We start from the raw sequence: 57,671 nt of genomic DNA, 5'->3' as shown, positions 1-57,671 counted from the left end.
AAGACTTGTCTGTAGGACAAAAGCTCGAAGGAACAGTGCGTAATGTCGTGGATTTTGGTGCCTTTGTGGATATCGGTGTCCATGAGGATGGCCTTATCCACATTTCTGAGATGAGCAAGAACTTTGTTAACCATCCAAGTCAAGTCGTTTCTGTCGGAGACTTGGTTACTGTCTGGGTGTCAAAAATTGATCTGGAACATGAAAAGCTTAATCTTTCCTTGGTGAATCCACGTGAATCTAACTGATTATGTCAAGACCGTTTCTATTGAAGATTTCGGCTGGAAATTTAAGCATCAGGCCTTGTGGAACAAGCGCCTCCGGACCACTGGAGGGCGATTTTTTCCCAAGGATGGCCACTTAGATTTCAACCCAAAACTTTATGAGGAACACGGCCTTGAAACCTTTCGAAAAATCGTTCGTCACGAACTCTGTCATTACCACCTTTATTTTCAAAAGAAGGGCTACAAGCATGGAGATAGAGATTTTAAGGAGTTACTAGCTAAGGTTGATGGCCTTAGATATGCACCCAAGATGCAAGGTCAGAATGAAACATATTATGTCTATCAGTGTCAATCTTGTGGTCATACTTACCGTCGCAAACGCCGTGTCAATACGCAGAAATTTGGCTGCGGTCTATGCCGAGGTAGGCTCATTTTTCTAAATCAGTCCTAGGGCTGATTTTTTTAGTCTAAAAAAAATCATATAATTAAATCAAAGAAGTGATGGGAGAAAAAAACCATGTCAAATCGTTTTTATAAGACACGAAAAAATAGACTAGTTGCCGGTGTTGTTGCAGGTTTGGCAGACAAGTTCGGTTGGGATATGGCCTTGGCTCGTGTCTTGGCTGTTATTCTCATGATATCGACTCAGTTTGGCATCGTTTTGTATGTGGTTTTAGCTTTTCTTCTCCCTTATAAAGAAGATATTTATCCTGAAATCAAACTCAAAGATGGACGCAAGCGCAAAAATGCTGAACCCGTTGAAGATGAGTGGAACTGGTAAGATTTATAGTTAAAATAAAGTGGCCTGTGCTAGGACTTTGGTGCCTATCATAGGTCTTTTTTGGTTTGAAGGCCGCATTGAAAGCCTTTTTATGTTACAATAAAACTAGTAAAAAATCGGAGGAAATCACATGACAGTAACCGTTAAAATGTTGGTTGATAAGGTTAAACTCAAGGTTATTTATGGTACCAAAGAGCTATTAGAAAAACCAATTACAACCGCTGATATCTCTCGTCCAGGGTTAGAAATGACGGGTTATTTTGACTACTATTCGCCAGAACGAATCCAATTGGTTGGGATGAAGGAGTGGTCTTACCTTAATACTATGACTGACTACAACCGTTACTCAGTCTTCAGTACTATGTTCGAAAAGGAAACGCCAGCTATTATCGTAGCACGTGGGCTTGAAATTCCTAAGGAAATGCTTCGAGCTGCCAAGGAAAATGGCGTTGTTGTGCTCCAAGGCCATAACGGAACATCAACACTTTCTGGTGAGATGTCTTGGTACCTCAATGCACAGTTGGCTGAACGTACCAGTGTTCATGGTGTCTTAGTAGATATATACGGAATGGGCGTACTTATTCAAGGTGACTCTGGTATCGGTAAGAGTGAGACAGGGCTTGAGTTGGTTAAACGTGGTCACCGTCTGGTTGCCGATGACCGTGTAGATGTCTATGCCAAGGATGAGGAAACCCTTTGGGGTGAACCAGCTGAGATTCTTCGCCACCTCCTTGAAATCCGTGGTGTTGGGATTATTGATGTCATGAGCCTCTACGGAGCAAGTGCCGTTCGTAATTCTTCTCAGGTTCAGTTGGCTATCTATCTTGAAAACTTTGAAAAAGGTAAGATTTTTGACCGACTTGGAAATGGCAATGAAGAGATTGAATTGCAAGGGGTTAAGATTCCATGCGTTCGCATTCCAGTTAAAACCGGTCGTAACGTGTCTATTGTTATCGAAGCTGCAGCCATGAACTATCGTGCCAAACAGATGGGATTTGATGCGACTAAAACCTTCGAAGACCGCTTAACAAAACTCATTAGTGAGAACGGAGAAAAGTGATGTTAGCAACTATTGATCCAATTGCCCTAAAGCTTGGTCCCATCAGCATTCATTGGTATGCTATCTGTATTGTATCTGGTCTTTTACTTGCTGTTTATCTAGCCCAGCGTTGGGCTCCCGAAAAAGGGATAGATCCTGAAAATATCTTAGATTTCATTCTCCTTGCTTTTCCAATAGCCATTATCGGTGCACGATTCTATTATGTGATTTTCCAGTGGTCTTATTACAGCCAAAATCCATCGGAAATTCTCGCTATTTGGAATGGTGGGATTGCCATCTATGGAGGTTTGATTGCCGGAGCGGCTGTCCTTTATTGGTTTGCTAAGCGCCATGCCATTGCTGTTTTAGACTTTTTGGATATTACGGTACCTGGCGTTATGATTGCTCAGAGTATCGGACGTTGGGGAAACTTTATTAATCAGGAAGCCTATGGGAAGGCAGTTAGTCATCTCAACTATGTTCCCGAATGGATTCGTCAACAGATGTATATTGAAGGCAGTTATCGTGTTCCCACTTTCCTTTACGAGAGTCTTTGGAATTTACTAGGCTTTCTTATTATTATGGGACTGCGACGTTTTAAAAAGGGACTACGACAGGGAGATTTGACCTCATTCTATCTTATCTGGTATGGTATTGGACGTTTTGTGATTGAGGGAATGCGTACGGATAGCCTCATGTTCGCTAGCTTGCGTGTTTCCCAATGGGTCAGCATCGCCATTCTTATCTTGGGAATAGTCTTGCTCTATTTCCGCAAGCAACGCCCCGAAGCAGATTATAAAATGAAAAACTAGTCATACCACTCAGACTTTGTTATAATATAATGAAATTTATCATAACGAATGTCAAAAGAAGCTGGAAATTTAATTCAGTTTTTCTTTAAAAGGTAAAAAGGAGTCCAAAAAATGGCAGAAATTGCATTTCTTATTATCGCAATCGCTCTTGCAGCCTTCTTAGTTGCATTGATTCCAACACTACTTCGTACACGTCATGTGGTCAAAGAAGTTGAAGAAACGGTTGCTGTTCTACGCACAGATATTAATGTCACACTTCATCAGACTAATGAAATCTTGGCTAAAGCTAATGTTTTGGTCGAAGATGTCAACGAAAAAGTTCAAACCATCGATCCACTCTTTGTGGCAGTAGCTGAGCTTTCTGAAAGTGTTTCTGATTTGAATACTGAAGCCCGTTACCTTGGTGCTAAGGCAAGCGCTGCAGGTGCAAGTGTTGGTAAAGCTGGTTCAGCCTACGCTGTTGGTAAGATAGCCTCAAAACTATTTCGTAAAAAAGACAAGAAAAAATAAGGAGGTCTTTTCATGAGTAAATTTCTAAATACCCTAGTTATTGGAGCAGCTTCTGGAGCTGCTGCAGCTTATTTCTTCACTACTGAAAAAGGTAAAGCCGTTAAGGCTCGTATTGATGAGGAGATTGCCTCATTCAAAGAAGATCCTAAAGCTTACCAAAACCAAGTGGTGGAAAAAGCTAACGACTACAAAGATTTGGCAGTTGATACCTTCCAAGACTACAAAACAAAATTTGAAAATGGTGATATCACTGCAGATGATTTGACAAAAGCCGTTCAAGAAAAAACAGCTCAAGTTGCTGAATTTGCAAAAGATAGCTTTGAATTAATCAAAGAAAAACAGCCCAAGTGACACCTGAACAAGCAGATGTGGAGGCTAAAACACAAGCTATGGTTGATGATATCGTGATTGATATCAAAGATATTTCTGAAGCAGCAGCAGAATCAGAAGCAAACTAAAAAAGAGCCCGCTGGGCTTTTTTTAGTGCTTGGAAAAGTTAAACTGGACTTCTATGTTAGTCAGGACTTCAAAGACATTTGTCATTGAGTGACAGTATTGTCTAATGAAATGACAAGAAAAACGTTGACCCGAAATCAACGTTTTTTTGCTTTATAATTTTCGATAAGGAAGTAAATGCCAACCTGTCCCAGGATGCTAATTGTAATAGCCCAGAAAAAGGCCCAGAAGGAAGCCACCTGTGCTACCAAGAAAAGGAAGGCAACTAGGACTGTTGAAATACAGAAGCTTGAGATACGTCCGAAGAAAATCATATCTTGTAGCTTAATACTATTATTGTTTAAGCCTTGATAATCCTGATAACTAGTCATTTGTGAGCTATCACTCTCAAGATCTTCCATGTGATCAAATTGACGGTTTAAGTTGTCAGCCATGTCTGCCTCCTTTCTATATCAGATACCTAAAACACTTTAAGTGTTGGCAAAATAACTCGGTCAGTATTTTACTATTTAGAATCTCATTAATAATACCATAAAAAAATTGGACTTGCAAAGTTTTTTTGTATTTTCTCTAAAATTGAGTATTATAAAACTAAATATAAATATCTAAATACACGTAAGTGGACTAAAAATTCTAAAATAATCAGGTCATTTGTGCTATAATGTAAGTTATGGAAAAAATAGTGATTACAGCGACAGCTGAGAGCTACGAGCAGGCACGTGAGCTCCTAGAACTTGGCGTAGATCGTATTTACATCGGCGAAAAAGCCTTCGGCCTTCGTTTGCCAAAGCCTTTTTCATTCGCAGAAATGCGAAAGATTGCAGAGCTGGTACATGAGTCAGGTAAGGAATTAACTGTTGCAGTTAATGCCCTCATGCACCAAGGTATGATGGATGCTCTTCCAGACTACCTTGATTTTCTTGAAGAAATCAAGGCAGATTATATTACGGTTGGTGATGCGGGAGTTTTCTACATCTGTAACCGTGACAATCGTCCCTTCAAAATGATTTATGATGCTTCAACCATGGTAACCTCTAGCCGTCAGATTAATTTCTGGGGCAAACAAGCAGGAGCTTCTGAAGCAGTTTTGGCTCGTGAGATTCCGTCTGCGGAACTCTTCATCATGGCTGAAAATCTTCAAATTCCAGCTGAGGTTTTGGTCTATGGGGCAAGTATCATTCACCATTCCAAACGTCCGCTTCTTCAAAACTATTACAACTTTATCAAAACAGATGAATCTGTTACTAAAGAACGTGACCTTTTCCTCTCTGAGCCTGGAGATCCAGATTCTCACTACTCAGTTTATGAAGACTTGCATGGAACACATATCTTTGCCAACAATGACCTGGATATGATGACCAAGCTTTCAGAACTCATCGAACATGGCTTTGACCACTGGAAATTGGATGGTGTTTATTGTCCGGGTGAAAACTTTGTAAAAATTACTGAGTATTTTGTGAAGGCTCGTGACCTCATTGAAGCTGGCGAATTTTCACAAGACCAAGCCTTCCTTTTTGATGAGGCTATTCACAAATTACACCCAGCCAACCGTGGTTTGGATACAGGTTTCTATGATTATGAACCTGACCGTGTAAAATAAACATACTTCCTCCTTCGTTTGAGAGTTTTCCATTTTCAGGGAACGAAGGAGCCTTCTAAAAACTAAAATCGACAATCTTGCAAATTGGAGAAATTATGACTACAACTAAAAAACGCCCAGAGGTTTTGGTACCTGCTGGGACTTTGGAAAAATTAAAAGTCGCTGTAAATTACGGCGCAGATGCTGTTTTCGTTGGTGGACAAGCCTATGGTTTGCGTAGCCGTGCCGGAAACTTTACCATGGATGAACTTCGTGAAGGTATCGAATACGCTCACGCTCGTGGTGTTGATGTGCACGTTGCTTCAAACATGGTTACCCATGAAGGAAATGAAAAAGGTGCTGGTGAGTGGTTCCGTGAATTGCGTGACATGGGACTTGATGCCGTTATCGTATCTGACCCAGCCTTGATTGAAATCTGTTCAACCTACGCTCCAGGACTCAATATCCATTTGTCAACGCAAGCATCTGCGACAAACGTTGAAACCTTCCATTTTTGGAAACAGTATGGCTTGACCCGTGTTGTTTTGGCACGTGAGGTTACTATGGAAGAATTGGCCGAAATCCGTAAACGCACGGATCTTGAAATCGAAGCCTTTGTCCACGGTGCTATGTGTATCTCATACTCAGGTCGCTGTACCCTTTCTAACCATATGTCAGACCGTGATGCCAACCGTGGTGGTTGCTCTCAGTCATGCCGCTGGAAATACGACCTTTACGACATGCCATTCGGTCAAGAGCGCAAGAGTATTCATGGTGAAGTTCCTGAAGAATACTCAATGTCAGCCGTTGACATGTGTATGATTGAAAACATCCCAGACCTTATCGATAATGGTGTTGATAGCCTTAAAATCGAAGGTCGTATGAAATCTGTCCACTATGTTTCGACGGTTGCCAACTGTTACAAGGCTGCCTGTGACGCCTACATGGAAAGTGCAGAAGCCTTTTACGCCATCAAAGATGATTTGATTGATGAGCTTTGGAAAGTTGCCCAACGTGAATTGGCAACTGGTTTCTACTACAAGACACCAACAGAAAACGAGCAACTCTTTGGTGCTCGTCGTAAAATTCCACAATACAAATTTGTTGGTGAAGTCGTTGACTTTGACCCAGCAACTATGACAGCTACAATCCGTCAACGTAACGTTATCCTCGAAGGTGACCATGTTGAATTCTACGGACCAGGTTTCCGTCATTTTGAGTGTGACATCAAGGACCTTCACGATTCAAATGGCAATAAGATTGACCGTGCACCAAACCCTATGGAACTTCTTACTATCACTGTGCCACAAGAAGTTAAACCTGGTGATATGATTCGTTCAACCAAAGAAGGTTTGATTAACCTCTACCAAAAAGACGGTTCAAGTAAAACTGTTCGTGCCTAATGACGAAAAAAATAAACGGTCTTTTAGTAGATGATGAAAGCAGGTGCCAGCATTATCACACAGAGCTTGATATTGTTGCCTTAAAATGTTTCCAGTGTCAAAAATATTATGCTTGTTATCAGTGTCATGATAGCTTGGAGGACCACAAGTTTAGAGCCTATCCTTGTCAGTTGAAGGAGGACAAGGTTCTTATTTGCGGTGTTTGTAGGCACGAAATGACGATTGAGGAGTACCAAGAGGCAGTAGCCTGTCCCAATTGTCACAGCTCCTTTAACCCAGCTTGTTCAAAGCACTATGACATTTATTTTGCAAAATAAAAAGATTGAAGATTCTGTTCCAACGAACAAAGTCTTCAATCTTTTTTTAGTTAAAGTAGCTATGATTTTTTAGTGCTTTTAAGACTGGCTTAGTCACCAAAGAGACGATGAGTCCTTTTAACAGGTCAGGAATGATAAAAGGTGTCAAACCGACAGCTACGGCTGTAGACCAACCCATATTTCCCAGGAAGTGAAGGGTGAGAATTCCACCGACAAATACTGGGACATCTCCTAAAACAAAAGCCAAAAAGATTTTCCAAATGGGTGTATCAGCATTGGTCAGTTTAGAAGTGATAAAGGCGAAAAAGGGATAGGCAAGTATATAACCAGCTATTGGACTAAAGAAGGTTTGAAAACCACCGCTACCTCCTGCGAAAACGGGTAGACCAATTGCACCGAGAATAAGATAGAGGAGAGCAGCAAGAGTAGCTTCCCTCGGTTTAAAAATGGCAGCCACCAGTCCTACAGCAAAGGTCTGTAAGGTGATGGGCACCGCTCCTATCGGAATGATGATTTGTGATAGGGCAGCAATGATAGCAGCTCCAAAGGCTGGAATAATGATATAAAGTGTACGATTCTTTGACATTTTTAGTTAACCTCCATTCATACAACAGTTAACTTATTATAGCAAGTAGTATATTTTTAGTCAACTGAAAAATAAAACGAAGTTAACTATTTCGTTAACTTCGTTGTGGTATGATTTTGAGACGTTTAATGTCTTTTAGTTCAATCATGCTGATAACCTTATCTTGTTCGATGAAGAGTGCTTGTCGTTCCCTGTCATAACGATTGATGTACCCTTTATAAATCTTTTGGTTAGACGTCAGCATGACCATCTGTTTATTATCAATAGCATCGTAGATATCATTAATAAGCTGATTCTGCAGTAGGTGGACAGGTTTGCTGTGACCTGTTTCCACAAACTGATGAAGCTGATGCTTTACCGCTTCTAAAAAGTTTATCATGGTCATTTCCCTCGTTTCTTGTTAAAATAATTATAGCATGAAAGGTGAAATTTTGTGGATAAGTTAGTCAAAATCGCACCATTTTCACAGAAAAAACGAATAAACCTAGTGGAGGTACAAAATGGCAGAATTTTCATTTGAAATTGAAGAAAAACTCTTGGTCTTGTCCGAGAACGACAAGGGTTGGACCAAGGAACTTAACCGCGTGAGCTTTAACGGAGCACCAGCCAAGTATGACATCCGTAGCTGGAGCCCAGACCACACTAAGATGGGTAAAGGTATAACCCTTAGCAACGAAGAATTCCAAGTTCTAGTTGATGCCTTCAAAAAATAAGAAATAAGGTCAGCAGAAGAGCTGGCCTTATTTTTGTGTTTAAAACGTATCAAAGATAAGTTTGAGATTAAGAATGGTTAGGATAATAGCGATGGCATAGCCAAGCAAAGTATTCCACTTGGCATTGACGTGTTTTCCCATGAGTGATTTTTTAGAAGTATAGTAAATCAGAGGGAAAATAGAGAATGGCAAGGCAAGTGAAAGGAAAACCTGAGAGTAAACCAAAAGTTGATCCAAAATCTTTTCTTGATCACCGTAAAGAATGGCTACGATGATGACAGGTAGGAGGGCGAAAAGACGTGTGAACAAACGAATCACCCACTGAGGCAACCTCATATGAAGGAAACCTTCCATAACAATCTGACCTGTCAAGGTTCCGGTGATAGTAGAGTTTTGACCACTAGCCAAGAGCGCCAAGGCAAAGAGTGTTGAAAGTGTCGAACTAGCTACCGCACCGGCAATCTTAGAGTCTTGAAGGGCATCGTACATTTGTGAAAATGCCGAAATATCAGAAGCATGACCATAGAAGAGAGCCGCCCCCAAAATCAAGAGGAGGGAGTTCACCACAAAGGCCAAACTCAACTGAATATTAGAATCCCAAGTCATGAAGCGCACAGACTTGGTTACATCTTTTCCATCAGTGTGGTCTACCTTACGTGTCTGAGATACGGATGAATGTAAGTAGAGGTTGTGAGGCATAACCGTTGCCCCGACAATCCCAAGTGCCAAGGTCAACTGGTTGGTATGTCCAGGAGCATGTGGCTCAAATAGAGTCGCTGTAGGGAGATAGCCCTTGAGAATTCCTGTTATACTAGGCTCGGACAAGGCCACTAGATAGACAAAGATAATCAAGATTGTCAAAATTAAGGTAGAAACAATCGCTTCGATTTTCTTGAAACCTAGCTTCATGATGAGTAGTAGCAGGAAGACGTCTAGGACAGTTGCCAGAATGGCAATCATGATTGGGATACCAAAGAGAAGGTTTAAGGCGATGGCAGAACCAAGCACCTCAGCCAAGTCCGTCGCCATCAAGGCTAACTCCAAGATAACCCAAAGCGTGTATCGCAACCATTTTGGCGAGTGAAAGGCAGTAGCTTGCGCCAAGTCCATCTGGGTTACAATCCCTAATTTCCCAGACATTTGTTGCAACTGCATGGCAATCAAAGAGGAAATTAAGATAATGAAAAGCAAACTGTACTTGTAGGTTGCACCACCAACAACACTGGTAATCCAGTTTCCGGGATCCATGTATCCCACAGCCACTAGTGCCCCAGGCCCTAAGAAAGCCTTGAGATTTTGCCAAAAACGGTTATTATTTGGTGTATCAATTGATTGGTTCACTTCAGAAAGTGAAACCTTTTTTAAAGATGTCATAAGCACCTCTTTCTAAGTCTTATCTGAATGGAAGTGTCACTATTACCACTCAGCCAGACAACCTAATTATAACACTATGAGAAAGATGTGCAAGATTTTGCAAGACGTTGGCATATTTGTCAAATCTGACTTTTTAGCATTGGCTTTTTATACTCAACTATAAAAGTAGAGTATTTAATGGATGAGGGAGGAAAATCAGCCAGATAACATACTTGCGAACTACATGGAGCATCTTAAAAATCCTAGGATGTCAGGAGATTACATCGGTCTCTGGAAGTCTCTTTAGTTAGTACAAAGAAAACAAAGCATGGCTTTATCTTGCTAAACAATACGCTATCTATGAAGTAGCACTCCTTACATGTCAATCAGTTTGGGTATCAGTATCAAAAGCAACATTCTGGACATAAGAAAATGCTTCTCTCAAGTTGAGAGAAGCGTTTTTAGATATTATCTGATGAGAGCGCTATATTGACTGAACATCTCGTTAATATCATCTTCAACCAAGTGATAGATTTTCCAGTCAAATTCAGTTTTCGCAACATCATCAACCAAGACTGTATAGCAAAAATCCATATAATCTTCATAAAAATCAGAGATGAAGGGGAGGAGTATGTCACTAATGTCAGTTAAATAGAGTTTTTCATCAAGATGTTTAAAGAGATAGTCTGTACCTGTAATCTTTTCATTCTTGAGTTTTTGTGCATCCTCAAGGTTAAATCCATCACTTTGGGGATTCAGAAAATCATGTTTTCCTAACCAAGCTACGAAGATACTGAGATGAAAAGCAGCTCTTTTACTAATCTCTTGCATATCTGATTGGCTTAGTTTTTCTGAAGGGATATCGTTTTCTTCACAATAGAATACCAGGGCATGATCGAAAAAATAATCTGTGCGGTCTATGGGAAAGTCTACTTGGCTTTCTTCTATTTTTGTATCAGACTGTTCACCCACACTTGATTTTTTCTTAAATAGGGACTGTAATTTTTTGAACACGTTTATACCTCATATAAAAATATCCCATTATTTGACTAATGGGATATCACTTTTTATTTCATCGTTGGGAACAACAAGACATCACGGATGGTTGTTGTGTCAGTGAGAAGCATGCAGAGACGGTCGATACCGATTCCGAGTCCACCTGTTGGTGGCATACCGTATTCGAGGGCTTCAACGTAGTCGTAGTCGATGCCTGTTGCTTCGTCGTCACCGAGTTCTTTAGCAGCAGCTTGTGCTTCGAAACGTGACAATTGATCAATTGGGTCGTTCAATTCGGTGAAGGCATTTCCGTACTCTTTTGTCATGATGAAGAGTTCGAAACGGTCAGTGAAGCGTGGGTCTTCTGGGTTTTTCTTAGCCAATGGAGACACAGCAACTGGGTGACCGTAAACGAAGGTTGGTTGAATCAAGGTTTCTTCAACGAATTCTTCAAAGAAGGCGTTGATGATGTGACCAACTTCAGTGTAGTGTTTTTCAACAGGAACATTCTTTTCAGCAGCGATAGCTTTGGCTTCGTCCAAAGTCATTTCTTGCCAGAAGTCAACACCAGTGATTTCCTTGATAGCGTCAACCATGTGGATACGTTTGAATGGTTCGTTGATCTTGATTTCAGTTCCTTGGTAGTTGATAGGTCCGTCACCTTTAACGGCTTTAGCAGCGTGTTGGATGATACCTTCAGTCAAGTTCATGATATCGTGGAAGTCAGCGTAAGCTTGGTAAACTTCGATAGATGTAAACTCAGGGTTGTGAGTAGCATCCATACCTTCGTTACGGAAGATACGTCCAATTTCGTAAACACGTTCCATACCACCCACGATGAGGCGTTTGAGGTGGAGCTCAGTTGCGATACGAAGCACCATGTCAATATCTTGAGCGTTGTGGTGAGTGATAAATGGTTTAGCAGCAGCACCACCAGCTTCATTGTGAAGAACAGGTGTTTCAACTTCAAGGAAACCTTGGGCATCAAGGTAACGACGGATTTCAGAAATGATTTTTGAGCGTGTCACAAAGCGGTCAAAGCTGTCACGGTTAGAAATCAAATCAAGGTAACGTTTACGGTAGATGGTTTCAACATCTGAAAGTCCGTGGAATTTTTCAGGCAATGGACGAAGGGCTTTAGACAAGTGTGTGATGTGGGTAGCTTTAATAGAAAGTTCTCCCATATCTGTACGCATGACTTCACCTTCGATACCGAGGAAGTCACCAAGGTCTGCTTTTTTGAAGATTTGGTAGTTTTCGTCACCGACCGCATCTTTACGTACGTAGATTTGGATTTGACCATCACGGTCTTGAATGTGGGCAAAGCCAACTTTACCTTTACCACGTTTTGTCATCAAACGACCTGCGATAGTAGCAGTATCGTTGATTTCGTGCAATTCTTCTTTTGTTTTATCAGCGTATTTGTCTTTTAATTGACCAGATGTAGCTGTGCGTTCGAATCGTTTACCAAAAGGATCAATTCCTTGTTCAGCCAAGGCCGCCATTTTCTCACGACGGACAATTTGTTGATCGTTTAATTCTTCCATGTGTTGATTTGACATGTTAGTCCTCCATAAAATAGTCGTTACCATTGTATCATAAATAGCCCTCTAAAGATAGGAGAAATGGTTGAATGTCAGAGGGAAAATTCTCTATTTTTAGAAAAAATAGAGAGATAGCATTAATCTTTGATTAGAAAGTTACAGAATTTATTGACAAATATAATAAGCCAGGTGTACAATATCATGGTAAGTTTCGTATTTAATAAGGAGGATATACGATGAAAAAGAAAAATTATGTTGGTAAGGCCCTTATGTTTGGTGCTTTACTAGCACCTATTGGGATGCCAACGGTATCTGTTTTGGCAGATAGCTTTTATCAAAATCAAACGAGTGCTCATGCTGCGGACATTACAAACTGGATTGCCAGCACACCTGAACAAATTACAAATAATTTGACAACTCAAAATATCAATCCAAAACAATTGAATGGTCAACAATACGTCATTCAATGGGGAGATACTTTGTGGGGAATCTCTCAAGCTACTGGTATTTCAGTTGAAAAATTAGCTTACGATAACAATATTCAGAATATTGACCTTATCTATGCAGGTGATGTTCTTATCTTGAATCGTGATGGTCAAGTACCAACTGATTACCATGTGACTGGTAGCGGTCATCGTTGTGCAAACTCTAAAGTAGTTATCAACAACTACTATGGAGACCACAACCGTGTTGTCATCAAAAATACGACATTTGTATCTGATGACCACTCTAAGACTACAGTTATCTATGCACCAGATAATTCTGACAATAGTCTTTCATTCTCAAACACTAACAATAACTCAGGTGACAAAGATACCAAAGATACTAAAGATACCAAAGATTCTAAAGATAGCAAGGATTCATCTTCATCATCATCAGAATCTAAGGAATCTAAAGATGCTTCATCAAGCTCATCAAGTTCAACAAGTGGATCATCATCTTCTACTTCAAGCTCAACAGCAAGCAGTAGTGAAAGCAAACCAAGTACAGAAAGTTCTAAGGAAAAAGAATTGTCTGATGATGCTTTCCAAGATAAGGTTCAAAGCGAATTCGAACAAGTTTATCAACAAAAACGCTCAGGTAGCCCAGCATGGTCTTTCTTCTCACATGTGACTGACACAGCAGGTGGTAACACTGAAGCTAAGAAAGATACTGAAAGCACAGCTCTTTACCGTCAAGGTGAAACACCTAAGGCAGAAGATATCGTTGATGGACCTAAAGATGGTGCCAAAACTGAATCTAATGCCAAAGCTCTTGCAGAAAAAATCTATGATGCCCTTAACAGAGACAGCAAGATGTCAGATTTAATCAAGGCAAAATATGCGCAAATCAAAGTAACTTACCAAGGCGATAAATGGACCTTCAACGTTGACGTTTACAAAGAAAAAGAAAGCTCATCATCAAGCTCTGAAAAATCATCTGAATCTAAGGATTCTTCAAATAATGATTCTCAAACAGAATCACGCATGAGCTCAAGTTCTTCAAGCGACGACCATTCATCAAGTTCTTCAAGTCATAGTGATTCAGACTCAGATGCAACTTTTGATGACCTAAATGGTGATAACTAGAGAGGGGCTAAGCATGTCAAAGAGAAATATCATTATTAGTGTGATTCTTGCCTGCCTTGTGATTACGGGTACTGGTTTCGGTGCTTTCTATTATTGGGGCACACACCATTTAGATAGTGTTGTACCTGGTAAGGTTTATCAATACTCAAGCTCACTTAACGGTGAGGTCAATAACCGTGTCATGTATGTTGCCTTCCAAGAAGGTGGTAACAAGGCGATTGTCGGTCAGGACCGTACAACCGTTCTTAATGCCGCTAAAAGTCAAGGCGATTTTGACAAGGCCTACAATGATCAATCAGCTAAATGGGAATACAGCGTAACGAAAACAACGCTTACCCTTGGTAAAAAAGAAAATGATCAAGTGTCACAATGGCAATACAACAAGGTCTTTGCTTATGGTGACCACTTCACATCAAAAGACTTTTTCTACCAAATTGCTAAAGGTGGTCAAGGCGAAGTTAAACAAAAATGACTTTTAAAGAAATTCAATAAGCATTAGATTCGTTCAAAATGCTTGAAGGTTTGGGACCTGGTGTTCCAAACCTTTTTTAATGCCTTAACACCCTTAGAAAATAAACGAGATTACCTAAAAGAAGTGAAGTGGAAAATTGAAAAAATAGAGTAAAAACGATATAATAAGGCTGTTTGGGCAGTTGCATGCAGGTCAAATAAGACAGGCAGGACTGGCTATGTACAGTTGACCTAAAGCTAACTTTTGCCGGGCTGAGAAACAGTTATAAGGCTGGCTACTTTTTCTGTCAGTCAGTGTACTTACTAATGTGTTTAAGTCCCTGGAGAAGAGAATTGATTCAAGAAAGAATGGACAGATGATTACTTCTATTGTTTTTGACGTTGACGATACTATTTATGACCAGCAGGCGCCTTATCGTATTGCCATGGGAAAATGCTTCCCTGACTTTGATATGGCACACATAAATCAGGCCTACATTCGTTTCCGCCACTATTCTGACGTTGGTTTTCCACGTGTAATGGCCGGTGAGTGGACAACCGAGTATTTCCGTTTTTGGCGCTGTAAAGAGACACTTTTGGAGTTTGGTTACCGTGAAATTGATGAAGCAACGGGCAATCATTTCCAAGAGGTTTATGAGCAGGAGTTGGAAAATATCACCATGCTTGATGAGATGCGCATGACCCTTGATTTCCTCAAGGAAAAGAAGGTTCCAATGGGCATTATTACCAATGGCCCAACAGAGCACCAGCTTAAGAAGGTTAAAAAGTTGGGACTTTACGATTATGTAGATCCTAAGCGTGTTATTGTTAGTCAAGCGACTGGCTTCCAAAAACCAGAAAAGGAAATCTTTAATCTTGCGGCTGAACAGTTTGACATGAATCCGTCAACAACATTATATGTCGGAGATTCTTATGACAATGATGTCATGGGAGCCTTCAATGGTGGTTGGCATTCGATGTGGTTTAACCACCGTGGCCGCAGCCTTAAACCAGGGACTAAACCAGTTTTTGATTTGGAAATCGATAATTTCGAGCAACTTTTCGGAGCTGTCAAGGTACTTTTCGACCTTCCTAATAACAAATATATTTTTGATATTAACGATAAAGAAAATCCGGTTCTGCAACTGGGCATCAATAATGGTCTCATGATGGCAGCTGAGCGTCTTCTTGAGAGCAATATGAGTATTGATAAGGTGGTTATCCTTCTTCGTTTGGATGCCAATCAAGAAAAAATTATTCGTATGAAATATGGCAAATAAATAGAACGGTCTTGAATGGCCGTTTTATTGTCTAAAGAGTGATAGAAGGAGATTGAAAATGACAGAAAAAAACAGCCTGAGACAGGATGTTGAAGCACTATGTGCTGAGCGTGATGCCCTGGAAAAAGAGGTAGAAGCACTTAAAGCTAAACGTGATGATCTCTTTGAAGGTGTTAGAGATGCAGAACAGATGAAAAGTGTTGCCTGGGATTCATTTTATGCATTGGCGGATCACCTCAAGGCTGAAGAAAAGCAAAGAGAATTTGCTAATAATTATTGGGAGCATGTTTCTGGGGATCTCAAGATAGACATGGAATTTGTCTTAAGTCGTGGTCTACGGTTTAAACGGTTACTGTCTCAAGGACAGTTTGAACTGGTCTCACAGGAATTAGACGTTTTTGAAAAGGAATTAGACGATTTGGCTCGCAGTTTTGGTGTTGAGCTTGATCGCCTACCAGTGGAACCTAGCCCTATAGATTAGTAAGGTATTGCCCTTAAAGTGTTTTTTTAGGGGCTTTTTGAATAGCAAAAAAGCGATCTTGAAAAGAATCGCTTGCTTTATCTTGTTAGACGATGATTTAGCTGATTTTGTTTTCTTTATCCATGTAAGATGTGTCATTCCAACGTTTGAGAGTGAAATGTTCGCAATCTTCTGTTTCAAGAATAGTGACCGATGCGTTGTCGAGACCACCAGCCTGACGGAGCAGACCTGGCTCAAATCCCAAGAGGCTACGAATCGAAGCTGTTAAATTAGCTCCGTGCCCAACGAGGAGAACGTTTTTAGCATCACTATATTTAAGTGTTTTGATTAATTGGGCGACACGTTGAGTGGTGCTATAAACAGACTCTGCATGGAAATCTTTAGCACGGAATTTGGCTAGATTATTGCGAAAAGCGTGCATTTCTTGTGGATAAATCGATTGGACCAATGAAATCTTTTGGCCTTCGAGTTTACCCAAGTTCCATTCACGCAGTGCCTTTGTGTAGGTAACCTCAACCTTACTTTTTTGAGACTCAATAATGAGTTCCGTTGTTTTTTAGCACGTGGTAGATCACTTGAAAAGACTAGGTCAAAATGTGTGTCACTGAGATAGCGACCGAGCTCACGTACTTGTTCAATTGATTCTTCAAGTAGAGGCGAATCCCCTTTGGCACCTTGAAGACGTCCTTCTAAGTTCCATTCAGTTTTACCATGACGAACGAAATATAGTTTCATAATTACTCCTTAATATCAGCGAATTCAGCTTTGACAAAATCAGCAAGGGCCTGACTATTGATACGGATAGAACGCCCAATTTCTCCTGCTGAAACAATGAGAAAACCAGCTTCTCGTGCCGATTGATCAATGTAGATAGGAAAATTGTGTTTTTGACGAATGCCCACAGGATTGTTAGCTCCATGTACATAACCTGTCGTTTTTTGGAGATCCTTTTGTGGAATCATGTGAACTTTCTTGTTCCCTGAAATCTTAGCTAGTTTTTTTCAGATAGATGTTCAGTGATAGGAACGATACCAATGACGGGTCCCGTCTTATCACCGTTGAGGGCGAGAGTTTTATAAATGCTCTCACGTGCCACATCCTCTGGAAGCTCACCTTCTAACCCATTGAAGGCTAAGCTGTCATGGTCAATTTTAGCCTTATCAAGAATTTGGTCAACCAAGGTCTTCTTGACTTTGCTTTTCTTTGCCATTATTATATCTCCTTCTAAAATTGTGCATTTCTATCATTCATTATAACACATTCGACTTGACACGCCTAAGCCAATTTTGAAAAGAAAAAAATCAGTGTCCGAGACACTGATTTCTACTGACTACTAGACATCCTTGAGGAGCTAGATGAGCTGGTTACAGTAGCTGAGCTAGTTGAACTTGACGATTTAGTGGTCTTGTTTTTAGTTGATTTTTTCTTAATCTTACCAAAGAGTTTCTCAAAGGTTTTACGTTTGTTTTTATCAGGATTGATTTGGTTAAGATCTAGGATATTGTCGAAACCAGGAAGGCTTCCTTGAGACGTGTACTGGTGAAGGTCATAGTCAATCTCAGTATTTGGCAGGGCCTCATAGTAGCCTGAGTCGGTACCGTAGGCTGGAATCCACACGGCATCAAAGTTTTTAGTGGAAACTTCTTGCTCAAGCATGAAATAAGCACCAATGTAAAGACCAACATTTTCAGCTCCAAGACGTTTGAGTTCGGCTCGAAAGGCCTGGACACCTTCATCCATGTTAGACATGGTTTCCTCTTCAACGTCAATCCAGTAATAGGTAGGTTTGTATGGAGAAGCATTTTTGTAGAAAATACGAGCTTCTTCCTTCATCTCCTTTACAGAAGTACCTTGTGCGTAGGAATAGACGGCGACTGGAACGTCACGTTTTTTGAGTTCTTTGATATGTGTTTTAAAAGATTTGTCAACCCCATTTGAGCTGGCGGCATTGCTATCCTTGCTAATCTGTGATCCACCGAAGACGCGGATAATAGCACCAGAAATATGATTTGACAAGACATCGTAGTCGATATCCTGAGGTAGTTGCCAACCCGAAAGGTCAATAATGGGATTAAGCACGAGCTTCTCATTAGAGCTACTAGATGGACTGGTTGTTGTTTTGGGCGCTGTAGCAGAAGGAATAGCCGATTTCACGTTCTCGAGATGCGCCTGCTGTTTGGACGTATTGTGAATGTTTTCAATAACTAATGCTAATCCTAAAAGAGCTAGAACCACGTAAACAACGATCGGTTTTATTCTTTTTCTCATTACTTTCCATTCTACCTTAAATAGCGTAAAAATGCAAAATAGTCGGCTTATAAATTATGTGAGTTATATTAAAGTAACTGATTTTTAAAAAGCTTTAGTAACGCTAGTTCACACTGATTTGATGAAGGTATCCCTAGGGATTTAGTTGTGAATTAAGTGAATATTTCATTTATTTAAGACGGATTTTTAGCCTTATTTGTCAGCTTCTTCCTTAAAACTGGCGCCACTAGTGGCATCTGACCAGGCTACCAGTGCTTGAGCAGAGCTATCCAGATAGGTCTGGAGAGGTTGCTTCAAATCAAAAATCGTCTCCCAAAATCCTAAGATTCGTCCTTCTTGGTCTGTTGAGGCTTGATAAGTCTGGATGAGGATTTGCTCAAAACTATCTGTCGGAATGGGATAACTAATGGTTTTGGTGGGAGAAGCTAGAACTTCAGACATGATCCAATCAGGCAGATTTTCAGCCTCACGGGGGAAGAAACTACCGTCAGCGCCACCATTGTCATAAAGAAAGTTTCCTTTAGCATCGTAGGCGGCTAGTTTATAGGGCAAGTAGTTCAGTAGTGTTGTTAAATCGTTCATACTGTCATGATAGCCTCTTTCATGACAAAAGGCAATGTTTTGACCTTTTGAAGCACTAGGTCTATAGCTTTCATGTGTTTTTGTGGGAAGAATAGGCCTACACTATTGAACGTCCAAAGTGACTTTTTATCGTGCTAAAAACGCTTGAAATTAATGACTTCAAGCGTTTTGGATTTCAATTCTGAGATTTGCTAAGAGAAATGGCCTTTGTCTATCAGTCGACTTTGCGTCCGATAAATCGTTTTAAGAAATAGATGAGATATCCCACAGCAATGTAGCCAGCACTAATTAGGAGGACATTAAGCAAAACCTTGTTCCAGCCCAACTTGTTGACATTGATAAAAAAGTAGGCGAAGGGACTATTTTTTGCGTGTGGAATAGGTAATTTTAAGACTAATCCATTGAGAAGGGCAAAGGCAAAATAGGCCAAAGGTGCTAAAGACCAGTAAAGGGGCTCACGCAGACGGTAAGCCTTTCGGGCATCAAAAACGAGGGTATCAAGCACCAATCCCCAGGGAACAATGTAGTGGACCAAAAGGTTACGAACCGTCCAAAAGTCTTCCGGCTTGGTACTAGGGGCCAATAGAAAATGATAAATAACCCCTGTGATTAAGATGGCCATAGTGACACCACCCTTGTAACGTAAGAGTTTGATGTTGGTCGTTGCATCCCCTTTGTTGAAATCGTAGATGATAAAGAAAATCAAACTAGAGAAAACCAGGATATTGGACAAAACAGTGTAGTAGAGTAGCATGCCCCAACCATCATCATGGATTTGAATAGAGACCCCAACCAGACCACAAAGGGCTAGTAAGATACGGTAAAAACGAGAAATAGTCATAAGCTTCCTTTTCCTAATAAATAATCTCTTTTATCATATCACATTTTTCACTAACAATTTAGTGAAAATTCTAGTAAAATCAAAGTAAGAAAGACTTTAAGGAGTAATTATGGCCCATCTCATCGATTATCTTGAAAAGGTTGAGAATCTAACTTTTGACCAAGAACCTCTGAATATCTTGGATAAGGTTTGTATCAACGAAATCGGCTACCTGACCTATGAAAAATGGCTCACAGCCAGTGACTTAAAGAAGTCCATCAATTTACATGATTTCGCTGAGGGCAAGGAGTTAAATCCAGATTATTCCTTTATGGTGACCAAAGAGCGGGTGGAACTCGCAGAGGCTATAGTCAGGTCTAGGCGCTTTGCCAGTCTGAGTCTCAGTAACTACCGTAGTGTCTTGGACAAGGAGGTGGAAAAACAGTTTGCGGCGATGATTTTCAGCCTGTCTGAACTGGACTACCATCAGCTTGTCTTTCGTGGGACGGATGATAGTGTCATTGGATGGAAGGAGGATTTTCAGCTGACCTATAGTCGGGAAATTCCTGCCCATCGCTCAGCCATGACTTTTCTGGAGGACCACTTGCCGAATCTCAGTGGACGTATCACTGTTTCTGGCCACTCCAAGGGTGGGAATCTTGCCCTCTATTCAGCTGTTCAGAGTTCAACTGCCTTGCGTGAGAAAATCGCAGAGCTCTTGCTCCTGGATTCACCAGGCTTGATGAAGTCCCTCTTAGAGAAGCCTTCTTACCAAGAGTTGAAAGCCAAGATGATAGTTATTAGACCTCAAGATTCTGTCGTGGGGGTTATGCTCTATTGGGATAGACCTGCCCAGCTTGTCGCAGCAGAAGGCATCGGATTTGCGCAACATAACGCCTTGACTTGGGAGGTTGATTTGACGACAAATGATTTTGTTTATGAGGACCAGCCAACAGAGTTGAGTCAGCGTTTGGAAGAAACCTTCCAAGAGTGGATTGAGGCCTTGCCTAGTCAAGAACTCAAGCAAGTTTGCGATTTGGTTTTTGATACCATCCTTGATTCAGGTATTGAAAGCCTCGATGATATTGGCATCCAAGCCTTGCCACAGATAGGTCAGATGCTACAAGGATTTGGCAATCTCTCGGACAAACAAAAGAATGTCTTGCAAGACGGTTTCAACCAGTTACTTTGGATATTTTGGAAGTCAGGAAATAAAAAATCTACCCTGCCCAAGCTAGAGCTTCCTGATTTCATTAAGAAGTTAAGCGAGTTAAGGAATCACGATTAGAGGCATAGGGTGATAGAAATGGAGAATATGATGCCTAAAAATGTACTCATTACAGGAGCAACATCAGGAATTGGCGAAGCAACGGCGCGTGCCTTTGCCAAAGAGGGGGATAACCTGATCTTGACAGGGCGCCGTGTAGAGCGTCTTCAAGCTCTAAAAGCAGAATTTGAAGCGACCTATCCCAATCAAAAAGTTTGGACCTTTGCACTGGATGTCACTGATATGGATATGGTCAAAGATGTTTGCCAAGCCATTCTCAAAAGTGTGGGTCAAGTCCATGTCTTGGTCAATAATGCAGGTCTAGCACTAGGCCTAACAGCCTACCAAGACTATGAAGAGTGGGACCTGCTGACCATGCTCGACACCAATGTCAAGGGCTTGATGATGGTGACACGTCAGATTCTACCAAGTATGGTAGCTGCCAATGAGGGACATATCATTAATATGGGCTCTACAGCGGGCATCTATGCCTATGCAGGTTCAGCCGTTTACTCAGCTACCAAGGCCGCAGTGAAAACTTTTAGTGACGGGCTTCGTATCGACACCATTGCTACAGATATCAAGGTGACAACTATTCAGCCAGGTATTGTTGAGACTGACTTTTCTCAAGTTCGCTTTCATGGTGATAAGGACAAGGCAGCCAAGGTCTATCAAGGTTTGGAAGCCCTCCAAGCCCAAGATATTGCAGATGCTGTCCTCTATGTCACCAAGCAACCACGACGTGTCCAGATTTCAGACATGACCATCATGGCTAACCAACAAGCCACAGGGTTTACGATTCATAGGGGAGAGTAAATAGATAATAAAAACATAACCTTCGGGCTGTGTTTTTTGTTTGAATTTTCCCAAAACTATGAAAGAAACCGTGAAAATGCTATAATGTAAGGGATTACGACAATGTTGAAAGGATAAGTCATGCCAGCAGTTACTCCAGAACTTGAGATAGAACGTCAATTAATCGAGCAATTAACCTCTGGTGAGAGCCAGTGGACCTATCGCCAAGACTTAAAAAATGAAGGTCAATTATGGGATAACTTTTTTGAGAAGTTAGCTCAGAATAACGTTGCCCTACTTGCTGACCATCCCTTGACCGAGCAAGAAAAGCGACAAATCAAGAACCAGCTTAACTTCATTAACTATTATGAAGCTGCTAAGTGGTTGGCGGGTGAAAATGGTATTGCCAAAGTCGAGGTGCAACGTGAGGATGCTAGCCTTGGGACTATCCGACTTTCTGTCATCTGGCGTGACAATATCGCTGCTGGAAAATCCAGTTACGAAGTGGTCAATCAAGTCGAACGTGACAAGGCCTATCCTCAAGATCAGGACCGTCGTTTAGATACAACCCTGATGATTAATGGACTTCCTCTTATCCATATCGAGCTCAAGAGTCCTCGTGTGGCCTTTTTGGACGCCTTTCATCAAATCAAAAAGTATGACCGTGAAGGAAAGTTACGTGGCATCTATTCTGCCCTTCAGATGTTTGTTGTGACTAATAAGGTTGATACACGTTATATTGCAGCTGCACGAGAGGATAAGCTTAATAAACAATTCTTGACATCTTGGGTGGATAAAGATAATAAACCCATGACCAGTCTCATGGACTTTGCCCATGAGGTCCTGTCTATTCCACGTGCTCATCAGATGGTGATGCAGTACTCCGTTATTGATGATAGTAAGAAAGCCCTCATCCTCTTACGTCCTTATCAAATCCATGCCATCGAGTCTGTTCAGGATGCCTCTCGCCGTCAGGAATCAGGCTATATCTGGCATACCACGGGTTCTGGTAAGACCCTAACGTCCTACAAGGTGGCTCGCAACCTCTTGCAGATTCCAGCCATTCAAAAGACAATTTTCGTCGTGGACCGTAGGGACCTTGACCAGCAGACGACGTCGTCCTTTCTTTCCTACGCTGCCAATGATGTCATCGATATCGACGAAACGGACAATACCCATGATTTGGTCAAGCGTTTGGCAGGAAATGATAAGCGAGTGATTGTGACGACTATCCAGAAAATCACAACCATGATGCGCAAGTTCCAAGAAGGTAAATATCAAAAGGATTCGGAGAAAATCAAGGACCTCCGTGTGGCTTTTGTTGTGGATGAATGTCACCGTGCGGTTACGCCTCAGACCCCAAAAGACATCAAGGGCTTTTTCCACAATTCGCTCTGGTATGGCTTCACAGGCACACCGATTTTCAAGGAAAATAAACGAAAGCAATTAGGCGATTTGGCACAAACCACCCACCAACAATATGGCGAACGCCTACACGAGTATACGGTCAAAGAAGCCATCCATGACGGAGCAGTTCTGGGATTCAAGGTGGATTATCGAAATACCATTATTTCGCTGATTCCTGAAAAAGATCTTCCTGACTCTGTTTATGAAGATAAAGAGCACATGCTAGAAGTCTTGGATGCTATCCTAAACAAAAGTTATCAACAGTTGGGCTTTCCAAATGGTGTGGGCAAGACTTACGAGGCTATCTTAACGGTTAAGTCCATTCCACAAGCTCAGGCTTATTACAATCTGCTCAAGAGTATCAAGGCAGGACACGAACGTGTCAAGGTGTCAGAGCGAGCTAAGCGCGTGCTACCTGACTTTCCAAAGATGACGGTCACTTACTCAGTGTCGGAAAATGAAGAAGAGTCTATCGACTACCAAGACCACATGAAACAGGTCATGGACGACTACAATCAGGAGTTCGGTACCCATTTTAACATGGCTGATTTGCGTGGCTTTAACACGGATATCAATAATCGTTTAGCCAGAAAGTTAGATAAATACATTCCTCGCAATGAGCAGTTGGATTTGGTTATCGTCGTTGACCGTCTTTTGACAGGTTTTGATGCCCCATGTCTATCCACTCTCTTTATCGACCGTAAGCCCATGCGTCCACAGGATTTGATTCAAGCCTTTAGTCGCACCAACCGCATCTTTGACAGTAAAAAGCGTTATGGCCATATCATCACCTTCCAAAGACCAGAGGCCTTTAAAGAGGCTGTGGATAACGCCCTTAAACTCTACTCAAACGGTGGTGAAAATGACGTCACTGCCCCAGATTGGGAAGAGGAAAAAGCCAACTTCATCCAAGCCTGGATAGACTTTCAAGTAAAGGTGGAAGATGTGGAAAACTATGTCATCACGATTGAGCAAGCCACTAGCCCACAACTCCGTCGCATTGCCAAGGCTTACCAAACCTTTGACAAGTATCTGGCATCTATCCGTGTCTATAGTGAATACGATGAAGCGGCTATCTATGCGGAGACAGGCCTATCAGATGAAAAGCTTGAAACCTATCTGGGAATCTATCAAAATATCCTAGCAGAGCTCAAAAGCCGAGCAGAAGACGACGGTGATGATAATCTCTTTGATATCCACTACGAACTGGAATCCGTCCAAGTCGACGAGATAAACTATGCTTACATCCTGACCCTGATTCAAAGTATGATTCAGCAGGAGGAGGATAGTCCACAAGCCCTCAGTGACAAGGATATCGAAACGGTTGATAACTATATCCAGAGTCTGGAACGCACCAATCCTAAACTAGCCGAAATCATCCGAAACCTGTGGAAAGAAGTCCAAGCCAATCCCAAAGATTACCAAGGACAATCTATCACTGGTGTCTTGGACACTATGATTGAAGCCATCATCGACGACCATCTCAAACACTTTGCCAGAAAATGGTATGTCGGACTCGATGAACTTCGTTACTATGTCCAACACTATCGCAAGGGTGCTAAGAAGCAATCTGGAGAAAGCCAGCTCACCAAGAGCCAACGCTACAAAGACTACAAAGCAGAAACAGCTGATGCCCTTAACCCGCTCAGCTACAAAAAACACATCAAAGAAGCCTACACCAAACTCATCGAAGAGGTTATTGAACCCCTGAGAGTGGGGAGGTAGAGTAATAACTAGGGAGAATAAATGGCAGATACGATATTAATTTTAGGAAACGGCTTTGATTTAGCAATGGGTCGAAAAACGAGTTATAAAGATTTTTTAGAGTTTGCTGAGAAACTATTTCCTATACCTGACAAAGAATATGAAAATTTTCTCAACAAACATGATATTAGTACTGAGAAATATAAAGATAATTTATATCTTAGATATATTAGAGAGAATAGAACTACACTCGGAGAAAATTGGTCAAATCTTGAAATAATGATTTCTCAACTTGCTGAAGCAATAGTTTTTTTCAAACTAAATCCCGACAAGTTATATCGCAAAGGAGGTTTTTTATACCCTAATCTTAGTGACTCATTTTGTAGAGAGATGAATGAAGAGGATAATTCTACTTCAAAAATATTTATTGGTAGAATCTTTTCTGAACTTTATAAAAAACAACAATGGGAAAAGTTAGAGAGAGGATTAGTAATATCGAAATTAAATAATGAGTTTATTAGGAATCTTGATTTACTGACTGAGCTCCTAGAAATTTACCTTTCTTATAGAGACTACATAGACTTTGAAGTTGCCCCAATTATTCCTAGTGAGACAGTGTTAGATGCCATAGATGAAATATCAAAGGCTAGTGTGATTAGTTTTAACTATACACATACCCCAAATAAACTTTATAAAATTCCCTTAGAAAAGATCCATTTTATACATGGAGAAATTGATTTAAAAAGACGAAAACATAATATTAATACCATGGTTTTTGGCATTGAAGATAAGGGAACTGAAATCAATAGTGATTTAATACCTTATCAAAAATTTTATCAACGTGTAGTTAAAGAAACTGGAAATACATATGAGAGATTTTTTGACCAGGAATTTGATATATCAAATGGAATACCAAGAATTGTTAAAAATATTATTATTTTTGGACATTCTGTTGATCCACTTGATAAAGAGATATTTGAAAAATGTTTTAAATTGGTTGACAATAAATATTACCAGAGTAGATTTATATTCACATATTTTAATGAAACAGCTAAACGTTCAATAATTAAGAATTTAGCCATTATTCTAGGCAAAGATGAATTGGTTGAACTAACGGGGTAGAAAAGAGTAGTATTCGTACAAAGTCAAGATGTTGATGGGATGAGAGAGTTGCTCTTAAAGTAAGTTATGAATACCTAGATTAGATAGATAAAACTTTTTAAGAATTGATTCGGTAATTAGAAGTTAAATACTATGTGAAGATAGTTCAGCTAAAAAATTTAGTCTCAAAGTATAATACTCATAGTCTCAGATTAGACGTTTTCTTTCACTCGAATAGGAGAAATTGCAATGAATACTATAATTCCATTTCTTAATTCTCAGTTTATTAGTTCAATGATTGGGGCTTTACTGGGTGCTGGTGTAGCGGTTTATGTAGCAAAGCTCCAAAATAGGCAGCAACTTAAACAGCTAAAAGATGAACATAAGTTACAACGAGAATTTTTTGAAAGACAAGAAGCGAACGAAAGAGAACGTATTTTCTTACAGTATACAATTGAGAGGGCGGAGAGGTCCTATAAAATATTAAACCAATTGAAAAAAGCCGCAACTTTTTTTGGAGATGAAACTTTCCCTTTGACAGAATCAGATAATGAAGATGAATTTCAGAAGATATTTTAAAACTTTGTTATACAGTAATAACTCCGAAATACTACGAATTTATTGATTTAAAGGATGAGTTGTTACTGACATTAGTAATTCAAGATGATGTGAGATTATCAGATTTAAAAAATGAAGTAGTAATGGAAGTAGAAAGATTTTCAAACTATTATTATAAAATTATTAAAGCAAGTACTTTTATTGAATTTTCTGAAATGGTTGATGCCTTTTGTGAAGAAACAAAATTAATTGAAAAATGTGATAGCCTCAAAACTTATATAACTAAATATATTATGGACAGCACATTTAGACTTATTCCCCCTGAGAAAATTGCTGAGAAAATTTTAAAGCAAAGCTACGGTTCTTCCGAACTTAAGTTTAAAGTTGTAAAAGATTAAAATTAGGGTTATATTTTTGTTATAAAATATTCGCATAGTATATGTAATCATAGAAAATTTAGAGAATAAATCTAGTTTGAAAAGTAATTTACTAGAAAAAGTGGTGTAAAAAACTATAAGGTTACTTTTTAGCAAGTTTATTGTGTAATGAAATAAATATAAACTAATTACTTTGTCAAAAAAAGATTGGAGAATAATTGAAAGAAAAATATTGCAAAATTCCAAAGTTCCGCTTTAATAAGTTTCTAGAGTCATGGAAAAGACTGAAGTATGAAGACGTAATTGAAGTAAATAGTGGTAAAGATTATAAACATTTAGATAAAGGAGATATTCCTGTATATGGAACTGGTGGATATATGCATTCAGTTTCAGAAGCAATTACAAATAAAGATGGAGTAGGTATTGGTAGAAAAGGAACAATAAATAAACCGTATATTTTAAAAGCACCGTATTGGACAGTAGATACCCTATTTTTTGTATTCCCAAAAATAAATACAATTTATATTTTATTAATGCGATTTTTGAACGAACTCAATGGGAGAGGTTTGATGAGTCTACTGGTGTACCTTCATTATCTAAGTTAACAATCAATAATATTCAAAATTATTTTCCATCTTTCGACGAACAATCTGCCATCGGTTCCCTTTTCTGCACCCTCGACGACCTTCTATCTAGCTACAAGGACAATCTCGCCAACTACCAATCTCTCAAGGCGACCATGCTTTCCAAGATGTTTCCCAAAGCTGGACAGACTATTCCTGAGATTCGTTTGGATGGATTTGAAGGGGAGTGGGGAAAGTATTACCTAGGTGATATTTTTGAACAAGTATCAAATTATATTGAACCTTCTAAAGAAAACGAGTTATGGAGTTTAACAGTTGAGAAGGGATTAACACCTAAAACAAATCGTTACAAAAGAGATTTTTTGGTAAAAAAGAATGATAAATTTAAAAAGGTTAATGTACAGGAGTTTGTTTATAATCCAATGAATCTTACATTAGGTGCTTTGGATTTAAACGATAATGAAGTAACTATTTCAGTTTCTGGTTATTATGTTGTGATGAAAAACAGAAATATGGAAAAATTTGATAATGATTTTTTGAAAATTCTATTAAAAACAACGTACGCAATTTATCAATATAAACAGTTTGCTACAGGAACTCTAATTGAAAAACAACGTGTACAATTTCCAACTTTCTCGGAGATTCCATTTTATTTACCACCAATAGCCGAACAACAAGCTATCGGCACATACTTCTCTAACCTTGATAACCTTATCAACTCTCACCAAGAAAAAATTTTTCAACTCGAAACACTCAAAAAGAAACTTTTACAAGATATGTTTATATAAAAGGAGTGCAGTAAAATGTCAAAAGTAAAATCTGAATGTCTAAAGAAAGAAGAAAAACCTGTAGTAGCTATTTGCTATGATTTTGATAAAACGCTGTCTCCTGATGATATGCAAGCTCAAGGATTTATACAAAAGCTAGGGTATGAAATTGGTGATTTTTGGAAGAAGTCAAATGGATTTGCTATCAAAAATGACATGGATCAGAATCTTGCGTATATGTTCACTATGAAAACAGAATCTGCAGGAAAGGTTTTGTTTACAAAAACGGAGCTAGCTAAGTTTGGCTCAGAAGTGAAATTATTTCCAGGAGTCGAAGACTGGTTTGAACGAATCAGAAAATATGGAGAAGAAAAAGGTGTTATTGTAGAACACTACATTATTTCGTCAGGTTTGAAAGAAATGATAGAAGGAACTTCCATAGCTAAGAAAGGTGCCTTTAAGAAAATATATGCAACTTCTTTTTATTGCGATGAAAATGGGGTTGCAGTCTGGCCTGCTCAGGTAGTAAATTACACGAATAAAACACAATTCCTTTTTAGAATAACCAAAGGGGTTCTGGATGTAAATAATGCTGCAGTAAATGATTTTTTCTCTGAAAGTGATTTACGTGTTCCTTTCAGAAATATGATTTATTTAGGAGATAGTGACACTGACATTCCGTGTATGAAGCTAGTTAAAACGAGAGGTGGCTATTCTATCGGTGTATTCAATCCTGAAACTAATGATAGAACAAAAGTATATAAGATGACCCGTGATAATCGTATAGATTATTTTGTGCCAGCTGACTATTCAGAGAATACTGAACTTGATACTTTAATAAAGACAATTATTGATAAGACCGTCTTTAATGAATTATTAGAAAACAAGAAAAATAATGACAAAAAAGAGGCAGGTACAAGAAAGCTCAGAAGAAAGAAAAAAGATAAATGAATTTCATTCTAAAAATATAAAACTCTTACAAGACATGTTTATCTAACTTTCAAAAATGATCCTTATCAGCATCCATAAGCATAGCCTTTTTCGAATAGTATAAGTGAGCCCCTTTGATCCTTTCAAAGGGTGCTTCTTGGTATTTAATAACTTACAAGTATTTACTTTTAATAACTTTAGAGTTATAATGAATTCGAAAAGAGTTTGCTTTGTGCACACTATTTATTTTTATAAGGACAAACAAGGGAATCAGCCTGTCTTGGACTATATGAGAAAGCTAGCTCGTCGGGATAGCAAGGACAGTCGGATCAAACTCAACAAGCTCAATGACTACATCGAACTTTTGAGCCAACATGGTACCTGTGCTGGCCAACCCTACATCAAGCATCTGGATGCGGAGATCTGGGAGTTGAGACCCTTGCGGGATCGGATTTTATTCGTGGCTTGGCTGGATGGGAGCTTTGTCTTACTGCATCATTTTGTCAAAAAGACGCAAAAGACACCCAGACGAGAGATCGAGAAAGCCAAGCGAGAGTTGCAAGATTTGAAGGAAAGAGGGCTAAGAAATGAAGAATAGTGCCATCGGCAGCAATTGGAAAGATGTGAGAGCAGAGCTCTTCACCAAGGAAGAAATCCTTGAAAGTGATCTTCGGGTCGCGATTATGACAGAGCTGATTGAGGCTCGGCATGAAAAGGGCATTAGTCAAAAGAAACTAGAAGAACTCAGTGGGGTTAGCCAACCGGTCATCGCTCGGATGGAGACAGGGAAGACCAGTCCTCAATTGGATACGGTTTTGAAAGTCTTAGCCAGTCTGGGCAAGACCCTCGCTGTCGTCCCACTGGAACAAGAAAAAGTCTAAAAGAAATCAGAAAGAATTACTATGGAAACAACACAAACCTCCCAGTCGCTTTATCAAGCCCTGTGGAACTCAGCGGATGTGCTCCGCTCTAAGATGGATGCCAACGATTACAAGTCTTATCTCTTGGGCATGGTCTTTTACAAGTATTTATCGGACAAGATGCTCTTTTTCGTGGCAGAGACCATGGAGGAGGAGACAGAAAGTTTGGATGAAGCACTAGCAGTCTATCGTAAATACTACGAGGATGAGGAGACTCACGAGGACCTCTTGGCAGTCATCACTGATGAGATGAGCTATGCCATTCATCCTGACTTGACCTTTACGGCCTTAGTGGAGCGAGTGAACGATGGAAGCTTTCAGTTAGAGGATTTGGTTCAGGGCTTCCGTGATATTGAGCAAAGTGACGAGCTTTATGAAAACCTTTTCGAAGACATTGACCTCTACTCTAAGAAACTTGGGGCGACTCCTCAAAAGCAAAACCAGACGGTTGCGGCTGTGATGAAAGAGTTAGCAGTCCTAGATGTGGCAGGTCATGCTGGTGATATGCTTGGTGATGCTTACGAGTACTTGATCGGTCAGTTTGCGACGGATTCGGGTAAGAAAGCTGGTGAGTTCTATACACCGCAACCTGTTGCCAAGCTTATGACGCAGATTGCATTTTTAGGACGTGAGGACAAGCAAGGCTTTACCCTTTATGATGCGACTATGGGGTCAGGATCGCTCTTGCTTAATGCCAAACGCTATTCACGTCAACCACAGACAGTGGTTTACTTTGGTCAAGAGTTGAACACCTCAACTTATAACCTGGCACGTATGAACATGATTCTGCATGGTGTACCGATTGAAAATCAGTTTTTACACAACGCAGATACCTTGGATGAGGATTGGCCAACCCAAGAGCCAACTAACTTTGACGGTGTTCTCATGAACCCACCTTATTCAGCCAAGTGGTCTGCTAGCTCAGGTTTCATGGATGATCCTCGTTTCTCACCATTTGGGAAACTAGCACCTAAGTCTAAGGCTGATTTTGCCTTCCTCTTGCACGGTTACTATCACTTGAAACAAGACAATGGTGTCATGGCCATCGTCCTACCTCATGGGGTGCTCTTCCGTGGTAATGCTGAAGGGACTATTCGTAAGGCTTTGTTGGAAGAAGGTGCCATTGATACGGTTATCGGTCTGCCTGCTAATATTTTCTTTAACACCAGTATTCCGACGACGGTTATCATTCTCAAAAAGAACCGCACCAATCGTGATGTTTACTTTATCGATGCCTCTAAGGAGTTTGATAAGGGGAAAAATCAGAACATCATGACGGATGCTCATATTGAGAAGATTCTCAATGCCTATAAGAGCCGTGAGGATATGGACAAGTTTGCCCATCTGGCTAGCTTTGAAGAGATTGTGGAAAATGACTACAACCTTAATATTCCTCGCTATGTGGATACCTTTGAGGAAGAAGAAGTGGAGCCCTTGACCGAGATTGTGGCTAAGATTAATGAGACCAATGCGACGATTGAAAGTCAGACAGCCTCACTTCTCGACATGCTTGGTCAGCTTCATGGAACGACACAAGAAGCGGACGAAGAACTCAAGGCTTTTGTGGAAGCATTTAAGGGGTAATTTATTAGTTAAATGATAAAAGAAGTATCAGTCAAATGAAGTTTTGACTGGTCTTTTTTCTATGAATTTGATAATATTAAATTACCAAAAAGGTAATTTGAATCGAACGGAAAGGAATTTATGAAGCTAATCTATACAAATAAAACTGTTGAGAAACAGTGCACTGAGCTGAGGCGAGCGAAAAAGGATTTTTCGGATAAGGTTGCATTAAAGTTGCATCAGTTGATTAACCTTTTGGAAGCATCGGATTCTTTGGCTAGTGTGACGGCCTTTCCTAAGTATCATTTTCACCAATTAAGGGGAAAGAGAAATGGACAGTTTGCCTTAGATATAGATGGTCGAAGGAGTTCCTATCGTTTGATTGTAGGATTTCGTGAGGAAGATTTTGATAAGGTATTTTCTAGTCCGGTAGAAATCGAAATCTTGAAAATAGAGGAGGTTAGCAATCATTATGAGTAAAAAAGTGGTTGAGTACAAAGACCTGGTTGCTTTTCATCCAGGTCAGTATGTTGAAGACTTAATTGAGGACTATAACGTAACTCAGAAAGAATTTGCGGAGCGTTTGGGAGTCTCTGCCAAGACTGTCAGCAAGCTAGTTAATGCTGAGGAGTCTATTAGTAAGGAGACAGCTCATAAGTTAGCCAAGTTAAGTGGTGTTTCTATGCAGACTTGGCTCAACCTTCAAAACATTTATGATGTGAAAGTGGCTGAAATTGTAGAACAAAGAGAGCTTGATCAAGGCCGCGAGAAGGAAATATGCGAGATGATTGACTTCAAGTATTTTAAGCAAAAAGGCTATGTTCCAGAGAAGCGCTATGGTATTGGTGAAAAGATTACAGAGCTTCGGAAGATTCTGGAAGTATCGAGTTTAGAATATCTCGTGACTTTTAACCATTTAGTGAGTTATCGTAATACACGTGACTTTACCGAAAAGAGTATTGTTAATTCTAATATTATGTTAGAGTTAGCATCTAAAAAAGCTCGTAATAAAACGACCACGAAGCTTAATCGTAGAAAGTTAGAGAGAAGCTTGCCAACATTGAGGGAACTGACGAGACAAGATCCAAAGGATTTTGCTCAAGAGTTGACCGATATCTTGCTAGAGTGTGGGGTTGTCCTAGTGGGTCTTCCTGCTTTAGCAAATGCCAATTTAAATGGTGCAACAAAGAAATTTGGAAACGGTAGTGTCTTGTTGTTATTAACAGATCGTAATAAAGCATCAGATATTTTTTGGTTTTCACTTTTCCATGAGATTGGTCATATTCTTCAGAATGACTTTTGGTCTGATGATGGAGATAGTGACTCTTATAGACGTTCTGAGGAACTAGCAGACCAGTTTGCGAAAGATTTACTAATTGCCCCTCAAGACTATCAAAGATTCATAGATGAAGGTTGCTTTGATAAACAAGCGATTAGGAAATTTGCTGATGAGATTGGTATCCATCCTAGCATTGTTTTAGGTCGACTTCAGAACGATGAGTATTTGGGTTATGATCAATTTAGAGACTTGAAAGTGAACTATTATTTGGTTTCTTAATGGATCTTATAGTGTAATCAAAAGCTTTTTCCGAATAGATAGAAGTAGAGGGGCCAACCCTCTATTTTTTCTTAAGGAGAGGTAGATGGAAAAAAGACACAAGCATGTCTCACCGACCTTGGATATTATGGCTAAGAAGATTTTTAGCCTACCTGAGGTGACAGTGGCTTTTATTAGAGATATTTTGGATTTGGATGTTGTGGACGCTCAGATTTTGGAGGGGACGCAGCTTCATAAAAAGGACTTTGACGAGGATGAGCTTTTCTCAACGTCAGTGGATGTTCGGGCTAAGTTGAATGATGGAACTGAGGTCATTATTGAGATTCAGGTGCGTAAGCAGCATTATTTTCTCAATCGTTTTCATTATTATTTGGCTAACCAGCTGGTGGAAAATGTGCAAAAATTACGCCAACAAGGACAGACTCACAAGATGTATGAGCAGATGGAGCCAGTCTATGGCATAGCTATCTTGGAGAAGACCTTGTTGCCTGATGAGGAATCCCCGATTAATACTTATTGGATGGCCAATAGTCGGACGGGCAAGCCTTTGAATTCTTACTATAAGGACGGAAAACGTCAGAACCTTCTTCAGATTGCCTTTTTAGAGTTGGATAAGTATAATAAAGGTAAGCATATTACGGATGAAGGGCGGCAGTGGCTAGAGTTTTTTGGAAATCTCCCATTTTCTAAGGAACCAAGCCGAGCGGTCACGCATGCCGATTCATTACTGGATTCATCCAGCTGGACACAGGAGGAAAAGGCGATGATTGATGAACGCATACGTATTCAAGAAAACTATGACATGACCATGGAAACAGCTATTGATGAAGCACGTGAAGAAGGCTTGGAACAAGGGATAGAACGAGGCCGTCATGAGGGACAACTAGAGTTGATTCACAAGATGTTATCAAAAGGTCTACCGTTAAAAGTTGTGTCAGATGTGACAGGTTTATCGCTTGAAGAACTAGAGGCTATGTTATCTTAAAACCAGCTGGACACAGGAGGAAAAGGCGATGATTGATGAACGCATACGAATTCAAGAAAATTATGACATGACTATGGAAACAGCTATTGATGAAGCGCGTGAAGAAGGCTTGGAGCGAGGGATAGAGAAAGGAATAGAGCGTGGACTTAAACAAGGCTTGGAACAAGGTCGTTATGAGGAGCGTCTAGAGTTGGTTCGCAAGATGCTCTCAAAAGGTCTATCACTAGAAGTTGTGTCAGATGTGACAGGTTTATCGCTTGAAGAACTAGAGGCATTGTTATCGTAAATTTTAGCTGAGTTAATCAATTTTTTGAAAGTGAGAGGCAGTTTTTGTCTCTTTTTTATTTTTTGGTATTTAACATTTGTAACACTAAAACATTCGGAAAATAATACTTTGAAGCGTAAAATTAAAAAGACTGTCAAACGTTTGACAGGAATCTGAGAAAATAGATTTCAGGTATTTTCAAAATTTAGTTTGACAGTTCTTACTAAATAAGGCTTTTTTGGACATGCTAATTTTTCCTGTCTTACATGTGACAGAAATCATCGTTTTGTGCGACATTTTTAGACTGTCATTTATAGGTGAATGACTGAACTTTCTAATATGACAATGTTGTTAAGGCCTTGTTAAAATGGCTTTCCTAGCCTTTTATTTTACTTTTTCATCCCTTATAATTTTCTTTGGTTTGTTTTCACGAAGATAAACAACAGCATTATCGACAATCGAATATGATGAAATCTCTATTTTCTCTTCCAACAGTGGTTTGGTTCTCAGATAGAGAGATTATGAAAAAAGTATCAGGAGAATAAAAGTGTTTAATGACAGTAAGACAAAACCAAAGTACAGCATCCGTAAATATTCCATTGGGGCAGCATCTTCCTTGATTGGGTTCATGGCTCTTGCCAATGGGCAAGCAGCTCAGGCTGACGAGGCACAATCGATTAGTGACTTGACGAATGCCTCAAATCAGGCGCAGGCCCCTCAAATGGCTTCAACAGCTCAGTTGGCGACTTCAGAGCCAACATCGGAGACAGTACAAGCGTCACAGCCTGTTAATATTATGCCTTCACAACCCCAGGTAACGACTGTTCAAGCAGCTGAGCAGACTCCGACCATTGATCAAGTGGTTGAGACAGTCACCTCTCAAAATCAAGAAACTTCAGCAAATGTCTTAACCAATGCGACTGAGGATCAAGGCCAAGGAAAGGAGTACAACACCGATAATTACGGTGCAAAGATGCCTTATACAAGCCATGAGGCTGAAAATGCGACTATTGAAAATGGCGCTACAATCCAACAGTCAAAAGATATGGAATCTACGGCTGTAGAGGCAACTAACCAAGCTTATGTCGAGCTTCCTAAAAAGGATGCGGCGGTTACCTTCAATGTCACAGAACCAGCCAACGCTTTGAATGTCCGCTATACGATACCCGATGGTGCATCAGGTCAGTTGGATGTGCAAGTTAATGGTTCAAGCGTTGGTAATCTTGATTTGTCATCCCACTCAGCCTGGCAGTACCTTAAAGGTGACCATGAGTATGATCAAGCCATTGACGGTTCAAGTGCCCGTTTTCGTTTTGATGAGACACGTCTCCTCCTCAAGGATATCCAATTAAAATCTGGTGATAAGATTTCTCTCGTTAAGAAGAAGGATGACAATGTCCCTTATGGTATTGACTTTATTGAGCTAGAACAGGCTCCAGCGCCAGTTGCCCAAAGTGAAAATAGTATCAGTATCGTGGATAAGGGTGCATCTGCTAATGATGATAGTGACGACACAGCTGCCCTACTTGCGGCTGTTGAAGAAGCTAAAGTCAGTGGAAAGTCTGTCTATATTCCAGAGGGACGTTTCAATTTTGATAAGCAAGTTAATATCGAAGCGGATAATCTAAAAATCTCAGGTGCCGGTGTTTGGCATACACAACTACACTTTACAAGTGACAAACGCTATGGTGGTGGTATTGTCTTTGGGCATAATAGTAACGGCATCGAGTTGAGCAATCTCTACATGGATTCCAACTTGACGTCTCGCTACAAGGAGGACGCACAGTACAAGGCTATTTCAGGAACGCTTGGTAAGAATTCGCACATTCATGATATCTGGGTTCAGCATTTTGAAGTTGGTATGTGGATTGGCGACTACGATCAGACGGGAAATATGAAGTATACGGATGGTCTTATCGTTGAAAATACTCGTATCCGTAATAACTTGGCTGATGGTATTAACTTTGCTCAAGGTACCAAAAATTCAACAGTCAAAAACTCTAATATTCGTGGGAATGGTGATGATGGTTTGGCAATTTGGTCAAGCATTTCAGATGGAACAAATGCCGCCGCCGAGGAAAATAATAAATTCCTCAACAACACCATTGAATCAGGCTGGCGTGCGGCTGGTATCGGTATTTTTGGTGGTAAGGGTCATGAAATCTCAGGAAACCTCATCAAGGACGTCTTTGCTGGATCAGGTATCCGTGTCAATACGGTTTTTGCTGGTCATAATTTCGACCATAATGATAATGGAATTAAGATACATGACAATACTATTCTACGTTCAGGAACAACTAATGACCTCTATAACCTCCACCGTGGTGCCATTGATTTCCAACAAGTTCGTGGGACTATCAAGAATGTCGATGTTTACGATAATAAGCTACTGAACACCTTGGCTGATCCTGTGATTACCAAGAATTTTGAGATGGGTGACAGTGGCAATGGAGAAATCCGTTTATCTAATAATACGATTGACAATAAGGCGACGATTGTTGGGGCTGTCTCAGCAGTTTCTCCAACAAAACCTGAACCAAAGCCTGTCAATAATCCAGTCTCTGAGACTTCAGTTTCCGAAACGCCAAAGAGTGAAGCGGGTTCAACTGCGCCAGTTTCTGAAGCATCAACAAGTGAAGTAGTTTCTGAGACATCAGCATCAGAAACACCAAAGAGTGAGGCAGGTTCAAGCACTCCAGTTTCTGAAACATCAACTAGTGAAGTAGTTTCTGAGACTTCAGTTTCCGAAACACCAAAGAGTGAGGAAAGTTCAAGCACTCCAGTTTCTGAAGCATCTAACAGTGAAGTGATCTCAGAGACCTCAGTTTCAGAAACAGCTAAGAGTGAAGAAAACTCAAGTACTCCAATTTCTGAATCATCAACAAGTGAAGTGGCTTCTGAAACTTCAGCATCAGAAACACCAAAGAGTGAAGCAGGCTCGACAGCCCCAGTTTCCGAGTCTTCAACTAGTGAAGTGGTTTCTGAGACATCAGCATCAGAAACATCTAACAGTGAGGAAACTTCAGGAGCTTCATCTACGAGTCAGGTTGACGTAGTAATTTCTTCTGACAGTCCAGAAAAAGCTTCAACTTCAGAAAGTACACAGAAGGATCCAATAAGTGAGGTTTCTTCAGAAGTTATTGAAAAGGGCTCAACAAGTCAGATTGCTGTTAAAGTCTCTGAAGCACCAACTACAGCAAGTACATCTGAAGTTGTCAGCATTTCGCCAAATAGTCAGATGGCTTATAATGACGACCTAAAAACTCCTGTAACAAGTAGTCAGTTGACTTCAGAAGCCATTCCTTATCATTCTCTCTTGAATGCGAAATCAGTGGATGTGATTGCAAGTAAAGTCATGGCGGTTATGGCATCTGAAACATTAGCCTCAGAAGTGGCAACACTTGCAAGCTCTGAAGGTGCTATCAAAGAGATTAACAGCGATTTGTCAGAATTGGCGGAAAACAAGAAGGATGACAAACCAGAGAATGTCGCACGTATTGATAAAAAAACTGAAGCTAGACAGGTAGCTAAGGCATCAGGTAGTCAAGAAAGCACTTCAAAAGAGCAAGGTAAGTCGAATACTGCAACAGTCTTATTCCTTGTCGGAATCGGTGCAGCATTAAGCTTATCGACAGTTTACCTTACTAAGCATGGTAAAAAAGTCAGTAAATAATAAGTAGGAAGCATCCATTAAATTGGGTGTTTTTTGTTTTTAAGCAAGCTCTAAGATACCTAATATCATTATTCTTTATTTTTAATCATCTACTTTGATTTGGTCCTGTATAATTACAGTGATAAGAAAAATTAAGGAGTTAAGATGATGAAAGAAAAAGAAATAGTAGGATTTGTTTATTTGCTCTTCTTATTTTAGTATTTACTTTAGGATTCGGATTTTCAGTAGATACTAGCAAACAATCGTTGGCTGTGAGCTCTCAAGTGGTTCAAGCGGATGAGAACAATGGTATCTTGGCTTTTAATGGTCAAAAGCAGTTTGTCATGGAGGAGAAGGACCAGCTAGGACGTGCCCACAGTGCTCATATACAGTTACAAGATAAGGACGAGCCGAAGAATAAGCGTCCCGGTAAAATAAAATATGATCCTGTAGGATGGCATAACTATAAGTTTTATTATGGTGACGGTAAATCAAAATCTTGGCTAATGAATCGAGGGCATTTGATTGGCTATCAGTTTTCGGGTGTCAATGATGAAGGCAAGAATTTAGTACCTATGACTGCCTGGTTGAACTCTGGAAATTATAAAGGAACCGATGAAGGCAATCAGTCAGGTATGCTTTATTATGAGAATCGTTTGGATAACTGGCTAGCACTCCACCCTAACTATTGGCTAGACTATAAGGTAACAGCTATCTATAGTGGAGACGAGTTGTTACCCCGTCAAGTGGAACTTCAGTATGTTGGCATTGATAGTTCTGGAAATCTCTTGGAAATTAAACTTGGTGGAGATAAGGAGACTCTTGACAGTCAAGGAATTACACATATTGTTTTGGATAACCAATCACCAAATGCAGAAATCAATTATGCGAATGGGACTGCAACAAATACGGTTCCTGCATATACTGACGTACCATCTGAGCCTAGTTCTGAGAGTTCGCAGGTGACTGAGCAACCAAGTTCTGAGCCAGAACCTGCACAACCTACACAAGAAGAGAGCAGAACAGTTTATGTGGCACGTCAAGGAACAGCAGATGTTTATTGGTATGACATCAACAGTATGCCTAAAAACACCAACAAATCAAATGTCGTCACTATGTCAGAAGCAGACGCAATCTCCCAAGGTAAACGACACACAACTAAAGAATGATGAAGAGCTTGACAAGATGTCCAGTTTTTTCGTAAAATGATTTCACATTTCACCACTTTTATCTGAAAATTTGATATACTGAATCTATCAAAACACTTAAAAGGATAGTCATTTGAACTCTTTTTAAGTTATAAGAAAGGAAACTAAATATGATTTGGATTATTATCGCCATTATTGTTGTTCTTGTGATCTTTGTTATTGCAAGTTATAACGGCTTGGTTAAAAGCCGTATGCAGACTAAGGAGGCCTGGAGTCAGATTGATGTTCAATTGAAACGTCGTAATGATCTCCTTCCTAACTTGATTGAAACCGTTAAAGGTTACGCTAAATATGAAGGTTCAACGCTTGAAAAAGTAGCAGAACTTCGTAATCAGGTTGCAGCAGCAACATCCCCTGCAGCAGCTATGCGTGCCAGTGATGAATTGACACGTCAGGTTTCTGGCATCTTTGCGGTAGCTGAAAGTTACCCTGACCTTAAGGCTAGTGCTAACTTTAGTCAGCTTCAAGAAGAATTGACTAACACTGAAAATAAAATTGCCTACTCACGTCAACTTTATAACAGTGTGACAAGTAACTACAATGTGAAATTGGAAACATTCCCGAGCAATGTTATTGCTAAAATGTTTAGCTTTAAGGCTGCTGAATTCCTTGAAACACCGGAAGCAGAAAAAGCTGTTCCTAAGGTTGATTTCAGTGGATTAGGTAACTAATATGTTATTTGATCAAATTGCTCGAAATAAGAGAAGGACTTGGCTTTTACTTCTGGTCTTTTTCCTCTTGTTGGGTCTTGTTGGTTATGCTGTTGGTTATCTTTGGCTAGGTTCTGGTTATGGTGGATTGATTCTTGCCTTGGTTATTGGTTTCATTTATGCTGTGACCATGATTTTTCAGTCAACCAATCTTGTTATGGCCATGAATGGTGCACAAGAAGTGGATGAACAAACAGCCCCAGATCTTTATCATGTGGTTGAGGATATGGCAATGGTGGCACAGATTCCCATGCCACGTGTCTTTATTGTCAACGATCCTTCAATGAATGCTTTTGCGACTGGCTCTAGCCCTCAGAATGCTGCAGTAGCAGCTACAACAGGTCTCCTTGCGGTTATGAACCGTGAGGAGCTTGAAGGAGTTATGGGACATGAAGTAAGCCATATTCGCAACTATGACATTCGTATTTCTACCATTGCAGTGGCCTTGGCTTCTGCCATTACCATGTTAGCTGGAATGGCACGCAATATGATGTTCTGGGGTGGCGGTCGCCGTAGGAGTGATGATGATCGTGATGGAGGCAGTGGTTTGGAGATTATTCTTCTCATTGTTTCCTTAATCTCTATTATCTTGGCACCTTTGGCAGCCACCTTGGTTCAACTGGCCATTTCACGCCAGCGTGAATTTTTAGCTGATGCTTCTAGCGTCGAATTGACACGTAACCCACAAGGTATGATTAACGCTCTGCTCAAACTTGATAATAGTGCTCCTATGCAACATCACGTAGATGATGCCAGTGCTGCGCTCTATATCAATGATCCTAAAAAGGAATCTGGTTTGCAGAAGCTCTTTTACACTCACCCACCAATTTCAGAACGGGTGGAACGCTTAAGACATATGTAAAAAAGAGAGACTGATGACACTTCTAAGGGTGTTTATCAGCCTCTCTTTTTAGATTGATTCGATATAAAGGTTACTAGCAATGGCTTCTGGGATTTGGATGTCCTTTCCATCAATATGTAGTCGGTAGAGTTGTGTGAAAGGGTCAAAGCCTTCCAAGGTAAAAGGTGTTCCAATTTTAAGACCGACAGTCTTCAAATAATGGATTAGATCAATTTGATCTTGAACTCGACGAAGGACATAGTCTCCAGGAGCAAGGCCTTGTGTAAAAGTTTGGTTATAAAATTCTTCTATGAGTTGACCTGATTTGGGAATTTGCCCGCCATGTGGACAGGTTTGAGGATAATTGAGTAGACGGTCAAGAGCATTGATGAAGTGATCAGAGACAGTATGCTCTAAAATTTCAGCCTCTTGATGAATTTGATCACAAGTGTATTGCAAGTGGTCCACCAAAAAGACTTCGATGAGGCGATGTTTCCGATAGAGTTCAGCGACATTGATTTTACCAGTTTTCGTTAGAAGATAGCCCTTGACTTTGTCTTTGATGATGAGGTCTTCTGAAATCAATTTCTTAATCATTTCCGTCACAGCAGGTGGAGACACCTGCATACGGTTTGCGATTTCCTTATTGCTTATTTTGCCTTCTTCAGTACCAATCTCATAGATACATTTGAGGTAGTCTTCTTTGTTAGGTGTCATTTCTCTTCCTTTGAAAATAGTCTCACCTTAGTATAACAGATTTATCATAAGAATACAGAATGTTTCTTAGATAAGATTTTTACTGATTCAAGCCTTGGGTGATTTTATCCAGATTATATTTCATCATGTTGTAGTAGCTGTCACCGTCTTGCCCTTTTTCAGCAATAGAATCTGTAAAGATCTTTGCATAGATAGGAATATCGGTATCCTTAGATACTGTTTTCATAGGGCGTTCATCGACACTAGATTCGACAAAGAGAGCTGGTACCTTTGTTTGACGTAGTTTTTCCACGAGTGTTTTGATTTGGTCTGGTGTGCCTTCTTCTTCTGTATTGATTTCCCAGATGTAGGCAGATGGTACGCCATAGGCTTTTGAGAAGTATTTGAAGCATCCTTCACTAGTGACAATCAGTTTTTTCTCATCGGGAATCTTGTTAAATGTTTCTTTAGCTTCTTGGTCCAGTTTACTAAGTTTGTCAGTATAGGATTTTAGATTCTTTTCGTAGTAGGTCTTGTTTTTAGGGTCCTTAGCAATCAGTTGCTTGGCAATATTTTGAGCATAAATAATCCCATTTTCCAGATTAAGCCAAGCGTGGGGATCTTCCTTACCTTTTTCTGATTGACCTTCAAGGTAAATTACCTTAACACCATCACTAACTGCAAAATAATCTTTATTTTCTGTCTTATGAGCATTCTTGACTAACTTAGTAAACCAAGCATTTCCACCAGTTTCTAAATTGATACCGTTGTAAAAAATCAAGTCAGCTTGCGATGTCTTCTTTACATCATCAGGAAGGGGTTCGTATTCGTGAGGATCCTTACCAACCGGGACAATACTGTGGAGAGTGATTTTATCTCCGGCAATATTTTTGGTGATATCAGCAATAATGGAATTGGTCGTAACGACTCGTAATTTATTGCTACTGCCTTGTTTATTGCTACACGCTGCTAAAGCAACTACCGCTAAAAGTAATAGTGCTATTGTTGATAGTATTTTTTTCATATTATTTTCATCCTATTTTTTATTGTTTAGAAGTTTTATTCATGCCACTTTGTTTAGGGGCGATGAAAAAGCTGATGAGAAAGAGTAGAGCAGACGTTAATACAATGCTCGAACCAGCTGCAATATTAAAACTATAGCCGATAAAAAGACCTAGAACAGATGCCAGAGCCCCCAATCCTGATGAGAGAAGAATCATTGTTTTTAGGCTATGAACATAAAGGTAGGCAGTGGCAGCCGGTGTAATTAAAAGTGCCACAATAAGAATAGTGCCAACACTCTGCATGGCAGTTACAGAAACCAAAGTTAGAATAACCATAAGTAAGTAGTGGTAGAAGGTGACCTTAACTCCCATAGACTTGGCCAAAATTGGATCAAAGGATGTTAGGAGTAGAGGGCGAAAGAAGATTGTAATAGTTGCTAGTACGAGAAGTGAAACGATAATCGTTATCCACATATCCATGTCTTGTACAGCTAGAATATTCCCGAAGAGAATATGAAAGAGATCTGTGGAACTATTAGCAACACCGATGAGAATAATACCGAGAGCTAGAAAGCTCGAAAAGGTAATCCCAATTGCCGTGTCACTCTTAATAATGGAATTACTTTTGATATAGGTAATCATTGTAGAAGCTAAAAGTCCAAAGATGATAGCTCCTATGAAAAAGTTAATACCCAAGATAAAGGAAATGGCTACCCCAGGTAGAACCGCATGTGAAATTGCATCACCCATAAGTGACATACCTCTTAGAATAATAAAACAACCAACAGCACCCCCGACAATTCCAATAACTAAAGCCGTTATAAGAGCATTTTGTAAGAAGTGGAAATTTAGCAAACCATCAATAAATTCAGAAATCATTTGCATCTCCTTTATAAAATAAACTGTTACCGTAGGTTTTACGGAGATTATCCTCATTAAAAACAAGATTAGTAGGCCCACTAGCAATCAGTTTACGATTTAGGAGGATAACTTGGTCAAAATAATGAGGAACTTTGCTCAAATCATGGTGGACAATAAGAATAAGCTTACCTTTGTCCCTAAGTTCTCTCAAGGTGTTCATGATAATATCTTCGCTAACAGAGTCAATCCCTACAAAGGGTTCATCTAATAAAATAATATCAGCCTCTTGTACAAGACAACGAGCGATTAGAACACGTTGAAATTGGCCTCCTGATAATTGGCTTATTTGTCGATGGGCCAAATCATTTAGACCAAGTAGTGTTAAAGCATCTGTGACCTTAGACCAATCACTCTTAGATAGACGTTTAAAGAACTTGGTTTTGGGATAGAGTCCTAGAGAGATGCACTCTCTGACAGTAATCGGAAAGTTAAAATCAATATCAGCCTTCTGTGCAACATAGGAAATACGATTCAATTGCTGACGAATAGGTTGTTTATTGAAAAGGATTTTTCCAGAGTGAGGAATAATACCAATTAACGCTTTAATTAGAGTTGATTTACCAGCACCATTTGGTCCAATAATCCCAGTAATACTAGGTCCCTCCAAGTTTAAGGTGATATTATCCAGAGCTAATGTCTGTTGGTAAGACACATTAATATTTTCAATTTGAATCATTAGCTACCTCCTTGAGTTTAATATACTTTAAAATAAAAATTAAGTCAAGTTAACTTTTATAATTAATTGAACTTAATTATTTACTGTTATCAAGATGACAGAGGATAGTGAATGAGAGAACACTTTTTATATCAAATATTCAGCCTGCTCAAACTGTTTGATATTTGGGAGAGGCTACAAGGAACAATATTTTCTTCAATCTGTACGATCTTACTCTGTATTTCAAGAAATCTTTAGTTTTTATTTTGAAAAACTAGTCATATTTCCTTATTTCTGGCATAATAGATGTATGAAACTAACGATTCAACGAATGGCTCGGATAGCTATTCTGTCAGCTCTGGCAGTAGGATTACGGTCAGCATTTATAGGATTGCCAAATATTCAGCCTATTACAGCTATGTTTTTTGTGGCTGTTCTTTATTTGGGCTTGGTAGATGGTCTCTTGATTATGGCTTTAACCATGGCCATCTCAGGATTCATCTTTGGCTTTGGTCCCTGGGTCTTTAATCAGATTCTGGCTTTCGGAGTATTGATGGCTCTTTGGAGTTTGATTGCACCTAGGTTATCACTTGTTTGGCAGATTGCTTTGGTAACTCTTTTGTCCTTTCTCTACGGAGTTCTCATGGATTACAGTTATGGCCTCCTATTTAAGAGTGGTCTTACCTTTGTTATCTCTGGTCTTCTTTACGACACCTATCATGCAGTATCGACGCTTCTATTTTATCCATTCATCCAGTCTATTTTTAGGAGGTTTTTGAAATGAAAAAATTATTAACTTATCTCTTTCTTGCCTTATCACTTGTTACTCTAGTAGCCTGTGGAAAAAATGAAGCAGCTAAACTTACTAGCAGCACAAACAATCATCAGTCTAAGGTTCAAGGTCAGGTGACTTTGATTTTGAAAACAGATAAGGAAAGTAAGAAAAAATCAGTAGAAATCCAAAAAGGGGATACAGTGCTTGATGTCTTGGAAGAGGTATATCCTGTTCAAGAAAACGATGGCTTCATCACTGAGATTGATGGTATTTCTCAAGATAAAGATAAGGGCATCTATTGGATGTTTGATGTTAATGGGAAACTTGGTGAAAAAGCAGCCAACCAACTTAAAGTTGAAGATGGCGATGAAATCAAATTCTATCAAAAAAAGTATAATTAAGATTCTGAACTCTGTTTCAGAGTCTTTTTTTTATAAAGTTCGGAAATAGACTTAAAAAATTGTTTGAAAAAGTCGGAAAATTGCAAAATAACTGACGATTTAAAGGAAAATAGTTTACTTTTGTTTTAAAAGTGATATGATAAAAGGGTACTACATAAAGTAAGGAGAATACGGTTTGGCTTTTAACAAATTGGAAAGCAGTAACAACCAGGAAATCATCTCTGAAGAAGTTGGTATCTTGAAAGAATTGTTGGATGATGCAACACGAGGCATGGCTGGAGAGCAAGGTCTCACAACTATCCAACATTTGGTTGAACTTTATGATGAAGGTGACTATGTGGCCCTTACACAAGCCATTTCAGAAATGACGAATGACGATATGGTCGTTGCATCACGTTATTTCTCTTTGTTACCTCTCTTGATTAATATCTCTGAGGACGTGGATTTGGCTTATGAAGTCAACCACAAGAACAATATTGATGAATCTTATCTAGGTAAGTTGTCTGAAACCTTTGATGTTGTCGCTGAAAGTGATAATGCACGTGATATTCTTGAACATGTCAATGTCGTGCCAGTATTGACAGCTCACCCAACTCAGGTTCAACGTAAAACTATGCTTGAATTGACTAACCACATTCACGAACTTCTCCGTAAGCATCGTGATGTTAAGGCTGGTCTTATTAACAAGGATAAATGGTATGCAGATTTGCGTCGTTATGTAGAAATTATGATGCAAACAGATATCATTCGTGAGAAAAACTTAAGGTTAAAAACGAAATCACTAACGTTATGGAGTATTATAACTCCTCATTGATTAAGGCGATTACGAACCTATCACATGAATTCAAACGTTTAGCAGTTGAAAAAGGTATTGAACTCGACAATCCAACACCTATTACTATGGGTATGTGGATTGGTGGTGACCGTGACGGGAACCCATTTGTAACAGCAGAAACTCTTAAACTTTCTGCAACAGTACAAAGTGAAGTTATCCTCAATTACTATATCGAAAAAGTTGATAATCTTTACCGTTCATTCTCCCTCTCATCACGCTTGACTGAGGTTTCAGATACAGTAGCAGAGATGGCGAAACATTCTCCAGATACATCTGTTTATCGTGAAAATGAACCTTACCGTCGTGCTTTCAGTTACATCCAGTCTAAGTTGATTCAGACACTTCTTTTCTTTAAAGAAGGAAACTTTAGCAAGGAAAGAGTTGCCAAACGTCTTTCTGAAAATGTTCGTCTAGGCTCAGCTTCAACGGGTGAAGTAGTAGCTGATTACGTGCAACAACGTCTCAGCCAAAGTCTTCAAGCTGTCTCACAACAAACGACTGAATTTTATGAAACAGCTGAGGATTTCCATGATGATCTTTTGGCAATCAAAAATTCACTTCTTGAAAACGACGATGCTGTCTTAATTTCAGGTGATTTTGAAGAGCTTCTCCAAGCTGTAGAAGTCTTTGGTTTCTATCTTGCTACAATCGATATGCGTCAGGATTCAAGCGTTCATGAAACTTGTGTGGCAGAATTGCTTAAGTCTGCTAATATTGTTGATAACTATAGTGAATTGACTGAGGTTGAAAAGGTTGCGGTTCTTCTCAAAGAATTGCAAGAAGATCCTCGTACTTTGTCATCAACTAATGTGCCTAAGTCAGAAATTCTTGAAAAAGAATTGGCAATCTTCCGTACAGCTCGTCTCTTGAAAGACTATATTGGTGAAGATGTCATCAAACAACATATCATTTCTCACACTGAGAGCGTTTCTGATATGTTTGAGTTGGCTATCCTTCTTAAAGAAGTTGGCTTGGTTGATACAGAACGTGCGCGTGTCCAAATTGTTCCACTTTTTGAAACTATCGAAGACTTGGAAAACTCTAATGATATCATGAAACAATATCTTGGTTATGATATCGTTAAACGTTGGATTAAAAATAGTAACAATTACCAAGAAATCATGTTGGGTTACTCAGACTCTAACAAAGATGGTGGTTACTTGTCATCTGGTTGGACCCTCTACAAGGCTCAAAATGAATTGACTAAGATTGGGGAAGAGCGTGGTATTAAGATTACCTTCTTCCATGGTCGTGGTGGTACTGTTGGTCGTGGTGGTGGCCCATCATATGATGCCATTACTTCTCAACCATTTGGTACAATCAAAGACCGTATCCGCTTGACTGAACAAGGTGAGGTTATCGGTAATAAATATGGCAACAAGGATGCTGCCTACTACAATCTTGAAATGATTGTTTCAGCTGCTCTTGACCGTATGGTGACACGTCAAATTGCCGATCCAGAAGAATTGGTTGATTTCCGTGAGGTTATGGACGGAATTGTTCACGATTCAAATGTTATTTATCGTGACCTTGTCTTTGGAAATGAACATTTCTACGATTACTTCTTTGAAGCTAGTCCTATCAAAGAAGTGTCAAGTTTGAATATTGGTTCTCGTCCAGCTGCTCGTAAGACTATTACTGAGATTTCTGGTCTGCGTGCGATTCCTTGGGTATTCTCATGGTCACAAAACCGTATCATGTTCCCAGGTTGGTATGGTGTGGGTTCTGCCTTTAATCGCTTTATCCAAGCTGAAGAAGGCAACCTCGAGAAACTTCAACATATGTTTGAAACATGGCCATTCTTCCGTTCACTTTTGTCAAACGTAGACATGGTGCTTTCAAAATCAGATATGAATATCGCCTTCCACTATGCACAATTGGCAGAAAGTGAAGAAGTTCGTAGTGTCTTCAATATTATTTTGGATGAGTGGCAGTTGACTAAAGATGTCATTCTTGCGATTGAAAAACATGATGGCTTCCTAGATGAGAGTCCGTCACTTAAAGCAAGTTTGGACTTCCGTTTGCCATACTTCAATGTCTTGAACTACATCCAAATTGAATTGATTAAACGTCTTCGTAACAATGATTTGACTGATGACGAAATTAGTCTTATCCATATTTCTATTAATGGTATTGCAACAGGACTTCGTAACTCAGGTTGATCAAACAGACAAACTATTGCTCATCACTATTGTGGTGGGCTTTTTGTTGTTATGGCAAAATTTCTGTTATAATAAAACCATGATTGCTATGGAAACCATTGAAAAGCTGTCTAAAGAATCCCTACCAACGTTAACAGTCTTAGCTGGTGAAGATTTGGGGCAGTATAGTCAAGCTAAAGAAACATTTTTAAAACAAATCGGTTTTGATCCGAGTGACTTGACCTATTCCTATTTTGATATGTCTGAGACGACCTATCAGGAGGCTGAACTGGATTTAGAAAGTATGCCTTTTTTTGCGGATGAGAAGGTGGTCATTTTTGATCATTTCGCAGATATGACCACAGCGAAAAAATCCTATCTGGATGATAAGGAGCTAAAACGGCTTGAAAGTTACCTTCAGTCACCTGTGGAAACGACTCGACTTGTTTTAATGGCATCGGGAAAACTTGATGGTAAGCGTCGCTTAGTAAAACTATTAAAGCGTGATGCCTTGGTACTTGAAACCAGTCCTCTAAAGGATGCGGAACTTAAAACGTATTTTCAAAAAAAAGCGCATCAAGAGGGACTTATTTTTTATACAGGTGTTTTTGAGGAGCTCTTAATCAAGTCAAATTTTGACTTTTCAGATGTTCAAAAAAACATGGCCTTTTTAAAGGGCTACAAAGTGGAAGGAAATATCTCATCCAAGGATATTGCCGAAGCCATCCCAAAGAGCTTGCAGGATAATATCTTTGACATGACCCAACTCCTTTTACGAGGTGACATTAATGGGGTACGTGAACTGGTCCATGATTTGCGCCTTCAGGGAGAGGATGACATTAAGTTAATAGCGGTTATGTTGGGACAATTTCGTACCTATTTACAAGTGAAACTCCTATCTGCTCAAGGTAAAAGCGAACAGCAAATTGTCGTAAGCCTTTCGGATTATCTAGGACGTAAAGTTAATCCATATCAGATTCGCTATGCTCTTAGAGACAGTCGTCCATTATCTATAGAATTTTTGAAGACGAGTATCAAGAGTTTGATTGAGACTGATTATCAGATTAAAACTGGTACTTATGATAAAGAGTATTTGTTTGATTTAGCACTTCTGAAGATAGGCTCACATCGTTAATATTTGTGATTTTTAGTGATTTAGTAAGCAAATTTTTTGAAAGCTCTATCATTTTAGGGTAAAATGAAGAAAAAATGAAATGAGGACCCTTAATATGGCTATTATCCTTCCAGACCTTCCTTACGCTTATGATGCATTGGAACCATACATTGATGCTGAAACAATGACCCTTCACCACGATAAACACCACGCAACTTATGTAGCAAACGCTAATGCTGCGCTTGAAAAACACCCTGAAATTGGTGAAGACCTTGAAGCGCTTTTGGCTGATGTCGAAAAAATTCCAGCAGATATCCGTCAAGCACTTATTAACAATGGTGGTGGACATCTTAATCACGCACTTTTCTGGGAACTTTTATCACCAGAAAAACAAGAACCAACTGCAGAAGTAGCAGCTGCTATTAACGAAGCTTTTGGTTCATTTGAAGCTTTCCAAGAAGCTTTTACTGCAGCAGCAACAACTCGTTTTGGTTCAGGTTGGGCATGGCTTGTGGTTAACGCAGAAGGTAAACTTGAAGTTGTTTCAACTGCCAACCAAGATACACCAATCTCAGACGGTAAAAAACCAATCTTAGCACTTGACGTTTGGGAACACGCTTACTACCTAAACTACCGTAACGTACGTCCAAACTACATCAAAGCCTTCTTTGAAATCATCAATTGGAATAAAGTTGCTGAGCTTTACGCAGCAGCTAAATAAGTCTATTATCATCCTCATTCTTGAGGGTGATTTTTTTGTAATATGGCAGTAAAATCTCCTTGCTTTTTAGGGCATTATAGCTTAAACTATTATTGTTATGAAAAAAAGAAAAAACATTCAAGCAAAAAGTATAGTGGAAGTCGCCGAAAAACTAAAGACAAGAAGAAAGATTCGCTAGAACAAGACCTTCAAAAAGATATCAAAAAAGACGGTAAAAATGATATCAAGGATGATAAGAAGGATGTCAAAAAAGACGCCAAAAAGTCCAAGAAGAAAGAAACGAAAAAAGAACATAAAAAGTCTTCTAAAAAATCTGTAGATAAGAATCCTGCTAAGGAAACAGTCGTATCAGATGAACAAAAGGAAAAGGAACCAAAAACTGAACCTTTAGCATTAAGGAGCAAGCGTTCTAAGAAATCTAGATCTAAGTCGAAATCCAAGTCATCTCGAGATGATAAAAAAGCTTACCTTATTTTGGCTTTCCTAGGTGCTTTGGTGGTTCTTTTATTTGTTGCTATGCTTGCTCTAGCAGGGCGCGGTAAGCAAGCTGGTCACTCAGGTAACTTTGGAAATATTTTTGGATCCAGTTCAAAAGTGGCTAAAAAAGATGAGAAGGAAAAAGAGGAAAAGGTCACACCAACCAACAAGTCAGCTGAAGCTAAACAAGCTGTTATGGATGCTGATGCTAACACGATGGCGGCCAATGGTTTGACTTATGACTATGCCAATATGACTTTGAACCAAGTGGTCGAAGCTTATCTGGCTGATCAAGGTATTGATGCTAGCCAAATTGCTTTCTCATACAAGAATACCAAAACTAATGAGCATTATTCCATGAATGATACTCAGCCAATGACTGCAGGCTCTACCTACAAATTGCCATTAAACATGCTTGTCATGGATGAGGTCAATAAAGGCAAACTTTCTTTAACGGAACGTTTTGATATTACGAATACTGAGTATGAGTATCAAGGTGAGCATGATAATTATGTTGCTGCCTTTGGTGGTTCAATGACCATTCCAGAAATGCAAGAATATTCTCTTGTATACTCTGAAAATACTCCAGCTTATGCTTTGGCAGAACGCCTAGGTGGTATAGAGAAATTCTATGGTATGCTTGATAAATATGGTAAGTCAAAAGGTGATGTTAAGACTATCCAAATGCATGGTAATAAGACAACAACAGATTATTACATTCAAGTTTTGGATTACCTTTGGAAACATCAGGACAACTACAAGGATATTCTCCATTACATTGGTGAATCATTCCCTAATGAGTACTATAAGACCTACCTTCCTGATTTAACGATTTATCAAAAACCAGGTTATGTCCGTGAAGCACTAAACGTTGATGCTATTGTTATGGAAGACACACCTTACATGGTAGCAATCTATACACGTTACCTCGGTGGTTCGACTGAAGACTCATCGGAAATTAGTGGTTGGGGTCTTCAACAACTGGGTATGCTCTGTTATGTGATTAACGAGTGGCACCGTGTTAATATGAATTAATAAATCAAAAAGCCGAAATCATCGGCTTTTTTGCTTTATTTGATGAAGGTGAGAAATAAAATACTTACAAACAGAAAAGGTACAAATGCGATTTTTTGCTTGAGGTCTTTACTGACTAGGAAATAAATAAGTCCCAAAAGACAAGCTATTTCGATAGCCAGTAGTATTTGAGAAAATGGGAAAATGAGCGAGGCGCTTGCCAAGTAGAGAAAATCACCTTCTCCGATATTTAGGTGTTTGAGGCAAGATAGGATAGCGAGTGTGAGTCCTAAAGTAAAGGTTAGGTAAAAGTTTCCCAAAAAAATGAGAGGCATAGTTCCAAGTAGCCAAATAACAAGTGGGTAAGATTGATGTTTTAAATCAAAGAGTGTTAGACAGAGACTGAAAATAATAAAGTAGGCTTCAGCGAAATCTAGAAAGTGGTGTAAAAAGAGTAAACAGACTATTCCGCAGAACAGTTCAATAAAGAGATAACGATAAGGAATAGCTTTTTGACAAAAACGACACCTAGATTTTAGAATAAGTTGTGAGAAGACAGGTACCATCTCAAAAAATCGCAATGAGTGCTTACAAAAGCTGCAGTGGCTGCTAGGAGTCACTATGGATTCTTCGGGGAAACGGTCACAAACCAAGCCAATAAATGAGCCTAAGGAAGCTCCTAGAAAAAATAAATGATACTTAACATACCTATATATTCGAAAAAGAGTCAAAAAATCATTATATTTGACTCTTATTTAGAAATGTTCTAAAATAAAGATGTAAACAATAGTAATTCTAAATAAGGAGAAAAAATATGGTACATACAATTAAAGAAACTATCACTGAAACAGTTAATGATCATGTTACAGCATCAACAAACACTAAAACTAAAGCAGTCTTGAATCAAGCAGTTGCTGATTTGTCTGTAGCAGCTTCAATTGTCCACCAAGTACACTGGTATATGCGTGGTTCTGGTTTCCTTTATCTTCATCCAAAAATGGATGAATTAATGGATAGCTTGAACGGTCATCTTGATGTTATTAGCGAACGTTTGATTACTATTGGTGGGGAACCATTTTCAACACTCGTTGAGTTTTCATCTAATTCAGGATTGACGGAAACTACAGGTACTTTTGATAAATCAATGACTGATCAAATCCAATTGTTGGTTGATACATATAAATACTTGTCAGTTTTGTTCCAAGTTGGTTTGGATATTACAGATGAAGAAGGAGATGCTCCTTCAAATGATATCTTTACAGCAGCTAAGTCAGAAATTGATAAAACAGTATGGATGTTGACTGCTGAACTTGGTAAAGAACCTGGCTTGAAATAAGCATTTTTCTGAGTTAAGATGATTGTCAAGAGTTCCTTTAAAAGTGTATAATATTAACAAATACTTTTAGAAGAAGGAATGGACGATATGTCTCAACATCGACGTAGTTTAAGCGTTTATGAAGATGTCTTGAATCAGTTAAAGGCGAAGGGAATTCGATTGACGGAGTCTCGCAAAGCTGTTATCCGTTATTTGATGATGTCTGATCAGCACCCTAGTGCAGATGTGATATATTATGATCTCCTCCCTGACAACCCAGGTATGAGTCTTGCGACTGTTTATAACAATCTAAAAGTTTTGGTTGAAGAGGGAATCGTCTCAGAAATTAAAGTAAACAATGATAATACGACCTACTATGATTTTATGGGACATGATCATTTGAATATTGTTTGTGAAAAATGTGGTCATATCACTGACTTAGACTTGCCAATTCCTTCTTTCAAGGAAGAAGTTGAATCGCAGACAGGATTCCGTATCACTCGAGAACAGATGATTTTCCATGGCATTTGCCCGAATTGCCAATAGATTAAAACCTGAGTCTTATCGGCTTGGGTTTTAAATTTTGCATTGATAATTTGTAAAGGTTTTCAATAGTCTCTTGTCATGACTGAAGCTTTTTGCTAAAATATTGCTATGAGAACTTTATATGATGTTCAACAGTTGTTGAAGCAATTTGGCATAATAGTTTATCTAGGTAAAAGACTTTATGATATTGAGATGATGAAAATTGAGTTAGAGGCTCTTTACCAGAATGGCTTAATTGATAAAGACAATTATCTATCTGCTGAAATGATTTTACGACATGAGCATCGCATTGAAATGGAGAAAGAAAATGAGCAAAAAACTCTTGGGTATTGACCTTGGTGGAACAACTGTCAAATTTGGTATTTTGACTGCAGAAGGTAGCGTTCAGGAAAAATGGGCGATTGAAACAAATACGCTTGAAGATGGACGTCACATCGTTCCAAATATTATTGAGTCCTTGAAACACCGTTTGGCAATGTACGGACTCACTGCAGATGACTTTATTGGAATTGGTATGGGATCTCCGGGTGCTGTTGACCGTAAAAATAAGACGGTAACAGGTGCCTTCAACCTAAACTGGGCAGACACTCAAGAAGTTGGATCTGTCATTGAAAAAGAATTGGGTATTCCATTCGCTATTGATAATGATGCAAATGTGGCTGCTTTAGGTGAACGTTGGGTTGGTGCTGGTGCCAACAATCCAGATGTTGTTTTTGTAACACTTGGAACAGGTGTAGGTGGCGGTGTTATCGCTGATGGTAATTTGATTCACGGTGTTGCTGGTGCTGGTGGTGAGATTGGTCATATTATCGTTGAACCTGAAACAGGTTTTGAATGTACTTGTGGAAATAATGGCTGTTTGGAAACTGTAGCTTCAGCAACTGGTGTGGTTCGTTTGGCACGTCATATGGCCGAGGAGTATGAAGGTGATTCAGCCATTAAGGCTGCTGTAGATAACGGTGAACAAGTAACAAGTAAAGATATCTTTATGGCTGCGGCTGAAGGAGATAAGTTCGCCGATAGTATTGTTGACAAAGTGTCAGAATACCTTGGCCTTGCCACAGCAAATATTTCAAACATCCTTAACCCTGATTCTGTAGTTATCGGTGGTGGTGTTTCAGCTGCTGGAGAATTCTTACGTAGTAGAGTAGAAAGTTATTTTGTACGTTATGCTTTCCCACAAGTACGTCGTACAACAAAAGTGAAATTGGCTGAGCTTGGTAATGATGCTGGTATCATTGGAGCTGCCAGTCTAGCTCTTACAATTCAAAAATAATGTGAAAAGGTGTATCTGACCAACTGGGGTCTTATTACACCTTTTTCTTATTGAAAAACGTTTACAATTGGTCTGGGTTCTGCCATTTTCTTAAAATTGTGGTATACTTGAAAAGTTGAAATAAAAATTAAAGAGGAAAAAATGACTAAATATAGAGAAGACATCCGTAACGTTGCCATTATTGCGCACGTTGACCACGGGAAAACAACACTTGTAGATGAATTGTTGAAACAATCGCATACCCTTGATGAACGTAAGGAACTTGATGAGCGTGCAATGGACTCTAACGATCTTGAAAAAGAACGTGGTATTACTATCCTTGCTAAGAATACAGCCGTTGCTTACAAAGGTACTCGTATCAATATCATGGACACACCGGGGCACGCAGACTTTGGTGGAGAAGTTGAACGTATCATGAAAATGGTTGATGGGGTTGTCCTTGTTGTTGATGCCTACGAAGGAACTATGCCTCAAACACGTTTTGTGTTGAAAAAAGCGCTTGAGCAAAATTTGACACCAATTGTTGTTGTTAACAAGATTGATAAACCATCAGCTCGCCCTGAAGAAGTTGTTGATGAAGTCCTAGAACTCTTCATCGAACTTGGCGCCGATGATGATCAGTTGGAATTCCCAGTTGTATATGCATCAGCGATTAATGGTACATCATCATTGTCAGATAATCCTGCTGATCAAGAGCACACTATGGCTCCAATCTTTGACACGATTATTGATCACATCCCAGCTCCTGTAGATAACTCAGATGAGCCACTTCAATTTCAAGTGTCACTTCTTGACTACAACGACTTTGTTGGACGTATTGGTATTGGACGTGTCTTCCGTGGAACTGTAAAAGTTGGTGACCAAGTTACTCTTTCAAAACTTGACGGAACAACTAAAAACTTCCGTGTTACGAAACTTTTTGGTTTCTTTGGTTTGGAGCGTCGTGAAATTGATGAAGCTAAAGCTGGTGACTTGATTGCCATCTCAGGTATGGAAGACATCTTCGTTGGTGAAACAATCACACCAACAGATGCTGTTGAACCATTGCCAGTACTTCGTATTGATGAACCAACTCTTCAAATGACTTTCTTGGCTAACAACTCACCATTTGCCGGTCGTGAAGGTAAACACGTAACATCACGTAAGGTTGAAGAACGTCTTTTGGCAGAATTGCAAACGGACGTTTCTCTTCGTGTAGATCCGACTGATTCACCTGATAAATGGACGGTTTCAGGTCGTGGTGAATTGCACTTGTCAATTCTTATTGAAACAATGCGTCGTGAAGGATATGAACTTCAAGTATCTCGTCCAGAGGTTATCATTAAAGAAATTGATGGTGTAAAATGCGAACCATTTGAACGTGTTCAAATTGATACTCCTGAAGAGTACCAAGGTTCTATTATTCAGGCCCTTTCAGAACGTAAAGGTGATATGCTTGATATGCAAATGGTTGGTAATGGTCAAACACGTCTTATCTTCCTCGTACCAGCTCGTGGACTTATTGGATTCTCTACTGAATTCTTGTCTATGACACGTGGTTACGGTATCATGAACCACACCTTCGACCAATACTTGCCAGTTGTTGCTGGTGAAATTGGTGGCCGTCACCGTGGTGCCCTTGTTTCTATCGATACAGGTAAAGCGACAACTTACTCAATCATGCGTATCGAAGAACGTGGTACAATCTTTGTTAACCCAGGTACTGAAGTTTATGAAGGTATGATTGTTGGTGAAAATGCTCGTGAAAATGACCTTGGTGTCAATATCACTACAGCAAAACAAATGACAAACGTGCGTTCAGCAACTAAGGACCAAACGGCTGTTATCAAGACTCCACGTATCTTGACTCTTGAAGAATCACTTGAATTCTTGGATGACGATGAGTACATGGAAGTAACGCCTGAATCTATCCGCTTGCGTAAACAAATTTTGAATAAAGCAGAGCGTGATAAAGCCAATAAACGTAAGAAAAAAGCAGCAGAAGCTGAATAATATATAGAGAGGAGAAGAGATGTTTTATCTGATTGTTGCTATATTGATTGCATCATTCTATTTCTTTATTGCACCAAAGTCGGTAAAAAACACCATGAATCTTCTCTTTGTCATGGCTACCTTAGCATTGCTCCTACTTTTAGCAGTGCTATCAATCATTAAATTCTTCAGTTTACCTGGTGAGTTCTTTGTTACGGTGGGAATGCTTGTATTGAGCTATTTCACCTTGAAAGATTTTTTCGCTATGTCAGAGCTTAATCATGAAAAAGCTGAACATGAAGATAAATAAGTAGCATGAGATTAAAAGTCAATCGAATTGATATAGTCCTACTTAAGTAGACAGTAAAAATACATAAAGTACTGTTTACGAAAGTAGGATTTTTATTATGTCTAGAAAAAGTAAGGTTTCTTTTGAAGGCAAGCTGAGGGCTGTTACCTGGTATCTTGAAGGTAAAGCCTCCTGTTCTCAACTAGCTCGTCAGTTTGGGGTCAATCCTTGTACTATTAAAGACTGGGCTACAGCCTATCAATATCAAGGGCACGAGGGGCTAAAGTCTCTAAAGCATAACCAAAATTATTCTACAGAGTTTAAGCTAAAATGCATTGAAGCCTATTTAACAGGAGAAGGTTCCCTTCAAGAATTAGCTAGAAAATTTGGGCTAAGAAGTCATGAACAAATCAGACAATGGGTTTTCAGGTATAATAGTCATAAAGAACTAAAGGATTACAATCCTATTCCGGAGGTTTATCATATGACTAGCAGAAAAACAACGAAAGAAGAACGTTTAGAAATCGTTAACTATTGTTTAGATCATGACTCTAATTATAAGGAGACCG

General features: G+C 39.4%; 56 protein-coding genes and 7 pseudogenes (1 of these 63 cut by a window edge). 47 read left to right on the top strand and 16 right to left on the bottom strand.

What is annotated here, in order from left to right:
• The 7 genes and pseudogenes from HSISS3_RS06145 to HSISS3_RS06115 all read left to right on the top strand — a co-directional run.
• Positions 1–245, top strand: the 3' portion of a protein-coding gene (locus HSISS3_RS06145) for a Tex family protein (protein ID WP_021152081.1). It extends 1,888 nt beyond the left edge of the window; 245 of the gene's 2,133 nt are visible here — the last part of the coding sequence; its start codon lies off the left edge, out of view; its stop codon occupies positions 243–245.
• On the top strand, positions 232–672 hold the full coding sequence (locus tag HSISS3_RS06140) for a SprT family protein (protein ID WP_021152080.1): 441 nt from the start codon (positions 232–234) through the stop codon (positions 670–672). The genes HSISS3_RS06145 and HSISS3_RS06140 overlap by 14 nt, the downstream gene beginning before the upstream one ends.
• A 66-nt stretch (positions 673–738) precedes the next feature.
• Positions 739–1,002: a PspC domain-containing protein gene (locus HSISS3_RS06135; RefSeq protein WP_021145684.1), complete on the top strand. Its 264-nt coding sequence runs from the start codon at positions 739–741 to the stop codon at positions 1,000–1,002.
• A gap of 130 nt (positions 1,003–1,132) precedes the next feature.
• The gene (hprK, locus tag HSISS3_RS06130) at positions 1,133–2,062 is read left to right on the top strand and encodes an HPr(Ser) kinase/phosphatase (protein WP_021152079.1); all 930 of its coding nucleotides are present in this window, start codon (positions 1,133–1,135) and stop codon (positions 2,060–2,062) included.
• Positions 2,062–2,853: a prolipoprotein diacylglyceryl transferase gene (gene lgt / locus HSISS3_RS06125; RefSeq protein WP_021152078.1), complete on the top strand. Its 792-nt coding sequence runs from the start codon at positions 2,062–2,064 to the stop codon at positions 2,851–2,853. The genes hprK and lgt overlap by 1 nt, the downstream gene beginning before the upstream one ends.
• Before the next feature lie 111 nt (positions 2,854–2,964).
• Positions 2,965–3,363 (top strand): DUF948 domain-containing protein, encoded by a 399-nt coding sequence (locus tag HSISS3_RS06120; RefSeq protein WP_002888763.1) that lies wholly within the window; start codon positions 2,965–2,967, stop codon positions 3,361–3,363.
• 12 nt (positions 3,364–3,375) lie between these two features.
• A pseudogene (locus HSISS3_RS06115) lies at positions 3,376–3,821 on the top strand (YtxH domain-containing protein).
• Between the two features lie 135 nt (positions 3,822–3,956).
• On the opposite strand, the gene HSISS3_RS06110 reads toward HSISS3_RS06115, so the two are convergent.
• A complete protein-coding gene (locus HSISS3_RS06110; RefSeq protein ID WP_008534218.1) occupies positions 3,957–4,253 on the bottom strand; it encodes a DUF3270 domain-containing protein in 297 nt (98 codons plus the stop codon).
• 236 nt (positions 4,254–4,489) lie between these two features.
• On the opposite strand from HSISS3_RS06110, the gene HSISS3_RS06105 reads away from it, so the two are divergent.
• The 3 genes from HSISS3_RS06105 to HSISS3_RS11655 all read left to right on the top strand — a co-directional run bounded on the left by HSISS3_RS06105 (position 4,490) and on the right by HSISS3_RS11655 (position 7,118).
• Positions 4,490–5,419: a peptidase U32 family protein gene (locus tag HSISS3_RS06105; protein WP_008534219.1), complete on the top strand. Its 930-nt coding sequence runs from the start codon at positions 4,490–4,492 to the stop codon at positions 5,417–5,419.
• A 95-nt stretch (positions 5,420–5,514) separates the two neighbouring features.
• Complete coding sequence (locus HSISS3_RS06100) at positions 5,515–6,801, top strand: peptidase U32 family protein (RefSeq protein ID WP_021145677.1); 1,287 nt, start codon at positions 5,515–5,517, stop codon at positions 6,799–6,801.
• Positions 6,801–7,118, top strand: coding sequence for a CHY zinc finger protein (locus HSISS3_RS11655; protein WP_021152077.1), 318 nt, complete (start codon positions 6,801–6,803; stop codon positions 7,116–7,118). The genes HSISS3_RS06100 and HSISS3_RS11655 overlap by 1 nt, the downstream gene beginning before the upstream one ends.
• 46 nt (positions 7,119–7,164) lie before the next feature.
• Here the strand turns inward: HSISS3_RS11655 and HSISS3_RS06095 are convergent, their stop codons facing one another.
• Both HSISS3_RS06095 and HSISS3_RS06090 read right to left on the bottom strand, forming a co-directional pair.
• Positions 7,165–7,704 (bottom strand): biotin transporter BioY, encoded by a 540-nt coding sequence (locus HSISS3_RS06095; protein ID WP_021152076.1) that lies wholly within the window; start codon positions 7,702–7,704, stop codon positions 7,165–7,167.
• A 94-nt stretch (positions 7,705–7,798) separates the two neighbouring features.
• Positions 7,799–8,083 (bottom strand): hypothetical protein, encoded by a 285-nt coding sequence (locus tag HSISS3_RS06090; RefSeq protein WP_037613096.1) that lies wholly within the window; start codon positions 8,081–8,083, stop codon positions 7,799–7,801.
• A gap of 121 nt (positions 8,084–8,204) precedes the next feature.
• Here HSISS3_RS06090 and HSISS3_RS06085 point away from each other — a divergent pair, with 121 nt between their 5' ends.
• Positions 8,205–8,417, top strand: a complete 213-nt coding sequence (locus tag HSISS3_RS06085; protein WP_004183933.1) for a YdbC family protein — start codon at positions 8,205–8,207, stop codon at positions 8,415–8,417.
• 39 nt (positions 8,418–8,456) lie between these two features.
• On the opposite strand, the gene HSISS3_RS06080 is transcribed toward HSISS3_RS06085, so the two are convergent.
• The 3 genes from HSISS3_RS06080 to lysS form a co-directional block, all read right to left on the bottom strand.
• Positions 8,457–9,791 carry an Nramp family divalent metal transporter gene (locus HSISS3_RS06080; protein WP_021152075.1) on the bottom strand — a complete coding sequence of 445 codons (1,335 nt, stop codon included), beginning with the start codon at positions 9,789–9,791 and terminating at the stop codon, positions 8,457–8,459.
• A 447-nt stretch (positions 9,792–10,238) separates the two neighbouring features.
• On the bottom strand, positions 10,239–10,784 hold the full coding sequence (locus HSISS3_RS06075; protein WP_021152074.1) for a DUF7832 domain-containing protein: 546 nt from the start codon (positions 10,782–10,784) through the stop codon (positions 10,239–10,241).
• A gap of 53 nt (positions 10,785–10,837) precedes the next feature.
• A complete protein-coding gene (lysS, locus tag HSISS3_RS06070; protein ID WP_021152073.1) occupies positions 10,838–12,328 on the bottom strand; it encodes a lysine--tRNA ligase in 1,491 nt (496 codons plus the stop codon).
• Positions 12,329–12,546: 218 nt separating this feature from the next.
• Here lysS and HSISS3_RS06065 point away from each other — a divergent pair, with 218 nt between their 5' ends.
• From HSISS3_RS06065 to HSISS3_RS06050, 4 genes are all read left to right on the top strand, one after another.
• A complete protein-coding gene (locus tag HSISS3_RS06065) occupies positions 12,547–13,878 on the top strand; it encodes a LysM peptidoglycan-binding domain-containing protein (protein ID WP_021152072.1) in 1,332 nt (443 codons plus the stop codon).
• A 13-nt stretch (positions 13,879–13,891) separates the two neighbouring features.
• Positions 13,892–14,350, top strand: a complete 459-nt coding sequence (locus HSISS3_RS06060) for a hypothetical protein (protein ID WP_021152071.1) — start codon at positions 13,892–13,894, stop codon at positions 14,348–14,350.
• A gap of 355 nt (positions 14,351–14,705) precedes the next feature.
• Positions 14,706–15,608: an HAD family hydrolase gene (locus HSISS3_RS06055; RefSeq protein WP_004183924.1), complete on the top strand. Its 903-nt coding sequence runs from the start codon at positions 14,706–14,708 to the stop codon at positions 15,606–15,608.
• A gap of 58 nt (positions 15,609–15,666) precedes the next feature.
• Positions 15,667–16,089 carry a hypothetical protein gene (locus tag HSISS3_RS06050; protein WP_021152070.1) on the top strand — a complete coding sequence of 141 codons (423 nt, stop codon included), beginning with the start codon at positions 15,667–15,669 and terminating at the stop codon, positions 16,087–16,089.
• 97 nt (positions 16,090–16,186) lie between these two features.
• On the opposite strand, the pseudogene HSISS3_RS06045 reads toward HSISS3_RS06050, so the two are convergent.
• The 5 genes and pseudogenes from HSISS3_RS06045 to HSISS3_RS06025 form a co-directional block, all read right to left on the bottom strand.
• A pseudogene (locus HSISS3_RS06045) lies at positions 16,187–16,824 on the bottom strand (histidine phosphatase family protein).
• Between the two features lie 2 nt (positions 16,825–16,826).
• Positions 16,827–17,299 (bottom strand): annotated as a pseudogene (locus tag HSISS3_RS06040) (aminoacyl-tRNA deacylase).
• Positions 17,300–17,412: 113 nt separating this feature from the next.
• Positions 17,413–18,357, bottom strand: coding sequence for a glycoside hydrolase family 25 protein (locus tag HSISS3_RS06035; RefSeq protein ID WP_021152067.1), 945 nt, complete (start codon positions 18,355–18,357; stop codon positions 17,413–17,415).
• 192 nt (positions 18,358–18,549) lie between these two features.
• Positions 18,550–18,939, bottom strand: a complete 390-nt coding sequence (locus tag HSISS3_RS06030; protein ID WP_021152066.1) for a hypothetical protein — start codon at positions 18,937–18,939, stop codon at positions 18,550–18,552.
• A gap of 214 nt (positions 18,940–19,153) precedes the next feature.
• Positions 19,154–19,780, bottom strand: a complete 627-nt coding sequence (locus HSISS3_RS06025; protein WP_021152065.1) for a Pr6Pr family membrane protein — start codon at positions 19,778–19,780, stop codon at positions 19,154–19,156.
• A gap of 109 nt (positions 19,781–19,889) precedes the next feature.
• Between HSISS3_RS06025 and HSISS3_RS06020 the strand changes: the two genes are divergently transcribed.
• The 19 genes and pseudogenes from HSISS3_RS06020 to htpX all read left to right on the top strand — a co-directional run bounded on the left by HSISS3_RS06020 (position 19,890) and on the right by htpX (position 40,972).
• Positions 19,890–21,047 (top strand): Mbeg1-like protein, encoded by a 1,158-nt coding sequence (locus tag HSISS3_RS06020; RefSeq protein ID WP_021152064.1) that lies wholly within the window; start codon positions 19,890–19,892, stop codon positions 21,045–21,047.
• A gap of 30 nt (positions 21,048–21,077) precedes the next feature.
• Positions 21,078–21,842, top strand: a complete 765-nt coding sequence (locus tag HSISS3_RS06015) for an SDR family oxidoreductase (protein ID WP_021152063.1) — start codon at positions 21,078–21,080, stop codon at positions 21,840–21,842.
• A gap of 120 nt (positions 21,843–21,962) precedes the next feature.
• Positions 21,963–24,953, top strand: a complete 2,991-nt coding sequence (locus tag HSISS3_RS06010; protein WP_021152062.1) for a type I restriction endonuclease subunit R — start codon at positions 21,963–21,965, stop codon at positions 24,951–24,953.
• Between the two features lie 21 nt (positions 24,954–24,974).
• The gene (locus HSISS3_RS06005) at positions 24,975–26,054 is read left to right on the top strand and encodes an AbiH family protein (RefSeq protein WP_021152061.1); all 1,080 of its coding nucleotides are present in this window, start codon (positions 24,975–24,977) and stop codon (positions 26,052–26,054) included.
• 228 nt (positions 26,055–26,282) lie between these two features.
• A pseudogene (locus HSISS3_RS06000) lies at positions 26,283–26,989 on the top strand (hypothetical protein).
• A gap of 197 nt (positions 26,990–27,186) precedes the next feature.
• Positions 27,187–27,573: a restriction endonuclease subunit S gene (locus HSISS3_RS05995; RefSeq protein ID WP_134954255.1), complete on the top strand. Its 387-nt coding sequence runs from the start codon at positions 27,187–27,189 to the stop codon at positions 27,571–27,573.
• 146 nt (positions 27,574–27,719) lie between these two features.
• Positions 27,720–28,340 carry a restriction endonuclease subunit S gene (locus HSISS3_RS05990; RefSeq protein ID WP_167546191.1) on the top strand — a complete coding sequence of 207 codons (621 nt, stop codon included), beginning with the start codon at positions 27,720–27,722 and terminating at the stop codon, positions 28,338–28,340.
• A gap of 15 nt (positions 28,341–28,355) precedes the next feature.
• Positions 28,356–29,271: pseudogene (locus HSISS3_RS05985) on the top strand (HAD family hydrolase); the annotation flags it as partial.
• Between the two features lie 210 nt (positions 29,272–29,481).
• Positions 29,482–29,847 carry a type II toxin-antitoxin system RelE/ParE family toxin gene (locus HSISS3_RS05980; protein WP_021152058.1) on the top strand — a complete coding sequence of 122 codons (366 nt, stop codon included), beginning with the start codon at positions 29,482–29,484 and terminating at the stop codon, positions 29,845–29,847.
• On the top strand, positions 29,837–30,130 hold the full coding sequence (locus HSISS3_RS05975; RefSeq protein WP_021144391.1) for a helix-turn-helix domain-containing protein: 294 nt from the start codon (positions 29,837–29,839) through the stop codon (positions 30,128–30,130). The genes HSISS3_RS05980 and HSISS3_RS05975 overlap by 11 nt, the downstream gene beginning before the upstream one ends.
• Positions 30,131–30,151: 21 nt before the next feature.
• A complete protein-coding gene (locus HSISS3_RS05970) occupies positions 30,152–31,753 on the top strand; it encodes a type I restriction-modification system subunit M (RefSeq protein ID WP_021152057.1) in 1,602 nt (533 codons plus the stop codon).
• 120 nt (positions 31,754–31,873) lie between these two features.
• A complete protein-coding gene (locus tag HSISS3_RS05965) occupies positions 31,874–32,212 on the top strand; it encodes a type II toxin-antitoxin system RelE/ParE family toxin (protein WP_042771891.1) in 339 nt (112 codons plus the stop codon).
• Positions 32,205–33,290 carry a HigA family addiction module antitoxin gene (locus HSISS3_RS05960; protein ID WP_021152055.1) on the top strand — a complete coding sequence of 362 codons (1,086 nt, stop codon included), beginning with the start codon at positions 32,205–32,207 and terminating at the stop codon, positions 33,288–33,290. Before HSISS3_RS05965 ends, HSISS3_RS05960 begins: the two co-directional genes overlap by 8 nt.
• 85 nt (positions 33,291–33,375) lie before the next feature.
• Entirely contained in the window at positions 33,376–34,275 is a 900-nt protein-coding gene (locus HSISS3_RS05955) for an Rpn family recombination-promoting nuclease/putative transposase (RefSeq protein WP_021152054.1), read from the top strand.
• A 1-nt stretch (position 34,276) separates the two neighbouring features.
• A pseudogene (locus HSISS3_RS05950) lies at positions 34,277–34,561 on the top strand (hypothetical protein); the annotation flags it as partial.
• 526 nt (positions 34,562–35,087) lie between these two features.
• On the top strand, positions 35,088–38,213 hold the full coding sequence (locus HSISS3_RS05945; RefSeq protein WP_021152052.1) for a YSIRK-type signal peptide-containing protein: 3,126 nt from the start codon (positions 35,088–35,090) through the stop codon (positions 38,211–38,213).
• Between the two features lie 170 nt (positions 38,214–38,383).
• A complete protein-coding gene (locus HSISS3_RS05940) occupies positions 38,384–39,361 on the top strand; it encodes a DNA/RNA non-specific endonuclease (RefSeq protein ID WP_042771889.1) in 978 nt (325 codons plus the stop codon).
• A 149-nt stretch (positions 39,362–39,510) separates the two neighbouring features.
• A complete protein-coding gene (locus tag HSISS3_RS05935) occupies positions 39,511–40,071 on the top strand; it encodes a LemA family protein (protein ID WP_008534254.1) in 561 nt (186 codons plus the stop codon).
• Between the two features lies 1 nt (position 40,072).
• Entirely contained in the window at positions 40,073–40,972 is a 900-nt protein-coding gene (gene htpX / locus HSISS3_RS05930) for a zinc metalloprotease HtpX (RefSeq protein ID WP_002887671.1), read from the top strand.
• A 48-nt stretch (positions 40,973–41,020) separates the two neighbouring features.
• Here the strand turns inward: htpX and HSISS3_RS05925 are convergent, their stop codons facing one another.
• The 4 genes from HSISS3_RS05925 to HSISS3_RS05910 form a co-directional block, all read right to left on the bottom strand.
• Complete coding sequence (locus HSISS3_RS05925; protein ID WP_021152050.1) at positions 41,021–41,668, bottom strand: metal-dependent transcriptional regulator; 648 nt, start codon at positions 41,666–41,668, stop codon at positions 41,021–41,023.
• 79 nt (positions 41,669–41,747) lie between these two features.
• Positions 41,748–42,671, bottom strand: a complete 924-nt coding sequence (locus HSISS3_RS05920; RefSeq protein ID WP_021152049.1) for a metal ABC transporter substrate-binding protein — start codon at positions 42,669–42,671, stop codon at positions 41,748–41,750.
• A gap of 19 nt (positions 42,672–42,690) precedes the next feature.
• Positions 42,691–43,530, bottom strand: coding sequence for a metal ABC transporter permease (locus tag HSISS3_RS05915; RefSeq protein WP_002884063.1), 840 nt, complete (start codon positions 43,528–43,530; stop codon positions 42,691–42,693).
• Complete coding sequence (locus tag HSISS3_RS05910; RefSeq protein WP_021152048.1) at positions 43,520–44,248, bottom strand: metal ABC transporter ATP-binding protein; 729 nt, start codon at positions 44,246–44,248, stop codon at positions 43,520–43,522. Before HSISS3_RS05910 ends, HSISS3_RS05915 begins: the two co-directional genes overlap by 11 nt.
• Positions 44,249–44,537: 289 nt before the next feature.
• On the opposite strand from HSISS3_RS05910, the gene HSISS3_RS05905 reads away from it, so the two are divergent.
• The 6 genes and pseudogenes from HSISS3_RS05905 to HSISS3_RS05880 all read left to right on the top strand — a co-directional run bounded on the left by HSISS3_RS05905 (position 44,538) and on the right by HSISS3_RS05880 (position 51,726).
• Complete coding sequence (locus HSISS3_RS05905) at positions 44,538–45,011, top strand: membrane protein (protein ID WP_037597654.1); 474 nt, start codon at positions 44,538–44,540, stop codon at positions 45,009–45,011.
• Positions 45,008–45,403, top strand: a complete 396-nt coding sequence (locus HSISS3_RS05900) for a DUF4430 domain-containing protein (RefSeq protein ID WP_021152046.1) — start codon at positions 45,008–45,010, stop codon at positions 45,401–45,403. The genes HSISS3_RS05905 and HSISS3_RS05900 overlap by 4 nt, the downstream gene beginning before the upstream one ends.
• A 175-nt stretch (positions 45,404–45,578) precedes the next feature.
• Positions 45,579–48,400 (top strand): annotated as a pseudogene (ppc, locus tag HSISS3_RS05895) (phosphoenolpyruvate carboxylase).
• A gap of 79 nt (positions 48,401–48,479) precedes the next feature.
• A complete protein-coding gene (gene holA / locus HSISS3_RS05890; protein ID WP_021152043.1) occupies positions 48,480–49,514 on the top strand; it encodes a DNA polymerase III subunit delta in 1,035 nt (344 codons plus the stop codon).
• A 94-nt stretch (positions 49,515–49,608) separates the two neighbouring features.
• Positions 49,609–50,214, top strand: coding sequence for a superoxide dismutase SodA (gene sodA, locus HSISS3_RS05885; RefSeq protein WP_008534268.1), 606 nt, complete (start codon positions 49,609–49,611; stop codon positions 50,212–50,214).
• 42 nt (positions 50,215–50,256) lie between these two features.
• Complete coding sequence (locus HSISS3_RS05880; RefSeq protein WP_021152042.1) at positions 50,257–51,726, top strand: serine hydrolase; 1,470 nt, start codon at positions 50,257–50,259, stop codon at positions 51,724–51,726.
• A gap of 35 nt (positions 51,727–51,761) precedes the next feature.
• Here the strand turns inward: HSISS3_RS05880 and HSISS3_RS05875 are convergent, their stop codons facing one another.
• A complete protein-coding gene (locus HSISS3_RS05875) occupies positions 51,762–52,421 on the bottom strand; it encodes a prepilin peptidase (protein WP_042772074.1) in 660 nt (219 codons plus the stop codon).
• Between the two features lie 98 nt (positions 52,422–52,519).
• On the opposite strand from HSISS3_RS05875, the gene HSISS3_RS05870 reads away from it, so the two are divergent.
• From HSISS3_RS05870 to HSISS3_RS05840, 7 genes are all read left to right on the top strand, one after another.
• A complete protein-coding gene (locus tag HSISS3_RS05870) occupies positions 52,520–53,041 on the top strand; it encodes a Dps family protein (protein WP_021152040.1) in 522 nt (173 codons plus the stop codon).
• Positions 53,042–53,128: 87 nt separating this feature from the next.
• Positions 53,129–53,566 (top strand): Fur family transcriptional regulator, encoded by a 438-nt coding sequence (locus HSISS3_RS05865; protein ID WP_002887639.1) that lies wholly within the window; start codon positions 53,129–53,131, stop codon positions 53,564–53,566.
• A 108-nt stretch (positions 53,567–53,674) separates the two neighbouring features.
• Positions 53,675–53,899, top strand: coding sequence for a YqgQ family protein (locus HSISS3_RS05860; protein ID WP_008534273.1), 225 nt, complete (start codon positions 53,675–53,677; stop codon positions 53,897–53,899).
• A complete protein-coding gene (locus HSISS3_RS05855) occupies positions 53,874–54,842 on the top strand; it encodes an ROK family glucokinase (RefSeq protein ID WP_002887638.1) in 969 nt (322 codons plus the stop codon). Before HSISS3_RS05860 ends, HSISS3_RS05855 begins: the two co-directional genes overlap by 26 nt.
• Positions 54,843–54,983: 141 nt before the next feature.
• Positions 54,984–56,834, top strand: coding sequence for a translational GTPase TypA (gene typA, locus HSISS3_RS05850; protein ID WP_021152038.1), 1,851 nt, complete (start codon positions 54,984–54,986; stop codon positions 56,832–56,834).
• A gap of 19 nt (positions 56,835–56,853) precedes the next feature.
• On the top strand, positions 56,854–57,123 hold the full coding sequence (locus HSISS3_RS05845) for a DUF3165 family protein (protein ID WP_002884134.1): 270 nt from the start codon (positions 56,854–56,856) through the stop codon (positions 57,121–57,123).
• A 97-nt stretch (positions 57,124–57,220) separates the two neighbouring features.
• The coding region (locus tag HSISS3_RS05840; protein ID WP_167546245.1) for a helix-turn-helix domain-containing protein at positions 57,221–57,671 on the top strand (451 nt) is incomplete at its 3' end.

It is taken from the genome of Streptococcus sp. HSISS3 (assembly GCF_000448605.1).
GTDB lineage: Bacteria > Bacillota > Bacilli > Lactobacillales > Streptococcaceae > Streptococcus > Streptococcus raffinosi.
This window is presented reverse-complemented; position numbering and strand designations above follow the sequence as displayed.

Bases quoted from the DNA above. Each gene is read 5' to 3' on its own strand.
- HSISS3_RS06135 (WP_021145684.1), top strand. From the start codon at position 739: ATGTCAAATCGTTTTTATAAGACACGAAAAAATAGACTAGTTGCCGGT.
- hprK (WP_021152079.1), top strand. From the start codon at position 1,133: ATGACAGTAACCGTTAAAATGTTGGTTGATAAGGTTAAACTCAAGGTT.
- lgt (WP_021152078.1), top strand. From the start codon at position 2,062: ATGTTAGCAACTATTGATCCAATTGCCCTAAAGCTTGGTCCCATCAGC.
- HSISS3_RS06120 (WP_002888763.1), top strand. From the start codon at position 2,965: ATGGCAGAAATTGCATTTCTTATTATCGCAATCGCTCTTGCAGCCTTC.
- HSISS3_RS06110 (WP_008534218.1), bottom strand. From the start codon at position 4,253: ATGGCTGACAACTTAAACCGTCAATTTGATCACATGGAAGATCTTGAG.
- HSISS3_RS06105 (WP_008534219.1), top strand. From the start codon at position 4,490: ATGGAAAAAATAGTGATTACAGCGACAGCTGAGAGCTACGAGCAGGCA.
- HSISS3_RS06100 (WP_021145677.1), top strand. From the start codon at position 5,515: ATGACTACAACTAAAAAACGCCCAGAGGTTTTGGTACCTGCTGGGACT.
- HSISS3_RS11655 (WP_021152077.1), top strand. From the start codon at position 6,801: ATGACGAAAAAAATAAACGGTCTTTTAGTAGATGATGAAAGCAGGTGC.
- HSISS3_RS06095 (WP_021152076.1), bottom strand. From the start codon at position 7,704: ATGTCAAAGAATCGTACACTTTATATCATTATTCCAGCCTTTGGAGCT.
- HSISS3_RS06090 (WP_037613096.1), bottom strand. From the start codon at position 8,083: ATGATAAACTTTTTAGAAGCGGTAAAGCATCAGCTTCATCAGTTTGTG.
- HSISS3_RS06085 (WP_004183933.1), top strand. From the start codon at position 8,205: ATGGCAGAATTTTCATTTGAAATTGAAGAAAAACTCTTGGTCTTGTCC.
- HSISS3_RS06080 (WP_021152075.1), bottom strand. From the start codon at position 9,791: ATGACATCTTTAAAAAAGGTTTCACTTTCTGAAGTGAACCAATCAATT.
- lysS (WP_021152073.1), bottom strand. From the start codon at position 12,328: ATGTCAAATCAACACATGGAAGAATTAAACGATCAACAAATTGTCCGT.
- HSISS3_RS06065 (WP_021152072.1), top strand. From the start codon at position 12,547: ATGAAAAAGAAAAATTATGTTGGTAAGGCCCTTATGTTTGGTGCTTTA.
- HSISS3_RS06060 (WP_021152071.1), top strand. From the start codon at position 13,892: ATGTCAAAGAGAAATATCATTATTAGTGTGATTCTTGCCTGCCTTGTG.
- HSISS3_RS06055 (WP_004183924.1), top strand. From the start codon at position 14,706: ATGATTACTTCTATTGTTTTTGACGTTGACGATACTATTTATGACCAG.
- HSISS3_RS06050 (WP_021152070.1), top strand. From the start codon at position 15,667: ATGACAGAAAAAAACAGCCTGAGACAGGATGTTGAAGCACTATGTGCT.
- HSISS3_RS06035 (WP_021152067.1), bottom strand. From the start codon at position 18,357: ATGAGAAAAAGAATAAAACCGATCGTTGTTTACGTGGTTCTAGCTCTT.
- HSISS3_RS06030 (WP_021152066.1), bottom strand. From the start codon at position 18,939: ATGAACGATTTAACAACACTACTGAACTACTTGCCCTATAAACTAGCC.
- HSISS3_RS06025 (WP_021152065.1), bottom strand. From the start codon at position 19,780: ATGACTATTTCTCGTTTTTACCGTATCTTACTAGCCCTTTGTGGTCTG.
- HSISS3_RS06020 (WP_021152064.1), top strand. From the start codon at position 19,890: ATGGCCCATCTCATCGATTATCTTGAAAAGGTTGAGAATCTAACTTTT.
- HSISS3_RS06015 (WP_021152063.1), top strand. From the start codon at position 21,078: ATGCCTAAAAATGTACTCATTACAGGAGCAACATCAGGAATTGGCGAA.
- HSISS3_RS06010 (WP_021152062.1), top strand. From the start codon at position 21,963: ATGCCAGCAGTTACTCCAGAACTTGAGATAGAACGTCAATTAATCGAG.
- HSISS3_RS06005 (WP_021152061.1), top strand. From the start codon at position 24,975: ATGGCAGATACGATATTAATTTTAGGAAACGGCTTTGATTTAGCAATG.
- HSISS3_RS05990 (WP_167546191.1), top strand. From the start codon at position 27,720: ATGTTTCCCAAAGCTGGACAGACTATTCCTGAGATTCGTTTGGATGGA.
- HSISS3_RS05975 (WP_021144391.1), top strand. From the start codon at position 29,837: ATGAAGAATAGTGCCATCGGCAGCAATTGGAAAGATGTGAGAGCAGAG.
- HSISS3_RS05970 (WP_021152057.1), top strand. From the start codon at position 30,152: ATGGAAACAACACAAACCTCCCAGTCGCTTTATCAAGCCCTGTGGAAC.
- HSISS3_RS05965 (WP_042771891.1), top strand. From the start codon at position 31,874: ATGAAGCTAATCTATACAAATAAAACTGTTGAGAAACAGTGCACTGAG.
- HSISS3_RS05960 (WP_021152055.1), top strand. From the start codon at position 32,205: ATGAGTAAAAAAGTGGTTGAGTACAAAGACCTGGTTGCTTTTCATCCA.
- HSISS3_RS05955 (WP_021152054.1), top strand. From the start codon at position 33,376: ATGGAAAAAAGACACAAGCATGTCTCACCGACCTTGGATATTATGGCT.
- HSISS3_RS05935 (WP_008534254.1), top strand. From the start codon at position 39,511: ATGATTTGGATTATTATCGCCATTATTGTTGTTCTTGTGATCTTTGTT.
- htpX (WP_002887671.1), top strand. From the start codon at position 40,073: ATGTTATTTGATCAAATTGCTCGAAATAAGAGAAGGACTTGGCTTTTA.
- HSISS3_RS05925 (WP_021152050.1), bottom strand. From the start codon at position 41,668: ATGACACCTAACAAAGAAGACTACCTCAAATGTATCTATGAGATTGGT.
- HSISS3_RS05920 (WP_021152049.1), bottom strand. From the start codon at position 42,671: ATGAAAAAAATACTATCAACAATAGCACTATTACTTTTAGCGGTAGTT.
- HSISS3_RS05915 (WP_002884063.1), bottom strand. From the start codon at position 43,530: ATGATTTCTGAATTTATTGATGGTTTGCTAAATTTCCACTTCTTACAA.
- HSISS3_RS05910 (WP_021152048.1), bottom strand. From the start codon at position 44,248: ATGATTCAAATTGAAAATATTAATGTGTCTTACCAACAGACATTAGCT.
- HSISS3_RS05905 (WP_037597654.1), top strand. From the start codon at position 44,538: ATGAAACTAACGATTCAACGAATGGCTCGGATAGCTATTCTGTCAGCT.
- HSISS3_RS05900 (WP_021152046.1), top strand. From the start codon at position 45,008: ATGAAAAAATTATTAACTTATCTCTTTCTTGCCTTATCACTTGTTACT.
- holA (WP_021152043.1), top strand. From the start codon at position 48,480: ATGATTGCTATGGAAACCATTGAAAAGCTGTCTAAAGAATCCCTACCA.
- sodA (WP_008534268.1), top strand. From the start codon at position 49,609: ATGGCTATTATCCTTCCAGACCTTCCTTACGCTTATGATGCATTGGAA.
- HSISS3_RS05880 (WP_021152042.1), top strand. From the start codon at position 50,257: ATGGCAGTAAAATCTCCTTGCTTTTTAGGGCATTATAGCTTAAACTAT.
- HSISS3_RS05870 (WP_021152040.1), top strand. From the start codon at position 52,520: ATGGTACATACAATTAAAGAAACTATCACTGAAACAGTTAATGATCAT.
- HSISS3_RS05865 (WP_002887639.1), top strand. From the start codon at position 53,129: ATGTCTCAACATCGACGTAGTTTAAGCGTTTATGAAGATGTCTTGAAT.
- HSISS3_RS05860 (WP_008534273.1), top strand. From the start codon at position 53,675: ATGAGAACTTTATATGATGTTCAACAGTTGTTGAAGCAATTTGGCATA.
- HSISS3_RS05855 (WP_002887638.1), top strand. From the start codon at position 53,874: ATGAGCAAAAAACTCTTGGGTATTGACCTTGGTGGAACAACTGTCAAA.
- typA (WP_021152038.1), top strand. From the start codon at position 54,984: ATGACTAAATATAGAGAAGACATCCGTAACGTTGCCATTATTGCGCAC.
- HSISS3_RS05845 (WP_002884134.1), top strand. From the start codon at position 56,854: ATGTTTTATCTGATTGTTGCTATATTGATTGCATCATTCTATTTCTTT.